Consider the following 57,671-nt stretch of genomic DNA (forward strand, 5'->3'; position numbering starts at 1 on the left):
ATCTAACAAAGCGCGTTTATTTTTTACATGCCAATACAATGTGGGTTGCTCAACACCTATTTTTTGCGCCAATTTACGCGTTGTTAACCCTTCAATACCAACCTCATTAAGTAAAATTAGCGCATTATCAATAACTTGTTCTTTATCTAGTTTTGCCATTACCTACCTCAGAATAAAATAGTCTTGACAATCTATCACTGATAGAGATATTTTACGCCCACTCTATCACTGATAGATTTTTAGGATCTCAATGAATAAATCAATTATTATTATACTGCTGATCTCCGTATTAGATGCCATTGGCATCGGGCTTATCATGCCAGTACTCCCTACGCTATTAAATGAATTTATCAGTGAAAATTCACTAGCAACCCATTACGGTGTGCTATTGGCGCTCTATGCTACCATGCAGGTTATTTTTGCTCCTATTCTAGGACGACTGTCTGATAAATACGGCAGAAAACCCATCTTGCTGTTTTCCCTTTTAGGCGCGGCACTCGACTATCTTTTAATGGCATTCTCAACCACACTTTGGATGCTCTATATTGGGCGCATCATTGCGGGGATCACAGGCGCAACAGGTGCCGTATGTGCATCAGCGATGAGTGATGTGACTCCCGCTAAAAATCGAACTCGCTATTTTGGTTTCTTAGGTGGTGCTTTTGGTGTTGGCCTTATTATCGGCCCAATGCTAGGGGGATTATTAGGTGATATCAGTGCTCATATGCCATTTATTTTTGCCGCTATTTCACACTCGATATTATTAATACTCTCTTTGCTCTTTTTCCGAGAAACACAAAAAAGAGAAGCGCTTGTTGCCAATAGGACACCTGAAAACCAAACTGCCTCAAATACAGTCACTGTTTTTTTTAAGAAAAGCCTCTACTTTTGGTTAGCAACCTATTTTATTATCCAGCTTATCGGGCAAATTCCTGCCACCATCTGGGTGCTGTTTACACAATATCGTTTTGATTGGAACACAACTTCTATCGGTATGTCTTTGGCGGTTCTGGGTGTATTACATATTTTCTTTCAGGCGATTGTCGCTGGGAAATTGGCACAAAAATGGGGCGAAAAAACCACCATTATGATCAGTATGTCTATTGATATGATGGGCTGTTTATTATTAGCGTGGATAGGCCACGTTTGGGTCATCTTGCCAGCATTAATTTGCTTAGCGGCAGGAGGTATGGGGCAACCCGCATTACAAGGTTATTTATCAAAATCTGTCGATGATAATGCGCAAGGGAAATTACAAGGTACTCTGGTGAGCCTAACCAATATTACCGGGATCATTGGTCCTCTTTTATTTGCCTTTATTTATAGTTATAGCGTCACTTATTGGGATGGTCTGTTATGGCTGATGGGGGCAATACTTTATGCTATGTTGCTTATTACCGCTTATTTTCACCAAAGAAAAACCACACCTAAAGCTGTTATTTCAACCCCTTAATACTAGAAATTATAAAGATCATAAAAGTCCTGTCCGCTCTTAATAACGTTGATAGGACTTTATTTTTATCGCAATTAATAAGCCTCTTTTACCCAAGGCTTACTGGCTGCAATCATAAACATCGGCGTTGAACGATAAAGCAGGTAAGGGAGTCGTTTAGTTACATAGTTATTTTATGATAGTTATTTTCAATCATATTCACCCTGAGTAAAAAACAAATATTTCATTATTAATTTACTTTTTATTTACATTGTAAAATTATTATCCAACTAAAAATAAAAATAGAATTTCTATTAGTTTTAGCTCTATTTAATTAAGAATTATTTGTAGTAATAGCCATATATTAATTTAGATCAATACTCACTAATCATTTTTAGATACTCCCAATAATAAAGTTTATCTGTTAATTCTAAATCCATCACAAAACAAATAAAACACCAAGGTAAGTCCAAAAAAGACCAAGTTATTGAACTTATATTTCTAAAAATTACCTTACAAAATAAAAAAAACAAAAAGAGAGTAAATAAAAATTTTTATATAGTGATAACTAATCACAAATACTTAAGTTATCTTTATTTAATAACGATAAAAACTCGATTTACGCGTATGAAAATCAATACAAAGTTTAAAAACACTAATATTTTTACTTTCCAGCATAAAATCCTATGGGATTAATCCTATCCACATAAAAAATTTAAATTGTAGAATTGACCTCATGACAAATTAGTAAATAAAACCAATAATCCAAAAAAGAATAAATGCACTTATTTTAGCTTTATTACTTTTTTTGCGCATTTGAATATATTGATTTAAATCATAAAGAGAATCGACACTCACAAATTCAAAAAATCAGTTTTCTATTTCAAAAATATATTTTATTTAAAATGAATCTATTTAAAAGTTCATTTTAAATAAGTATTTTTACTAAAACCTAAATAACTGAATAACTGAATAACTGAATAACTGAATAACTGATTATTTTTAAATAATATCTGTTATTTAAAAACATTATGTAATAAGAATTAATCTACGAAGGATATTTTATGAAAAAGCTGACATTAGCCGTTCTTGCAGTTGCTATTATGGGTACAACAACTCTTGCTCAAGCTGATACTCGTACAGCAAGTGCTGTTGCTTCATGGGATGCGAAAGCATACAAAGATACTAAAAGTATGTTAGTTGTTACACCATTAAAATCTTTAACTTTCAATTATGCGGAAGGTATTAAAGCATTTAATTCTCAAGATGGTGCGTTCGATATCACTATCCAAGGTCAAGAAAAAGCGACTGATTTTAAACTGACTTCAAAAATCATCACCGATAAATTAGTACGTGCTTCTGATAACAGTGAATTAACTGTTGGTGTTAAATGGAATGGTACTGACTTAACTAGCTCAACAGAAACTACCATGGTTGACGTTGCTGCAGGTACAACGGCTGGTCTTGATTTCTTAGCTCAAGACGGTGCTTACAACGGTAAAGAGCGTGTAAGCGGTCAAAGCCAATTCACGTTCAATATTGCTTCCGCAAAAATCGCTGGTACTGATACTCAATTCTCTGATTTAGCTGATGGTTACTGGGATGGTGACGTTAAAGTTCAGTTTACTGCAACTTGGGAAGGCGACTTCACTAAAACACCATAAGTTACAAAGTAAGTATTTTAATAAATACGGGATGAGCGAATTTTCGCTCACCCTCAAGGATCCACGATGAAAAAAATAATATTAGCGTGTTTGAGTCCTTTGGTTTTTTATAGCCAATTTGCAGCAGCCATCCATGTCGGCGCCATTACTGAAACAATGCAGTCTGACCAAACTATTCTTGCTAAAGAAATTGAAAATAACGTCGAGCAAGCACGGTTAGTTGGATTGTCTATTGAACGTATTTCATCGCCTTTAGAAGATGGAAAAGTGATCCCTTTAGTTAATAATGAGATTTTGATCTCACCAGCAAACTTAATTTTACCCGGAAAAACCAAAGAAAATTTCAAGATTTTCTATAAAGGTCCTAGTGATAATCAAGAACGCTATTATCGCTTAGTTTGGCGTGATGATCCCGTGACTGAAACCGGATCAACACAGAGCTCAAAAGCAGCAACTGCGACCACATCAGCAATGATAAGTACCATTTTAGTCGTCGCTCCACGTCAAGAAAACTTCAGTTACCGTTTCGATAAAAGCACTCGTATTGTTTACAACACGGGGAATAGCTCATTCCGTACTGTCGCCACAGGCGATTGTATGCCTGATGCCGTGACAAAAAATGAAAATAATCGTTGTAGTGAACGTTATTATGTCATGCCAGGCCTTGGTGTTAAGTTAAAACAAGTCGATGTTCAAAGCAAAAGAGCAACTGTCGGTATTTGGCATAACGATGATTTTATTATTATAAATTAATTTAATAAGGATTCATTGTGCGTAAATCAGGGATAGCTCTAGGTATCGCTTTGTGCCTTTTATCTGGAAGTGCATTTAGCCAATCGTCTAGTTTAAAGATGGGTAATTACATCATTCCTAGTGTCTTCGCAACTGCGTTAGAAGAAGGCATGACGATCCCTGTTTATCTGCGTTATAACCTCTCTAATCAGTCTGTATTAGAAGAACAAAGTCGTAATAAAATTGCCGATGCACTAGTGGTACTTAAAGACAATAAAATCACCATTAACTCAGTGACTCCAACACTAGATGAAGGTGACGCACAAGTTGCCTCTATCAATAAACAACTCCTCCAATCATTAAACGAACTTAAAGATAAGCCCTTTGATCAAAATAATAAGATAGTGCTTTCCTCAGATGCTACGCTTAATTTTGATTTAAGTACCTTTATTATGTCGTTAGATGTTAATGAAGCAGGCCTTGCCACTCAAATCAAAGCACGTTCGGAAATGTTAGGAAAATCAACCGTTGATAATATTTCCTCCGTTACCACCTATGATTTAGGTGTCTATAACAATCAAATGAAACAGCAAAAAGATAATACTAATAGTTATTTTTCAATCGACAGTATTTGGAGTTTTGCTGAAAACCATTTGAATTTGAGCGCCACAGCGTATGGTCTAGGTACTGCAGAGCAGTCTTTTGACTTTTATCGTGCCATGTTTGAACGTGACTTTAATGGTCGCCGTTTTGCTTTTGGTCTATTAAATACGTGGAACTTACAATCTATTGCTTCGATGTCAGCACTTAACAGCAGTAAAGTTTATGGTGTTACTTACGGTAATAATTCATCGTCTAAAGTAAGCCATTCTCAACTTTCTCTAACCCCCATTACAGTCTTTTTGCCGAGTGCCGGTGAAGTCCGCCTTTATCGTGATGGCAAATTATTAAGTATTCAAAATTTCCCAATGGGGAGTTTTGAAGTGGATACCGCACCCCTCCCTTTCGGTATTTATGAAGTCGATATCGAAGTAGTGATTGATGGGAAAGTCCGTTCTCAACAGCGTCAAACCGTCAATAAATCTTACAATATGAAAGGCGCCACTTTAAACCAATTCCGTTGGGAATTATATTCAGGATATGTAGATTACAAAAAACGTATTAAAAATAATAATAACGAATATCGTACAACCAGTGGCGATAATACGGTCTTAGTCGGTGGCGCTGGTGCGATTACATTAGGTGTATTTTCAGGCTTGAACTTACAGGGTTCTGCTTATGCCTTTGATAATCTTGTCGTATTAGAAACCAATAGTAATTTACAATTAACGGATACACTCTCAACCAGTTGGCAAGCACTAATTGCTAAAGATGGTAGTAACCGTAATATTTTTACTGCTAATTACTCCTTGCCTAAAGGAATTGGCGCATTATGGGTCAATCGAGAAAAAGGAAATATCAAAGATGATTTTCCGATGTATGACTCTGATAGCTACTCTTTTGGTACTACCCTGAATTTCTCTCAATTTTGGGAATATGCAGGCTCATTTACTTATTCTCACACTAAAGATTTAAGAGACAAAAATAAGTCTAACAGTTTTGAATATGCAACTACGCTTTATACAGGTCGTTACGGCAGTATGAGTTTGCGTACTGGTGTTCAACGCTATCACTACGATAACCAAAACAGCACCAACGAAAAATACATTACCTTAGATTTCTCACTGCCATTAGCCACATGGCTCAGTGCGGGCGTTTCTTCCAGTAATGGAAATATGCGTGGTGAGTTATCTGCATCAAAAAGCTTTGAAGATTCTGCTATTCGTAACGCAGGCTTATCCGTATCCACCTTATTACATGATAAAGACGGTACTGACAGTGATTTCTCTGTCAGTGGTTACGGCTCATTCGATACCAAATACAGCACTGGTACGTTAACCATGAGTCGCCCTAATAATGACCGTTTAAATACCACCTTAACAGCACGAGGTTCATTGGCTTATAGTGATATGAATTTCTCTGCCAGTGGTAAACAAGAAACATCAGGGGTAATTGTCAAAACTGGGATTGATGGTGAAGGCCAAATTGCCGCCAACGTCAATGGTCAACGTTTTGTGTTATCGGGTGGGAATAACTTTATTCCACTTTCCCCTTATGCCGAATATAAAGTCGAATTACTGAATGATAAAAACAGTGAAGATAGCTTTGATATTGCCTCAGGTCGTGTGAAAAACGTGGTGCTTTATCCGGGTAACGTTGCGGTGCATCAGCCTGAGTTAAAACAGATGGTTACCGTGTTTGGTCGAATGAAATCGCCTGATGGCACACTGTTAGCCAGTGCACAAGTACGTAACCATATCGGGCGCACTCAAACCGACCATCAAGGTCAGTTTGCTATGGATGTTGATAAACGTTATCCAGTGATTTCATTACAACAAGATGATAAACAAATTTGTGAAGCTGAATTAGACCTTTCATCTGCACGCGGTGTGTTATGGGTAGGTGATGTGATTTGTGATCCGCAAACTACATTGGTAAACCGGAATTAAAGGAAAGCATATAATGTTTAAACATTATTTATTATTAATACTTACCCTTTTTGCTACATTTACTGCCAGTGCAGCAACCTACACCAATGATATTGTTTTTATTGAGAACAATATTGATAACGAATATTTTATTACACCTCAAAAAACGGACCCCCGTTTTAGTGGTGCTAACGTTTTTACTAAATACAGTGATAATCAACTTAGTTTAGGTTACATGGGATATACGGGTGTAGTACCTATCAATAATTACTTTGATATTTGGTTAGAAAACTCTCCAATTAAAATGCCATTTATTGGTAACCGTTGCTGGCGAACATATAGAGATTGCCCATCTGATGGAATACAAAGACCTGAGCAAGTCTTAAGTGATGGAATGTATCGTGCTTACATGAATACTCATGGCGGTGAAGCGGGTATTCCTAGGGCGATATTCTCTGATTCTTTTTATCAATATATGCAAAACTTGCCTATTGGCAGTACTGAGAATTTTAGTTATTTTTTCTGCTATACCAAAAATGATTACAACCCTGCATTGGGTCAAACGTGTCGTTCTGTAAATGGTAAAGTAAATGAGCAAAGTTTTGCGATCACCAAAAATGGGCATATAAAGCTAAAATCAACCAATGCATTACAAGAGATTTTTGTCGATAGCGAAGGTAATGCTGTTTTAGGCTTAGGATCTAAGTTTTGCGAAATTGTAGGCGATAATGTTGTCTGTAAGATGGTCGATTATGAACTAAAAGGCGAAAACTTAAATGTTATGAGACTAGCGATGAAAGTCGATACAACGACATTATCATTTACACCAACAGCGAGTGATATACTTCTTTCAGCAACACCTACATCAAGAACCTATTATTATTCATCACCAACCATTGCTTCTTATTTAATCACTCCTGGTAATGGTGGCGTTTATGTTCATTTTACAAAAAATTTCTTTAAAAAATTAATTAAAAACAACGTGGATCTTTCTAAAAGCCAAGATTTATTTACCTTTAGTTTTACCAATGTTGCAGTACCTCAATCAGGATTTTATGAATTTACGCCATCAAATACGATTATTATCAAGCCTCGCGATTATGGCATTAGTATTGTTTCTAAAGAATTAGTCAACAATCCTTATAGAGAAGGAAAAGTGGGTGATAAAGAGCCACCATTAACGTTTGATTATATTGTTACCACCAGTGCATTTCGCCAAGCCAATAAAATTACAGCCGCCGTTGAAGGGCCTAAAACAACAATCCGAGGCCAGTCTTACTGCTTATTTAGCTCTAAAGATAAAAAAATCAATGTGCCTTTTTCAGCCTATTTAACGTATACCGATGAAGGTGGCTCAAAAGTAAAAAATCGTACTGCTTGCGATAATGTGCCTATTTCCATAAAAGAAGCGTTATGGACAAAAACCACATGGCCTTACCCTTATCAGTTAGAAGGCAATTTCTATCGTACCGATTTACAATTAACCTTTCCTATGAATGAAAGTGCTTCTCTTTTCTCAATGGAAGGTGAAGACTGGATTGGTGTAGTAGAGGCTCGCGGTTATGTTAATGTCTTTGCAGAATGGTCAGGAACTGACATCCACTAAGTAAAATAAGCGTCTCCGCTTTTATATTAGAGATAATTTTCCTCTAATACATAAACAAAAAGTTGAAGATCAAGACAAGCATCCATGTTTGCTTGATCTTCGATTTGCGTTATTAACATCCGTTGTTCTAACGCTATATTGTCTCGATGCCATCCTTGAGCAATCCAACCCAAACTAAACGCCAGTAGTGCAATCCATGCAAATAACGCTTGAGTGTTGAACATGACGTAACTCCTTAGTCATTCGAGACAAAACTGACTTTATCGACTTTTATTATGATAAAAACGTGTTGCACTTTTTACTTGGTATCATCTTTTTCTTTCCCTGAAAAAAATTGATTACCTCGTTTACGTAACCAGATTTCGACTAACTGATAACCCACAATACCGAGCGCTGAGCCAATTCCCATTACTGCGACAGAATCAATTCCAGGCCATAAAATAAGCAGTGCGCCAGCAACAACAGAAACCGCAGAGCCTAAAATAATTTTGCCGATAAACAATCTTAATGTAATGGTTTCATTCGCAACAAGCATCTTCCCTAATGCAATAAAAGCGCCCACTATGACTAACGATATCAATGTGCTGTCATATTCATCCATGAATACACCTCATCTCTGATTACACTTTTTTTAACCGTAAAAAGAACCCTCACCTCCCAACATTCATCAGATAATCTGTAAAGAATTAGCAGTAAGCCACGACCCTGTGTAACTGAATAAATTCCCGATTGAGATAACGTAAGTTCCTTTTATTTCAACTACGCGCAACATCCATTTGCGATAAACAACAGGCGATTCAGTTATATTACTGCTAACTTCCTTGTTAACTTGTAATAGACATCCTTATCTATTGATTTTTACTTGCACTGAAAATCAACAAAAAATAATAAATAATAAATTCAATATGTTGCTTATCTCCGTATCATTTAACGTGAAGCTATTATCTACAAAGTTTGTATTTCAGGCTAGTAAGTTTGTTCGGTTAACGTCGGTTATCAATGCTTATCCGACAATAACCGAACTATTCACATAAAACAAAACAAATAAACTTGTTTAAAGCCTCTTTAAATAACCTTAAAACAAAGATTTATATAAAAAACAATAAATAGGCTGGTTATAATACAAATTTCAGCTAATATAGAAGCTATCTGATAGCCCATAGAAAAGAGAAAAATGCTATGCGTGTCTTAACTATTTTTTGTCCTGAATGCGGTGAAAAAGCGCTTATAAAAAAAAGTAATCGTAAACACAAAGAGTTATCCGATCTCTATTGTGCTTGTCGTGATCCTGAATGCGGGCATACCTTTGTTTTAAACCTTACGTTTAGTCACACCCTTATGCCAAGTGCAAAAAACAAAGATACGTTGTTATTAAATGTGATTAAAAACCTTTCTCCAGAACAAAGAGAGAAAGCACTCACTCTTTTGCAAGGTATGTAACCATCACTAACAGACACTCTTTTTTCATTTATTTTTATGATCTTGCTCCCATTCTGACAGGTTATTTGACTAACCTATTCTTATAGAAAGATAAATGATGTAGATTCATTTTTAAGCTAAATAAAAATAATTCTTATGTTTAAATAAAATAGACACCGCCCATTTATGCCGTGTTTGCCAATCCTTCAATAAAGAATTTGTCAGCCACCCAAACCAGAAACCCTATTTCTGGTTTGAAGACTAAACACAAATTTCAAACGGAGCATTTAAGATGAAAAAGCTTATTAATCGAGTTGATGATGTGTTATCTGAACAACTACAAGGCTTTGCAAAAGCCCATCCTGAAATCAAACTTCATCCCTCCTCTTTTTATGTCACGCGAAAAGATGCTCCAGTAAAAGGTAAAGTTGCTCTATTGTCCGGCGGTGGCAGCGGACATGAACCGATGCATGCGGGTTTTGTGGGTAAAGGAATGCTTGATGGCGCATGCCCGGGTGAAATATTTACGTCACCAACACCGGACAAAATGTATGACTGTGCCAAAGAGATCGATAGCGGTGAAGGTGTTTTAATGATCGTAAAAAACTACACCGGTGATGTGCTGAATTTTGAAACAGCAACAGAACTGCTTCATGACGATGGTGTAAAAATTGCCACAATATTAGTCGATGATGATGTGGCAGTGAAAGATAGCTTATATACCGCAGGACGTCGTGGTGTTGCCAATACCGTATTAATTGAAAAACTACTGGGTGCAGCAGCTGAAAGAGGAGACTCTCTTGATGAACTAGTTAAATTAGGTCATCACATTAATAACAATGGTTTTTCTATCGGCATTGCCTTGGAAGCTTGTACAGTTCCAGCAGCAGGAAAACCCTCTTTTACTTTACCTGAAAATGAAATGGAATTTGGTGTCGGTATTCACGGTGAACCAGGTATTGATCGTCGTAAATTTACTTCCCTAAATGATACCGTCGATGCCATGTTTAATACCTTAATTGAAAATGGTCACTATCAACGAGTGATCCGCAATTGGGATCGTGAAAGCGGTACTTGGATCGATGAAAATCAGGAAAAACAACCCCTAAAATCTGGCGATCGCGTCATTGTTTTAGTTAATAACTTAGGTGCCACACCACAATCCGAGCTTTATGGGGTTTATAACCGTTTAACTCAATGCTGTGAAAAATTTGGCTTAACCATCGAACGTTCTTTAATTGGTTCTTATTGTACTTCACTCGATATGTCAGGGATCTCCATTACATTATTAAAAGTGGATAATGAATTACTTACCTTATGGGATGCCCCAGTAAATACACCTGCGATGGTGAAATAAGTCTTTCATAACAAGAAAAAGGAGCAAAAAATGGCTTTAACTCACGCTCAAATTATTCTTTGATTACAACAATGCGCACTGTTGTTTGAACAAAATAGTGATTATTTAACAGATTTAGATCGTGAAATTGGCGATGCTGACCACGGTTTAAATATGAACCGTGGCTTTAGAAAAGTGCAGGAAAAGTTACCTGAATTTGAAGGGCAAGATATTGGCACTACCCTCAAGACCACAGGCATGACATTGCTCTCAAATATTGGCGGAGCAAGTGGCCCTCTATTTGGCACCTTCTTTATTCGTGCTGCCAAACCCACGGCTTCATTGCAAAACCTAGAACTTAATCAACTCGTTGAAATGGTAACAGAAGGTGTGGAAGGCATTGTAAGCCGAGGAAAAGCAGAGGCAAATGACAAAACAATGTGTGATGTTTGGTGGCCAGTAGTTGAGTCATTAAAACAATCTAATGAACAAAATCTTTCTATTAAAGAAGCCCTCAATCAAGCGCAAATTGTCGCTGAAAAAGCCGCTGAAAATACTATCCCGATGCAAGCTCGAAAAGGACGAGCAAGCTACTTAGGTGAACGCAGTATCGGGCATAAAGATCCCGGCAGTGTTTCTGTGGTACTGATGATACAAGCCCTTGCAAATAGTATTAATGCATAACTGACCAAACAACCAACACAAGCAACCAATAAAGGTCTACCATGATAAATATTGTTATTGTTTCTCATAGTAAACATCTCGCTGATGGTGTGGCAGAGCTTGCCAGTCAGATGCTTAACCCGGCTTATTGCCAACTTGCTGTTGCCGCGGGTATCAACGATGAAGAAAATGCGATTGGTACCGATGCCGTTAAAATTATGACGGCGATAGAATCACTTTCTCAAGCACAATCTATTGTTGTGATGATGGATTTAGGCAGTGCAATATTAAGTGCAGAAACTGCGATTGAATTACTTGATCCTGATCTCGCTGAAAAAGTTACTCTCTGCTCTGCCCCCTTAGTTGAAGGTACACTTGCTGCGGTTGTAGCCGCATCTTCAGGAGCGTCATTAGAGAAAGTGATTGAAGAAGCTTCAAATTCTTTATATCCAAAGAAAATCCAATTGGGTGAAAATTTCGTTCAGCCTAAAAATGATATTAATGCCCCTGTCAAAATTCACGGCAAAGAGGCAAGTTGGGTTGTTCGCAATCCTCATGGATTACATGTAAGACCGGCTGCAGCTTTAGTTGAAGTACTTTCTGCTTTTCAGGCAGATTACCAACTAGTTAAAGGGGATAGACGTATTAATCCTCTCAGCTTAAATCAGCTTTCATTAATACAAATTCGCCAAGGTGATGAGATAACGCTAATTGCCTCAGGTGAGCAAGAAGATGAGGCGATTGCCGCTTTTCTTGAACTTGCCAAAAATGGCTTTGGTGAAGAGCTACCTTCTGATTCTAATACCATAACATTAAAAGGTATTTTAACCCCGGTGTCTCAAATTAAAGCCCCTGCTTTTATTTGGCATGAAATAGAACTATCACCGATAGAAAACTTATCTGAACCGATTGATATCCATGCCCAAATTGGAAAACTTAATTTCGCAATAAAAGAGACGCTAAAAGTACTAAAACAGACTGCCAATAAAGCGAGCCAGACATTAGGTGAGCATATTGGTGCTATTTTTAACGGCCATATCATGATGTTAGATGATGATGAATTAATTACGAGTGTGATTGATCGCATTAAAGAAGAGAAGATCAGCGCCCAACAAAGTTGGTCGGATGAAATGCAAGAAAGAACACAACTGTATTGCGCCCTCTCCGATCCTTATTTACGCGCGCGTGAACTCGATCTTCGTGATCTGCGTAATCAGGTACTTTATCATTTACAAGATAAAACACGCCCAAGTTTCACCCCTTCACAACCTGCTATTTTGGTCGCAAAAGAGCTTTTCCCTTCGACATTAATTCAATTAGTTGATAGCCAATTAGTCGGTATTGCTTTAGCAAAAGGAGATAGCCGCTCTCACAGTGCCATTATCGCGGCGGAAATGCGCTTACCGATGTTAGTCAATTTAGGACCTACGTTATTAAAAGTTTCTGAATCTCAAAAGCTAAAATTAGATACAAATAAGGGTGAATTAGTTATTGAACCTATAACGCTATAAACCTTTTTTCACATTAAGCACATAAAAAAAACCCGCACAATTATGTGCGGGTAAGTCAACGAAAAACGCTATCAATCTAGGTCATTATTGACTCTTCTAATTTTGTTAAGGTATTGATAATACCAATGTCGTAGTACCACTAAAGTTACCTAATGAAGGCGTTCCGTAGGTTTGAAGCTTTGACATCACTCTCACATAAGTATATTCATTCTTTATTGTGTTAACCTGTGTTCCAATCGATGCAGGTGAACCATTTAAGGTTAAAAAAGAACGAATGCTACCATCTGGTTTTAAGTTTAAAAAATGATCTTCCATTGAGCTGGTAATTTTTACAGGCATAGTTTCATTACAAGTAAGTGCAAATTGCTCTTCGGCTTCATTACCATTAACTTGTGTCACATCAAGTACGCCATGTGAAATATTTAAATTGCTAGAAATAAATGCACATTTACCTTCAGGCGGTGGGGCAATACCACATACACCACCAGGCACCATTCTTCCACTTCCTCCCGTTGGACTACTCGTCATAAAAAAAGCAATACATTCATCAACCTTAGGTTTACCAAGGTGATCACTAAAACCAACAAAAGGAAGTGATAAACCACATTGATTCATTGCGACATCACGTATCTCGGACATACTAGCCAATTTTTGTAAATCAACATTACAACGCCATGGAACTCGACGTTCTGTTCCCGTTCCCCCTTTATTAGGTAGGCTGTGGAAGTGATTTATTTGAATAAAACATCGCCCACTAAAACCTAAACTTTTACAAGGGTTTGGCGTAAATCCCATCTCTGTCCAATATTCCATGACAAAGTTATAACGTATATCACTCTCCTTCTCAGGTGAAACGCCTGATTTAGTAATATAAGTAAAATAACCTGCTTGTACGCTAAATAGTGAAAAACTGCATAGTACAATTAATAACTTTAAAATTTGCTGTATTTTTTTCATTATCTTTTACTCATATTTCAAAGAAAACACGGCAGTAGCAGAAAAATGCCCCGGTTTAATTGATTTATTTGCAATGGCAGCCGCTGTTGCTTGCAGATAAGCTATAAAATTAAGCTCAAAAATGCCATTATTAGGAATATTATATAAACTGGTGTAATCCCCTAATATTACGGGTACACCTTCTTTAGTGGTAATTTTTATTCCTAAATCAGGGTTATTTGCACTGTCGTCTAATGCCAATAATCCGAAAAGTTCATTATGCGTTGCTCCTTCAAACTTAATTTTCACTTGCTTGGCAATAGAGATATCGCACTCTGATAAAGTAATTTTGAAATCCTTTTTCTCAAATTCAAAATAACTTTTATAAATATCATCCAAGCGAATTTCATCAAATGTCACATCAACCTGAGAGTGTTCAGGCAAGACTTTGCAAGGTGCGATAATTAATGAACCAAAAATATTAAGATTTTCAGCTGCAAAAACAGAAGAGGAAAATAATAAACAACTACCAATAATAGAGCGAAACACACTTAATCTATTCATTATTGGTACTCCACAAATAAAGTGCCACCTGAGGTAAAATTACCGGGAGTCAGTTCACTATTTTCTTTTTTAACCAAGACAGCCCAAATCTTTTCAGGGTTATTTAAATTAACTGAATACTTTTTATTTAAATCAATAATAGAATTACCCATCATAAATTTTACGGCTAATTCATTAATATTGGTTCTCAATCCATTGGGATCGAAACTGCTTTTTTTCCCATCTATCGATAAATACATATTCCAGTTATTTAAATTTTCTTCACAAGTAATTTGGTAATTAATCTCGCGTTTTTGGTCATAGCCTTTAATCGTTTTTATTGCCACGGGGCCAAAATTCACCTCAATCATATTACCATCATTCACTTTACAAGGAGGTGGAGTTAATAAGTTACCTTTAATCAGTATCTGTGTTTCATTATCTTTTGCCAAACTGGGTAAAGAAGATGCAGAAAATAAAAATAACATAATGAGGAATGGATAATAATGCATATTGTTTATTCCTCCGTTAGTTGTAATAAACCTGCATAGTTGCAGTTGCAGTAAAAGCGCCCGTTGGTAATGTGGCACCACTTTTTTTCACAAGTACAGCATAAAGCTCAGGTCTCGTTTTATAGCTAAACTTAAACGGTGTTGTCATATAAATATTGGTATCAGCGGTTTTAAATAACACCCCTAAATCTGTCACACTTGTTTTTAAATAACGTGTATCAAACCCTGCACCATCACCAGTAAATTTCAGGGACATACTCGGATCACCTGTTGTTTTACAATCCAAGGTGTAATCCATTTTTTGTTTATAATTTTCGTTTTCTATTCTTGTGGTCATCACATCATTAAAATTCACTTCGATAGGTTTACCATCGTTAATTTTGCAAGGACGCGATTCCACACTCCCGCTCACTGTGACTCTTAAAAAGCCAGAAGCAGCCCATACAGAAGGAGTGAGAAAACTCATACAAAGAAAAAGTATTACACCTCGGAATATAAGCATAATATTACGCCTTCTTATCTTTGATATTTGCTGAACAAATATCTCCACGACACTGGAATGTTAATTCAACTAATCCACCGAAATCATTAAGATATTCAATGGCTGGCGTTACACCTAAATCAACCACTTTTGCCCCTAATGAACGTTGGCCAAAAGGCTCAATCATCACCGCTTCAAAGTCTTTTACTTCGACATTGTTCTTTCTGACTTTGGTAATAGTTAAATAATAAGGTGAAGGGTTTTTTACATTGTAATTAGCACCTTGTTTTTCAATCAAAATGTCTTTTTCCATTGGATTAGCTTCTAAGCGGCTAGGTGCCACAATGCTTTTTGGTCGATAAAACACTTTAATTTTTGTCTGTAATGCAATTTGCAAAACATTGGGAGAATCACTACGAGGAGGAATTTCACGAACATTAAGGTAATAAATACTTTCTCTGTCTGTGGGTAACATATTAGTTGCAGGTAATGCCTGTATTTTAATTTGGCTCTTGTTACCAGCTTCAATACGTTGAACTGGAGGTGTTACCACAAAAGGAGAATTAATTTTTTCATCTTTACTATTCTCAAGCCAAGACTGTGCTAAATAAGGTTTAGATTCATTTTCATTTTCTAAAACCATACTGACTGAGCGCTCACCTTCATTATATAAAACGCGTGTTCTATCTAATGCGATAGCGGAATAAGCGGATTGAGAAAAGAGGCAAAGTGTAACGATAGCGCCTAATGTTTGTGTGTTGATATATTTCATTTCATTCACCGTTGACTTAAATTTAATTACTTACAAGGAAGCAACAACATGTTGCTTAAATTATTTTCTAGTACTTGAGGCAATTGGAATTGGCAAGTTTCACCACTCCAAGCAAGATCTAAAGTTTCACCTGCTTTTACACCTGATAAATAAACAAAGCCTTCGTCTGAAATAATGCCGACTTCTAATTTATCTTTGTTATAAACACTAGCTCCAAAAGGAGGATATTTCTTATCAGCCATGGTGATCACGGCTAAGACTTTCTCACCTTCAATCACATTAAATTTACGATAACCAATCGCCCCTTCGGTTAAGGTGGCATATTGTGACGATTGAACGGCATCGGCTTTTTCAGGAAGGTTATTAATATCGATGGTGATATTGCTACGAGAGTAGTTTTGCACACCCATTAAAACCGCTTTACCATGTCGGTTAGTTTCAATTGGCGTTAAACCTGTTTTAATCGGAATATCTTGAACATTATTGGTATCAACCAATATACGTGAATTTCCTATTGAAGTGACTCGGTGGAATGCTCCCCCTTCTGGAGTGACGGTTATTCCACCCATTAATTGCATTGATAATGCGCTTTGATTATTTTGGGTATAAGTACCACTTGCAGTCAGTTTTGCTAAATTACCGTCATAATTATAGAAACCTGAAAGATTAACTTTATCGCTATCCCACGTTCCTGCCGATAAATTATACGTGCTACGATCATTAAGTCGTTCATAATAGCTAACACTGTTACTGGTATTATGGCGATTAAACGATCCAGAATAACTAATATTAGCGTCATTACGCTCAAGTGGTACACCTAATGACACATAAACTCCTTCGTCATTATTATGGCTCGATTCCACTTTATAAGCGGATAAATTAACAGATAAATTTTTAAAGTTAGCCCAATCAAAATAACTAGAAACCGTAAAGCTATAATTATCCGTTGAAGGTCGATTCCAATATGTTTGGCGAGAATAGTTTAAGTAAGTATTGATATTATATTCAGGAAAAGCCGTACCAAATATTGCGGTATAAAGCTCTTTACCACTGTCAATATGAAGTCCACGATAACGACCATCTAAAAACTGGGTCATACTTAAATAGTCACGTTGAGAGAAGCGATAACCCGCGAACGTAATCTGACTATTTATTTCATCAAATTGTTTTGAATAAGTAACGTTATAAGAAGTTCCTGATAGGGTTTTATCATCAAAGTTACTTCCCATCTCAGCCCGTGAAGCTGAAATATTAAAGGAGAGAACCCCGAATGGCGCTAAATCTTGCCCTAAACCTAAAGCAATATTTTGATATTCAGTTGAAGCTAATAACCCACCATAAATTGTGGTGTTATTCGCAGCCCCCCACGAGAAAGATCCTAAGGAAAATGCCGGGCCTTCAGTATCGTGTTCATTTTTAGTGGGTTTACCCATTACCAACTTATATAAAAACTGTCCCGGTCTTGTTAGTGTGCCTAAACGCGATGTTTCCACTTTAAATGTTTGAACAGAACCATCTTGTTCTTCAATAGAAACATCTAAGGTACCACCACCGAATGTATTGACGTCTTGAATTCTAAATGGCCCTGGACTTACTTCATTTTGATAAATAATACGACCATCTTGACGCACAATAACTGTGGCGTTAGTTCTTGCAACCCCGGCAATTTCAGGCGCATAACCTTGTAAGCGAGGTGGGAACATCGCATTATCGCTCTCTAATGAAGCCCCTAAATAACGGAAGCTATCAAAAAGCTCTGACGAGAGATATTGCTCACCTAAAGTTAATTTAGCCCCCAAAGAACGAATAGCACGGAAGATATAAAGCTGATTCCAACGCCATGATTTATCGTTATTATTTAAATTACCGCCAGAAGCTTGCCAATCGGAGCGAAAACGCCAAGCACCCATATTAATGCCCATCACACCACTAATATTGGTACCCGTTTCAGTGCCTTTTCCATTATTTTCATATCGAATAAGGCGATTACTCATATTGTAATCAAGAAAGAACCCTGCAATACCATCATCCCAACGTGAAGGTGGATCCCAACTAGGATCTTGATATTCCATAAAGGCTTGAGGAATACTGATATTTAAAATACTGGTATAGAGATCACCCACTGCATTCATATTAGGAACAGAACGAAAATCAAGGCACTGGATATTATTAGTGGTTAGCCAAGTGACTTTTTTTTTCCATTCAGACTTTAAACCTAAAATGGGATAAACCTCTGGAGTGATACAAGGAATGGATAATTCTGCGTTGTAATCTGGGGCAAAAAATAAAGTAGGCTCTTCGTTTCTTACTCTTTGTTTATTAACGTCGGTCGCCAGTAAATGAGTACCCGGCTGAATATAGTTTGCGTAAGAAAATTTGGTAAAATCGGTATTTTCAATACCTTTATCTGTTAAAAAGTCGGTATTAAAATCGACTGCTTCTTCTGCAAAAATAGGCAACGAAAAAGGAACAAAGAATAAAAGCATTACTTTTGTGATCTTATTTATTTTCATGCTTTTCATTTTGCTATGCCATCCTCAGCATTATTAACAGAAGACAATATTGATGAGATGCATGGCGCTTAAGCGCCACACATCCTATTAAAAAAACAACAATTATTCGTAGATAACCTTGAAGTTAGCTACTGTGTCAAAAGAACCTGTTGTTGCTTTCTTATCGTCTGCTTCGTTACCTTTCACGTAAGCCGAGAATTGCAATGTCGTGGTAGAGCCGTCGCCATTATTTAAAGCGTGGCCTGCTACTGGAAAGCCTTGACCAAAAGTAATTGGGTTATTACCGCGGTCAGTGATAACGATACCTGCGTTTTGTACTTTGCCACCTAAGCCCAGTAATTCGCCGGTATAACCATCAAAACCACTTACAGTTGCACCAGTAAATGATACTTTTGCAGTTTTGTAAGTTTCAGTTGAGCAATTTTTCAGGATAATATCGAAGTTTTCACTATCTGAACGGAATTTATTGCTGGTCAGTTCATGCAATGCGATTTCACCAAACTTAACAGTTTGATCTAAACTTTTATCATCGATTGAACATGGAACATCATTGATAAAGCCAGTAAAACGCACTTTACCTTCACGGCTTTCCGCTGGATCTGCAGCTAAAGTAGGAGCAGCAACAACTAAAGACAACGCAACACCTAAAGCTAATTTAGTAAATTTCATAAAATTTCCTTTATACAAAATAAAGATATTGATATTTCTTGGCTTCGAACGAAACAAGCGATAGGTAATAAAACCTCACCGCTTTTCTATAATTTAAATTTTACAGCTCCATTGATATCTATTTATAAAACCAAGATAGGGGATATCCTACAAATGCATCCTTTGTGCATTCATATTCAAATTAATTTATGGAATAAATTAATCGTATTCACTTTTTAAACGTCAGTTTTAAATATTTTATAAATTAAATTCCTTAATTAATAAAAACATCTTAATTAGACATATAAATAAGTAATAAACTTTAATAAGAAAGTAAGAGTAAAAATTTAAAGCAAAAAAACAAATTTAAATTATGTTCTTTTACTTATTTTGCAATTAAATACTCGCAAAAGGCGTAAATTAAGTCAAAAGTCGAAAAATGATAATGTTAGTAAAATACAAAGATAGTTATCAAATGAAACAAATCTTTAAAAGATCAAGTTAAGTATTTAAATCTAAAATTTAATATTAATTAGATATTATTACCTAGCAAAGAAGGTGATCACTATAATTAACACTATTAATGAGTAAATCAAACATAAAAACCATATAATACACATTAATTGGTTTTTTATAATAAATTTTTAGTTATATATGGATTATTATACATTGCTGAAACGATAAACCCAATATATACACAAAAACACCTAGGATTCATCTCAATTGAGGAGTTATATTATATTCTCTAATTTATTTAAAAATTAGACAATCCAATTTTGACAGTATATTTAAATATCGATAATTTATTCTTAATAAGAACTAAAAATAAATTATAAATAAAGATAAAATATGAGACTCTTTAAATGAGCACTCTTTATAATATAATCAATTATGGAATAAAATGACTTTTATCATAAATAAAAAAACAAACTCATAACAACCGAGATATTTCGCCAAGCCAATAAAATTACTGCTGCGGTTGAAGGATCTCAAATTACATTAAGAGGTCAGCCTTACTGTTTATTGAGTTCTAGAGATAAAAAAATTAATGTGCCCTTTTCAACCTATTTAACTTATACCAACGAAAGTAGCTCAAAAGTAAAAACCCGTACTGCTTGCGATAATGTGCCTATTTCCATTAAAAGAAGCCTTATGGATGCAAACCACATGGCCTTACCCTTATCAATTAGAGGGTTACTTCTATCGTACCTATTTACAACTCACATTCCCAATGAATGAAGGCACTTCCCTTTTCTCGATGGAAGGTGAAGACTGGATTGGTGTCGTTGAAGCCAGCGGTTATGTCAATGTATTTGCTGAATGGTCTGGAACAGATGTTCACTAAAAATAGGACGAAGTAAGCAACGGATATAATTTGAGTGTTTATACCCGTTTTATTATTCATAACACATGATGCTTTTTATATTGATGATATTATAGACTTCATTATTATCATTTATTAAAACAAGCTAATTAAAGAGATATAATGAAAAGAATATTAAAATTCATCAGTACATTAGCACTTTCAACACTGACATTTTCAGCTCATGCTCTTTATGTCGGTTCTGAAGTTTTTACCCTTGAATCTGATAAAACCTTTTTCTCTCGCACTTATCTTAATAATACAGACAGAACCAATCTTTATAAAATTCATGTCTATAAAATCGAAAAACCGGGAGGAAAAGAAAAAGATGAAAAACAGCTTCCCATAGATGACGGCGAAATACTTTATACGCCTTTGCAAAAAGTGTTATTACCAAATGAGCATGAGTTTTTTAAATTATTTTATAAAGGTGCTAAAGACGATAAAGAGCGCTATTACCGTATTATTATTGAAGAAACTCCAGTTAACTTAGTACCTTATCAGGAGGACAGCAAACAACCTTTGGTTGTTCCTACCGTTGGATTAAATACTGTCATGGTGATCCGCCCTCGCGAAATGAAATTCACTTATGATCACAATAATATTGCAGGCACCATCAAAAACACTGGCAATACCTACTTCCGATTACTGTTAAATGATCAGTGCGATTCTGACGAAGAAAATGCCAAAATATTACAACTCTTACCCGGTGAAAGTTATCAACATCCTTGGCTAAAGAAAGAGCATAAACAATTTATTATTGCTTTTGACCGTTATATTGGATTAGAGAATAACTGCGCGAAAAAGTAATCTAAATACTAATTAAAAATAAAAAGGTAGCCTAATCAGCTACCTTTTTATTACAAAATAAGTAATTCCACTTAATTTATAACCTTTCCTGTTATTTCCTCTCATTTGAAAGAAAATGTAACTTAGTTAAATATATAATTTTTATAAATACATAATTAATTAAATTAATTTATATTCTGTCATATTTATCATTTTAAATTTTTGAATATTAATCATAAAAAGATATCAATACACACATAATAAACTGATAATAAATGATTTTACATTTTTAACGATAAAACTATTTTTATTACATTTTATTCCTATTTTTTTTCGATGTTTTAAATAAAATATTTTTTCAACTTATTCTATAATTTATCTAATGAGTGGTCGTTTTTAGATGGTCGAAATTTTACTTATAGACTCATGAAAAAGACTTTCTAGCCGATATTACTCTTAACATCGATTGACCCTATAGGAATACATAATGAAAAAATATCACGTCTTACTTAGCTTATTAATGACAGCTTTTACAGCAACAGCAGCCTTTGCTAATACCTCATCAATACAAACAGTCGCAAGTTGGCAAGCAACCGCAGTAAAAAAACCACAAAGTGAATTAGGTGTAACCCCTTTAAATGCCCTACATTTTGAAGTAACAGAAAATAACCGTTTTAATGATCAAAACGGTACATTCGATATCACTGTTAAAGATATTGAAGGCGCGACAGACTTTAAATTAACGTCAAAAGTAATCAGTAATGAGCTTAGAAATTCTGCTGATAATTCAGTGTTAACGGTCAAAACAGACTGGAACGGTAAAACACTATCAAACCATCAAGAAACCGTTATTCTTGATAATCAAAAAGGAATAAACAAAGGGCTGGTGGTTGAAAATAAAGCAGCAGAAAAAAGTGAGCTAAAAAGCCTTCAAAGCGCATTTCTCTTTAATGTGATAAATGGCACACAACCAACAACATCCTTACCTGAAGGTTTATGGGAAGGTGTATTACGTATTGAATTTACCAGTAAATGGTCAGGTGACTTTGTGACTTTAGCAGCAAGATAGTTCAAATGCTATGACTTAAAAAAAACCGTGAAAGAGCGCCAGTATGGCGCTTCTTTGTTATTTAATAGCGTGTAAATCAAACCTTCGGTTTATAGCTATCTTTATCGAGATCATGTTTTTTCATTCGTAAATACAGCTTCTTACGTGGAATACCTAAGTAATCCGCCACATCACTCACCCGGCCTGCAAATAAATATAATGCGTCTTCAATTAACCGACGTTCATATTCATCAACTAAATTATCTAAAGGGCCTTCTGGTGGAATAATGGCTCGATGTTGTTCACTATCCACCATTTTCACAATGCCTACCGCATATAATTCAGCGACATTTCGTAGCTCACGAATATTACCCGGCCAATCGTAACGCTTTAAAATATCAAGATAATTACGATCAATTTTTGGTACTGCAATGCCAAGTCGCTGTGCGCTTTGCCGTAAAAAAGCTCTAAATAACGGAATAATATCAGGGCGTCTTGCACTTAATGGAGGCAATGAAAAAGTGATTTGTGAAAAATAGTAATAGAATTCAGGAATTAATCGCCCTTCTGTTACCAATTGCTGTGTATTATTTTCTAAAATTGCAATTGTTCTAAAATGGCGCTTTCCTTGGCGCTCCATATCTAACAGATAAGAACTTAACCAGCGTTGTGCTTCTGAAGATAAATCATAAGGAGAACGCAAAATCAGCGTTCCTATTTCATCAGCTTCAATTTGAGCAATAACCTGTTTGATATCAGATAAATTCTGGCAATCCACAGTTTGAATCGCTTTATCGCTATGCGGACTTAATTCATGCAATAGTTGAGCGAGAAGATGACGCCCTGTTCCCATCTCACCTTCTATCATTAAGTCTTTATCGATATCGGCAATTTGTTGCACTTGCTCTCTGATCGCGGTGATTTGTGCACTATCTCCGACTAGTCGCTCTTGTGTGGTACTTATTACGGCATTTCTAAGAGAAAGTATAGATTGACGCTCTTTATGCGCTTTTGCCACTAGCTCTAAGAAAACAGGTGGATTAATCGGTTTTTCAATAAAATCATAAGCACCTTTTTTTACCGCTTCTACTGCTAACGGTATATCGCCATGTCCTGTGATCATGATAACTGGAATGCGAGCGTCAATTTGTTTAATGCGCTCTAAAACTTCCATACCATTCATTGCTGGCATATAGATATCAAGAACAACGGCCCCCTGCCAAGCTGGGGTTAAAAGGCTTAATGCTTTTTCTGGCGAGTCAGTTACTCGGGCAACCATTCCCGCAAGATTGAGTAAATGACGATAAGATTCAAGAATATCTTCATCGTCATCAATTAATAAAACGTCGATATCAGGCATGTGTGATTGTGTCATCTGTAAACTCCAAAACAACCATGGCGCCACCATTTAATGTAGAGGCCAAGTAAATTTCATAACCAAACCGTTGCATAATTGAACGGCAAATGGATAACCCTAACCCAAGCCCCACATCTTTTGTGGTTGTAAATGGGGTAAATAGTTTTGGTAAAACGGCTGAATTAAACCCTTTTCCATTGTCGGCGATCCCCACTAATTTTCGTTTAGAATCAACAGATAAAAGATCAATCGTGATCTGACTTTCACCAACACCTGCAATGGCATCCATCGCATTAACAAACAAATTAACCAAGACTTGCTCAATTTGTGTCGGGTCTGCACAAATGGTGAATTCATCAGGAATATTATTCGTAATGATGCATTGCTCTCGTTTAGAACGAGACTCCACCAGCACCATCGCACTATCTACCAACTCTTTTAATGGCGCCGAAACAAAGCTAATTTCAGACGAAGATTTACGTGAGAAATTACGTAATGCCGTAATAATTCGATTCATTCGTGCGCACAGCTTTTCAATACGTTCGATAGAATCAGGTAATTGATCGTATTTTCCCATCTGTATAGTCAGTTTTGCACTGTACAGATAAGTGTTAATTGCAGAAAGTGGCTGATTAAGTTCATGCGCAAGACTGGTCATCGCCTGCCCTACGACTGCCATTTTAGCCGCTTGAACTAGCTCTTCTTGTGTCTGAATTAAGTGTTTTTGTGCCTGTTCACGGCGCAACATCTCTTCATTTAATTGCTGATTTTTGTCCTGCAAATCTTGTGTTTTTAATGCCACCAACCGTTGAAGCTCTAATCGACTTAACTCTTGGCGCGTAATATCTGTGATAGTTACAATATATTTATGCTCATCTTTATGCGGATATTCACGAATATTAAATTGTAAGAAATGAGGCTCACCTGCTTTTACCATGCGAATAGTGCATTCGCTTTGCCCTAAGCGATAAAGCTGGCTGCTTGAGCTAAATTGCGCTTTAAGCATTGTGCTCGCCTCACCACTAAACAGTAACCAAAGTGGTTTATTACTTTGCTCTTTTCCTGTTCCTAATAACGTTGCAGCACTTGGATTAACAGTTTCCATTCTGCCATCGTGGTGACAGGTAATTAAACTCGCATCAGTATTATTGATAAGATTTAACGCATTACTGGTTTCAACTTCTTTCATTTGACGCCAAAATCGGCGAAGCCGCCGACTCAACAAACCAATTTCATCTTGCCCTTCAATCAGTACAGGCTCCGTTAAATTACCTTTGGCAACATGCGCTAAGTCATCACTGAGTTTATTCAATCTTGCGATAAGTCTTCTATCAATCAAAATTTTCATCACAATAATACTCAGCAATAGTGATGCAATAATAATCACAACAATAACGATTTTTCCTGTTGCCATTAGCTTGCGAGTATTATCATTAAGCTTGTTTAGCGCTTCACTGGTGGCCAAAACATTGCCTCTTACCGCATTATCAAATTGTGATAATTTTTCATTTAATTCAGGGGTTAATGCTTTGAGCTTTTTCTCGTTTTCTACATCATCAATCAGTGTCTGATAAATATCACCGTCATAGCGAGTAATGGCAATAATTTCTTGTAATACCTGACGATGAGCAATAGTTGACGGGTAGCTTTTTAGCTTCTGATTTAAAGCGATAATTTCATCAATTTTAACGCTAATATAGTGGAAAGCGACATCAATATCACGGCTATAACGTTGATGCGCAATTTCCTCAACTAAACTGATTAACTCATTTTCTGTGGTAAATAATTCTTGTAACAGTGTCGATTCTAATAACAACTGTAAGCTATTTTCCTGTACATTTTTCTCATTAATCATTTGGCTGACATGCCACTCAATTTCATTAAGTAGTGGTTTAATATCTTCGCCAACGGCGTCATGCATCCACGCTAATTGCCCTAATAATTGAGCAAGGCGATTCTCTAATTCACGCCGCTTATCCAGTAACACATCTTGTTTATTAATAAGTTCTGAAAGCTCATCGACAAGCTGAGTATAAAAATCACGTTGTGGTTTTTGCTCTATAGGAAACTCTCGCAAATTATCTAATAACTGATGAATTTCCTGTTGTTGTTGCTCTGAAACTGATTTTCTCTGTGTCTGCTCTCGCTCTTTTAATAGCATTTGTAAATTGGTGCTATAACGCTCCATGTTGTAGCTGGTGGTTAACATCGGTAGAGATTCGCCCACAGACGCATTAATTTGTGTCGCCAGTTTTCCCCACATAAAAAAGATAACCACACCAATCAATAAGGTGAGTAAAGAACTAAAGATAAACGCCATATACAGGCGTCTACCTAGTTTGCCAAATTGTTTAGGCACTAATAATTTCATCCGTAATACCTTTCATAAAAACAGCGCTTCCTGCTGTATATTTGAACCACAAGGCGGTTAGGGTGATTTTGTCTCTTTCAATAAAACCAATGCTTGTTCAAGCTTTTCAGCTTCTAATGTACGCCATTGATACAACACAGCTAACGCTTGATCAGAGTACTCTCGCTGATCGGCTTCTTTCATAAATAATGCTTGTAATGTTGGTGAATTAGCCTCTTTTTCGCTAATAAGTACCGAACTTGCTATTTTTCGAGCTTTACTAATCGCAGAAATGCGTTCTGGGGTTTTATTTTCTTGTTTTTCTGCTTCATGGATATCATTCCAAACTTGGCGCATTAATGGGAAGTTATGGGTGATCATTTGATCAAATAACGCATTAACGACTTCACTACGACGATAAGCTTCATTGCTGTTTAAAATAAATTCCGTGTTATTAGCAAGTTCATCGTTATTACGTAAGATCTCTTTACTTAATGGGATCTTTGCCATATCACTTTTATAAATGATCTCTTGTCCTTCATCCGATAAAAGAAAGGCGATAAATTTGGCGGCTGTGTCTCTTTTACTGCTTTCTGCCACAATCGCGACATAAGCCGGTAAAATAATCGACTTATCAAAATAGCTAAACTCGACAAAATCAAAACGTTTTTGATGGTTAAAAGCGTAGTTATCAATAATTGGCCCAGCACCGACAATGCCTCTGGCAATAGCATCACTAACACGTGAACTACGTGCCGAAATGGAAGAAAGATTGCCACTGGTTTCAAGTAAGATCTGCCATCCACGCTCCCAGCCATACTCTTGTAGCACATTTTCCACCATCAATTGCATCGTGCCGGAGTTTGCCGGCGTCGTCATGGTTAAATGTCCTTGATAAATAGGATCACTTAAATCAACCCAACTTTTAGGTGCCGGAATACCGAGTTTTTGTAGATATTGCGTATTACTCATAATGCCAATACCGGAATAGCCAACCGTGGTTATCTTATCGTTTAAGATATCACTATGGCGCATTAACCATTTTGGCGTTTCATACTTGACAGGTAATCGTGTTAGTAGCCCTTCTCTATCTAGATGATGGAAAAAATTAGCCGATGACGACATCACAATATCAACAGGCTGTGTGGGATATTGTTTCATCATCCGTGTCGCAATCGCGACACGGCGATAAACCACTTGCACCTTAGTATCTGGATAACGCGCACTAAAGGCCTCAGTGAGTGGTCGCATTGGTGTATCTGAAAGTGTCGTCAGTATAACAAGTGGCTGCTCATCACTACGTACTGGTGTGATAAACAGCCAACTAAACAATAAACAGACGAGGCTTAGTGTTATTTTTATTCTCATGACATACCCCTGATTTTGTTTTGAATAAACATAAAAATGTGTCGAACTTCAAACTTCTGATATTTAGCAATATTTATTATTTTGAGCTAATGAGTCCTTAATGACCCATTTACAATAATGATACGACGATATCTTCACTCATTTTCAAACCAACACCTAATAGCGATGTTACAAATTTGACTCACCGATTCAGCAGAATGTGTCATCGATGACTCAAATTCCTTCTTTTGCACCAAGATGACCCAAATGAATAGCATCAGCTCTGAAAACCAAAATCAGCTTCAGACATGAATAATATTCGGAGTCATCTCTATGCTAAGTTTCTTTAAAACCAGAAAGGATCTGCCGCTAATAGAAGCGTCAAGTGAAAAGATCCGCGCAATATATAAAAAGCACCAATGGCAGGTCTTCTTTGGTCTTGTTCTTGGTTATGCCATGTTCTATGTGGTTCGTATGGCACTCGGTGTGGTGAAAAAACCTATGCTGGATGCAGGTATCGTAACCACCGCTGAACTTGGTTTAATGGGTTCTGCGTTCTTCTTTACCTATGCATTTGGTAAGTTCTCTAACGGCTTCTTGTCAGATTATGCCAATATTGGACGCTTTATGTCCATCTCGTTAATTGCCTCATCCTTTGTTTGTATCTTCATGGGAATGTCAACGGCGAGCCTATTCTTTATCCTGTTATGGGGTATTAACGGTTGGTTCCAATCTGTTGGTTCAGCACCTTCTTGTGTCTCTATCTTCCAGTGGTTCTCACCAAAACAGCGCGGTACGGTTTATTCCATCTGGGGTGGCTCGCGTAATATTGGTGAAGCAATTACATGGGTCTTGACTGCAACCATAGTGAGCTTCTTCGGCTGGCGTGCAGGTTTTATCGGTGCAGGTATCGCAGGTATTGCTGCGGGTATCATCTTACTGATGATCTTAAAAGACCGTCCTCGTACTTATGGCTTGCCTGATCCAGCAACTGCGTATGGCGAAGAGTCAGAAGCGGTTAAATCAAGTGATCCTAAAGAAACTCGTCGCGCTCAGTTATTCGTATTAAAACAACCAACAGTGTGGATCATCGCAGCAGCATGTGCGGCTATGTATATCTCTCGCTACGCAATCAGTTCATGGGCCGTTCTTTACCTACAAGGTTCAAAAGGTTACTCACTGATTGATGCGGGTTTCGCAATGTCAACTTATCCAATCGCGGGTTTCTTCGGTGCAATCTTAGCGGGTATGGCTTCTGACAAACTGTTCAACGCTAACCGTCATATTCCAACACTGATTTACGGTATCGCCAACATCGCTGGTTTTGCACTGATGTTCTGGGGCCCACAAAGCCGTGTTATGGATGCTGTTGCATTAAGTATGGTTGGTTTTGCAATGGGTGGTCTGGTTGTGTTCTTAGCAGGCTTAACCGCTTGTGACCTGATGCCGAAAAACGCAGTAGGTGCAGTAAAAGGCTTTATCGGACTGTTCGCTTACATTGCAGCATCCGCTCAAGAACTGATTTCAGCATCATTGATTAAAGTAACTCAAGTGGGTGATATCACTAATTACGACTTCACCACAGTACAGTATTTCTGGATAGGTTCTGCCATCGTTTCCATGATTTTAGCGACGCTAGTCTGGAATGCGAAAAAAGTTACCATGGATTAATGAATTAATTAAGTTGTCATCAAGGGATACCGTTGGGTATCCCTCTTTAAAAAGAGAATGTCATTATGCGTAAGACAAAAATTGTTGCGACTCTTGGCCCAGCTAGCTGTTCAGAACAGATGATTGAAAAGCTGATTATGGCAGGTGCTAACGTATTTCGTTTAAACTTTTCACATGGCACTCGCGAACAGCATCAGGCCACTGCCGCAACTATCCGTCAGGTCGCAGAAAAACATCGTGTATTTATCGGGATCTTAGCAGACCTGCAAGGCCCAAAAATTCGTATCGCTAACTTTAAAAATGATTCAATTCAATTAAAACAAGGCGATAGCTTTATTCTAAATGCAGATTTAGACAGCACATTAGGCGACGAGCAACAAGTTGGTTTGGACTACCCACAACTTGTTCAAGAAGTCACACCAGGGAATATTCTGTTACTTGATGATGGCAATATTCAATTACAAGTCAGCGCCGTCAATAATAATAAAATAGAGACTGTCGTTACTGTTGGTGGAAAATTATCTAACCGTAAAGGTATTAACTTACTCGGTGGTGGTTTATCTGCACCTGCATTAACAGACAAAGATAAGCAAGACATACACACAGCAGCCGCTATTCAAGCAGACTATATCGCTGTTTCATTCCCGCGTAATGGTGCAGATATTGAATATGCCCGTGGTTTAGTGATTGCAGCAGGAAGTCACGCCAAAATCGTTGCTAAAGTTGAACGTGCAGAAGTGGTTTCTTGTGAAGAAAACATGGATGACATCATTAAAGCATCTGACGTCATTATGGTGGCACGAGGCGATTTAGCTGTAGAAATTGGTGATGCCAGCTTACCGGGTGCACAAAAACAATTGATTGCACGCTGTCGCGCATTAGGCTGCCCTGTGATCACGGCAACCCAAATGATGGAATCAATGATTGAAAGCCCAATGCCAACTCGTGCAGAAGTTATGGATATTGCGAATGCGGTTGGTGATGGAACAGATGCCGTCATGTTGTCAGCTGAAACGGCGGCAGGGAAATATCCAGTGGAAGCTGTTAGTGCAATGGCACGCGTAGCTGAAGGCGCAGAGCGCTCTTTTGCGGCTAATGCTGAAAATCCTTGGCAATCACCGTCTTACTATTCACAAACTGGTCGTTGGATTGCGCTAGCTGCTGTCACAACAGCTTTTCATGACGACAAGCATTTAAGCGTTGCGGCATTAACAGAAAACGGCAAATCAGTGACCTTATTGTCACGCTTTATGCCAAACAACAACGTATACGCATTAACAGATAATCCTGCACTTGCTGGCCAACTGACTGTCTTGCGTGGTGTAACACCTGTGGCTTATCAACGTCAAAACAACAATGACTGTGATGAAAGTATCATGCAAAAACTGCATGCAGAGGGATTATTGACAGACATGAATTCACTCTTAATCACCCGTTTATCAACCTTTGAAAAAACCGGTGAAAGCGATTGTTGCCATCTTGTTCCTGTAAAACAAGTTGAAGTAGCAACGGCTTGAGTGTCTTCCATCAAGGGGCTTATGAGAGAGGCAACCTGAAGTAAATAACAAGAAAAAGAGCACACCAAAATCATTTTAGCCACAGGGACTGTGGCTATTTTTCGTTTAGAGACTTCCATCAGCATGGCAAGGATAGGCATCTTGTAATGCCAATATATAAATTAACTCCAACGGCGTTTCTTTTTGTTTTTTCTTCACTTCAGGATTTTTATCTAAATAAGCATCGATGTGCTTAACCATAAAATCGCCATTTTGTTCTACTTTCGGAGGCGGACAATAAAGAGGTCGAAAATCATCGTTATTTTGATTCTCAATTTTTACGGCAACAGCATAAAAATTAAATCCATTCGCAATACCGTTTAAATACGCTTGTGTCACTGATTCTAGTTGTTTATTAGAAGGATGATCTAAAGCTAATAATCGTTTTACCTCAAGATAACCGCTTAATGTTACTGCCTGTGAATACAGTGGGAATAGCAATAACATTCCTATTAACCCTTTTAATAACATTCCTTTTTTCATGCTAATTTTCTCTTTAGTTCAATAGATATTGATTTCATTCTAGTCGTTTTATTGCCCTAAGAATATGTGCAACAAATATATACATTGAAGATCTTTTGGACGATCTCATTGTGCAAATCAGGCTCATCAAATTGTGATCACAAACGCATTTGGGATGGTTTCTAAACTAATTAGTCGCTTTATACTTTACAAAGTAAATAAAACGGTGCATAACTATCAAGCACAGACGATTTTATATAAAAAAAACATCTTTTAGTTTTGTTTCTAAACAAATGGAGTAGTAACGTGACACCGAACGTACCCAATACATTACGGCAAATGAATGCCTCGCTTGTATTAAATGTCATTCGTCATCAAGGTCCTTTGTCACGGGCTCAGATAGCCAAAATTAGCGGAATTACAAAAGCGACGGTGTCTGAAATTATTAACGATCTCCTTGAAGAAAAAATCGTTTATGAGAGCGGTGTCAGTTCACCAGCAGGACAAGGCAGAAAAGGTATTTTAGTTAACTTCGATCCTCAACACAGTTTAGGTGTCAGTATTGACTTAGGTGGAACCAAAATCGCTTATGCGGTTTTTAACTTAGATGCTGAATTGTTGTATGAATATCAAGAGCCTACCTTTGACACTGTCGATCGTGATTACTTTATTACGCAATTTGCACAAAGTATTGAAAATGTGATCGAGAAAAGCGGTGTAGACCGTCAGAAGATCAATGTTATCGGTGTCGCCACACCAGGGATCATCGATATCAAAAATGGTGTTGTCCTAGAAGGCTCCCCTAACTTACCTCAGTGGGATAATTTACCTCTAGCACAACAGCTTACAGAAAAACTCAATGTACCCGTTGTACTCGAAAATGATATTCGTGCAGCACTTGTCGGTGAAATGTGGAAAGGCCGTTGCCGTCATACACACAGTTGTGCGCTGATTGGGATCGGCACAGGGTTAGGCTCCGCTTTGCTAATGGATGGAAAAGTTATCCGTGGCGCAAACAATGCAGCTGGTGAAATCGGCTATATGATGTTTGCTCGTGACCATCTCTTTCGCAATTGGCGTAATAAAGGATGCTTTGAGAGTTTCTGCTCTGGCTCAGGTTTAAGTGAGCGAGTGGCAAACTTACGAGGGGAAAATCTTAGTGCAATTGAGATTATTCAAGCCTCACAACAAGGTGATCCGCTTGCTCAATCCTTAGTTGAAGAAATGGCTGATTATCTTGCTATCGGCATTATGAATTTAGTCGCCATTGCAAATTTGGAAAAAGTGGTATTAACAGGCGGGATCACCCGCTCTGCTGACACCTTTTTACCGCGTGTTCAGGCAAATCTAGATAGACATTTATTTGCTAACACCAAAGTGAATATCGAGCTTTCTGAATTATGGGAAAAAGGCCCGCTTTATGGCATTGCTATTCTCGCCTTAGCCACGGTTTATCCATCAATTCAATTTATGCCCGAGATCCAATTGAGATAACCCTAATAAAAAAGTCTTTAAACGAGATGGGAGCAACTCATGGCAGGAATACATCTTCACCCACATGATATTTTAGATGAAGGCATGCCCGCTATTCTTCAACGCCTTGACGGTATGAAGCATGTTGAGCATTTATTTGTCGAAATTAATACGATTTTTGAACGTAACCCTTACCCTGTTGGCGATCTACCTCATAACCCTATTCATAGTGTAGTTATGGGAACAGGTACACTACATATCAATACTCATACTGATTTTCCTCGTCTGAGCCAACGGGTCGATCCCACTATTTTAGCGGGTGCAGATCCACTAATGACGATAAAAAAAGCCACCGATGGTGGAAAATATAAAGTCATTCCATGGGCAAATATTCTGAATGGCGATTTTATTGGTAATGTAGAAAACAATCAGGTTGTCGATTTTAAAGGCCGTCCACAAGAACATTGGCTCTGCCCTAATGCTCCTGATGTTGCTCAATTATGGCAAAAGACATTCACAGCATTAAAACAAAACTACGGTTATGACACCTTTTTAATTGACCGCATTCGTTTCCCTGATTGGGCAGGTAAAGAAGTCAATCCAGCGGGATTATTTACCTGTTTTTGCCCTCACTGTGAAAAGAAAATGGCGCAACAAGGCTTACCCGTTAATGAAATCAAGCATCGCCTTGCGGCTTTAGCGGATTCATTAAAACAAGGGGATTTTGAAGCACCTGCTACCGCATTAAAAGAAGAGCCTCTGTTAAAAGCATGGCAGCTATTTCGCCAACAAAGTGTGACTCAGTTGGTTGAGAAATTACTGTCTGATGCCAAACAAACGGCAGGTGGAATTACGCTATGGCTCGATTTGTGGCCACCTACTTACAGTTGGATCTTAGGTCAGAACTATCATGAATTAACGCGTTATTCATCAACACTTAAACATTTCCCTTATCACAAATTAGGGGGTGGTGCGGATGTTCAAGGATTAATTAATCATTTTGCTCATGATAGTGAAAGCCAAGAGCGCGCATTTACTGCGTTTAAACGCTTATTTGAATTACCTTATGATATTTCATATGAAACCTTTAAACAGCAAGGTTTCCCTATTCACTTTGTTGCAGAACAAAATAATAAAGTTCGCCAACTTTCACAGCCAAATACCTTTATTTATAGCGGTATTCAAATGTGGAATTTACCTGCCTCTCAATTAATTGAAGCCGTTATTGCCGCAGAAGAGAGTGCTTGTGATGACTTACTTTATTATTGCTATGGATGGGCGACTCAAGAATTATTTGATGCGATTGGTGAACACAATACACCTAATAATAACACTTATAACAACAACACAATTAAAGAATAATACACCGCGGAAAATCAGGATCAAATTATGGCTAAACAACAAAAATGGAAAGTCTTTTTCCTTCTGTTTGTCACGATGTTTTTACTCGGTGGCATTCAAAATACAAAAGGGCTGATCCTAGAACAAGTTCAACATGATATTTCATTAAATATGAGCCAAGTAGGTTCATTAATTACCTTTTTCCAAATCGGCTTTTTAGTCGCCAGTTTATTAACGGGCTATTTTACCGATAAAAAAGGGTTAAAAGTCATGATGTTTATTGGCTCATTAATGATGGCTGTTGGTTTAACAGGAACCAGCCTTGCTTTCAATGTGATGCTATTTTTTGGCTTTTATCTGGTCATTGGTTTAGGGATTGGCTCAATGCTTGTCTCTATCGTTACTGTTATTCCAACTTTCTATAAAGAGAAAGCAGGAATGATGTTTAACGTCTCTAACGCCATGTTTGGTGTGGGGATGATTGTTACACCTCTTATTTTACAATATTTATTCTCACACTCTATTTCATGGCGTACCTTTTATGTTGGTGTTGCCGTTATTGTTGCTGTAATTATTTTAGTATTAAGTACGTTAAAAATAGAAAGTAGCGCACAAGTCGATATGAAATTCAGTGACTTTTTAGAGTTGCTGACACAAAAATCACTGTTGCTGGTTATTTTATTTATCACTTTATATGTGGCAGCCGAAGCCGCGTTCTTAAACTTCTTCCCTATTTTCTATACCTCTATGGATATTGGGAATATGAGTAATGCACAAAAAGCAGAAACCGCCGCTTATGTTATTTCTAGTTTTGCATTCTTATTTACTATCGGTCGTTTTATTGGTGGCTTTATTAACCTTGCACTGGGTGATCGTAAAACATTGATTTTATTCTCACTGTTCTCGCTTATTGCCATTATTGTTAGCCGTATCTTTGTGCAAGATGTTGTTTATCTATTTATGGTATTTGGTTTTGCATTATCTGTGCTATTTCCAACAGCCGCAGCGGTTGCCACAAAATTAACTAGCAAAAGTGGCTCGGTGATGGGACTTATTTATGTAGCTTCAGGATTGGGCGGTGCGTTAGCAGGTTCATTAATCGGTCAGGTTTCAGAAAGCTATAATGTTTCTGTTGGCTTTAACCTAATTATCATATTCGTCGCCCTCTTCTTTATCATTTCTCTGTTTATTAGAGAACAAAAACAATAACAACGACGTATTATGCCTCTGAAATTCCCCCCTCTTTATGAGGGGGTTTTTATTTCTATTCCCCTATCTTCGTAATCTATTTTCTCTTTTATTCTGTTGATTTTTTCACCATTGCCCTAATAATAGTATTTATATTCACTGTTAAAATAGGAGAATATAATGGCAAGTGGATGGGCTAATGATAGTGCAGTTCAAGAGCAAATAGATGCCACCATTGATGATGCAATTGCAAGAGCTCGCAATCAAATGGCACAAGGTAAAAGTGCAGAGTTTTGTGATGAATGTGGTAAGCCAATCTCTCCAGCTCGGCAAAAAGCCGTTCCTGGTGTACGTTATTGTTTAAATTGCCAAGAAGCGTTCGATAAAAAGAATAATGCGTTTAGTGGGTATAATCGTCGTGGTAGTAAAGATAGCCAACTCAGATAATCTGCAACTATTATCCTGTAAAACAAAAACTGTACCTTAATATGAGTTTTCTCTATTAAAGTACAGTTTGTTTTATTTAATCAGACAATAATTTGATTAAATTTTTGCCACTTTCTTCGAACTCAGATCTTGACTCATCTCAGTTAAAATCTTCATAAAATTATCAATATGCGTACGTTCAGTATTTGGGTTCATAAATACTGCTTTTTCACCCGGAAGATAAACATAACGGTTATTTTTCGCATATTTAGAGCAGGCAATAGAATCCACCCAGTTAGTAAACAACCCTTCTCTACCACGCTGTAAGAAAAGTTTTCTATGCCACTGTGTGTTATGAACCATAAAGTCATACGCTTCTTTATCAGTAGAACATGTCAGTTCTAAATCAAAAGCAACGTTAGGATCTTTTACTAAATTAGGATCATACAGTTTAAAACCAACACTTGGCCCTTGGTTTTGAGGAACGATAACTTTTGCGTTACCCATCTCTAATAGTTGGTGGCGCATGTAGTTCGCGTTTTGTAGGCAGTGAGCAATAATGGTTTGATACCCCTCAATTCCCATATAATGCATTGCAGAATAAGCGCCAAAAATACCCACACCACTACGTGTACATTCAATAGTAGATTGTAAGTGAGTCTGCCCTTCTAACTCATGCTCAAAATAGGTGAAGTTTTCAGGATCGTTTTCCAGTGCCACGAAGTCGTTACCGTTTTTCACCAGCACTAAACTTGAGGTGTAAGGAACATAGCCCCATTTATGGAAGTCGATAGTGATAGAGTCGGCATATTTCAGATGTTTAAATTTCTCAACATTTTGGCGTAAACCTTCTAAAGTGACATCGTTAATTGCCAGTGGATTACTGCTGAAGTCATATTCTAAGAAGAAGATAATCGGCCAACCCACTGCGGCATCTACGTGTACATGTGGCTTAACAGGGATCTCGAATTCTTCACATAAACGGTCACGTAACTCACAAACACCTTTCACATCATCGACACCAAAGGTATCTGTTGTTCCGGTAGTTAACATGATCGTTGGCACTTTGCACTTAACAGTAAAGCACGCTCTTAGTTCACGTTCTAAGTGTTCTAAATTAATGGTGTTATCTTCAGAGACTTTAATGCGGATGGTTTTGTTATCAACATCAACACCTAACAGAGCAAGGTTAGTCATATTTGAGTAGTGACCACCTTGAGAGTTAATGATGCGATAATCTTGATCTGCTGCCATACCTAAATGTTTAGAATTAGGCATAGATTTGCGTAAACCAAATAGATAACCATATAAGTTACACATAGTGCCACCTTGAGTGAACACACCAGATGCAACTTCAGGATCGTAACCAACCAATTTAGCGACTTTTTTGATTGTCACTTTTTCTAACGCATCAGCGACACCTGAATATTCACAATACACCATGTTAGGGTTGCCCATTAACCCTAACATTGAACCATAAACACCGGGATCACTTGGCATTGCAATAACGTTTTCAACCGCTAATGGGTTTTCCCAGTTTTTACACAGTGTTGAAACTAACATAAGTAGCTCATTAGGATCATTTTCTGGGTAATTAATGTTTTGCTGGATTTGTGTATCCGCCATTAAACGATCGAATAGCTGTTGCCCATTTGAGTAACGCCGTAATTGGTCATTATCATTAGTTGTTGTTTTTCTAAACTGTGTAATCGATTGGATTGTTTTATCCTGAAATATCGGCCAATACTTCGGATCTCGGCTGAAAAAGTGAGCAATAACGTCGTGGTATTTCTTCTCAAATTCCGCATTCAGAATGTTAGCAGAAGATAGACCTAATAAATCTTGATTTTTCACTATATTCTCCAAATAGAAACCGACAAAAATTTAAATTGATTGCATAGCAATACTATACATTTTCTAATTAAATTAGTTAGTGCTTCATGCGATCACATAAGTTCTGTTGGCAACCACATAAAACAAAATATATTATTTAATATCAATACAATAGAAATCTTCGGAAAGTTAAATTTACAGATGTTATTATTTCATTTATATGCTTATGTGACTGACATCACAGTGAAAATAATGCCATAAACAAAAATAATCACCTGCAATACTATTAACTATTTGAAATATAATCAAAATATAATAATAACATGCTAACCAACTGATATTACTTAATTCTTAATTTAATTAATTGAATTAATCTGTTATTTCCACAATTGGTACAGCAAAAATTACATTTAATTTAATTACAACGAATAAAATCGAACGAAAACACTACTATATTTTTCATAATCAGCAAATTAATTCTAATTTTAACCATAATTAGGTACAAAATATGGGTTAAGACTAAGTTCATAGATAGCGCTCAGTAAAAATATAAACAAAGAAATTATCACAGTTGATTATTCTAGTAATAATGTAAATATTGGTTAAAATGAAAATTAGTAACCTAACTAAATAATCAGAATATTTACTCTACATATTTTGTGTTCTTTGCCGATACTTAAGGTAATAGAGTAGGTAATTAAAGGAGAATACAATATGAAAACGCATATCACTATTGCTGCTGTATTCGTATTATTATCCGCAAATATCCATGCTGAAGAATTTACCTGCCAACTTGAAAATGGTAAGTATGTCAGCGTGTTCGTTGAACATGGAAAGCCACCTGTTTATCGTTATGGCACACTTGCTAAAACAGAGATAACACTACCAGTGCCTCAACAGCCCAATAATAATGTCTTTTATGGGCATCAGATGTTTGTTGCAGGGGCATCGACCTATGTTCGTTTTAAGAATGGAAACTATAGCTACGTCGTTTATGACGGCGAAGGGAGAGGTTGGAATTTTAACGGCATTATTGTTTATAAAGACAATAACATTATCAGTAAGAAAGAGTGTAAAGAGCCATTATCACCAAGTTTGGATAATATCAAAAATTATGCCATCAAAATGGATCCTTACTTAGAAACGTATATTTATGCTCCCTAGTTTCTAGCTTTATTAATTAGACATAAAAAACCCAATTTAAAAATTGGGTTTTTTATTATTTTTAAGCAACGAAATGTATTGATTAGTCTTCTAGTAACAGAACAGATTCTAATGCAATTTCAATCATTTCATTAAAGGTAGTTTGACGCTCTTCTGCTGTGGTCTGTGTACCTTTTTTGATGTGGTCAGATACAGTACAGATAGTCAGTGCTTTTGCGCCGTATTCAGCTGCAACACCGTAGATACCTGCTGCTTCCATTTCAACACCTAGGATGCCGTATTTTTCCATTACATCAAACATTTCTGGATCTGGAGAGTAGAACAGATCAGCAGAGAAGATATTACCAACGCGAACTTTAATATCTTTCGCTTTTGCTGCATCAACAGCATTTTGAACTAATTGGTAATCCGCGATAGCAGCGAAGTCTTGGTCTTTGAAACGCAGACGGTTAACTTTAGAGTCAGTACATGCGCCCATACCGATAACAACATCACGCAGTTCAACATCAGGTAATACTGCACCACATGAACCAACACGGATGATAACTTTCACGCCGAAATCTGTAATTAATTCTTTTGCGTAAATTGAGCAGGAAGGAATACCCATGCCGTGGCCCATTACAGAAACTTTACGGCCTTTATACGTACCTGTAAAACCTAACATACCACGAACATTATTTACCTGACGCACGTCTTGTAAAAAAGTTTCAGCGATGTATTTAGCACGAAGCGGGTCGCCCGGCATTAAAACGACATCAGCAAAATCGCCCATTTCTGCGTTAATATGAGGGGTAGCCATAATTCTTCCTTTTAATTTATCTTTTTACTATTTAAATATAATTCGGTAGGCATATTGCTATACCTACCGAAGTAAAATTAAAACATTGCCTTACCATAATCGACTGGAGATAAACCGAAGTATTTAACAACAGTTTGGCCGATATCAGCGAAGGTTTCACGATGACCTAATGAACCTGGTTTAACTTTTGGACCATAAACAAGAACTGGGATGTGCTCACGAGTATGATCAGAACCTGGCCAAGTTGGGTCACAACCGTGGTCTGCTGTTAAGATAAGAATGTCATCTTCTTTTACCAGTTCCATTAATTCTGGTAAACGACGGTCGAATAACTCAAGTGCTTCACCGTAACCTACAGCATCACGACGGTGGCCGTAAGAGGAGTCAAAGTCAACAAAGTTGGTGAATACAATTGTGTTGTCGCCCGCGAGTTTCATTTCTTCAAGTGTCGCATCAAACAGAGCATTAATACCCGTCGCTTTCACTTTTTTCGTGATACCTACGTTTGCATAGATGTCAGCAATTTTACCGATAGAAACAACGTGGCCTTGTTTTTCATCAACCAGTTTTTTCAACATAGTTGGTGCAGGTGGCTCAACCGCTAGATCATGACGGTTACCTGTACGAGCGAAGTTACCCGGTTTATCGCCGATAAATGGACGCGCAATAACACGACCAATGTTGTAATCGCCTTTGTTTAGTTCATCACGAGCAATTTCACACAGCTCATATAATTCATCTAAACCGTAAGTTTCTTCATGACATGCAATTTGGAATACAGAGTCAGCAGAGGTATAGAAAATCGGCTTACCGGTTTTCATATGCTCTTCACCCAGTTCATCCAAAATGACTGTACCAGATGCGTGGCAGTTACCTAAATAACCTGGTAATTTTGCACGTTTAACGATGTTTTCTAACAGTTCTTGTGGGAATGAATTTTTCAGTTCTTTGAAGTATCCCCAATCAAACAGAACAGGAACACCTGCGATTTCCCAGTGGCCTGACGGAGTATCTTTACCAGAAGAGATTTCACTCGCGTAGCCATAAGCTCCGATAATATCTGCGTCTTTATCTAAACCAATAGGGAATTTACCTGTTGATTCTTCCGCAGCTTTACCTAAACCTAAACGGCAAAGATTAGGTAAATGAAGAGGACCTTTACGACCTTCTCTATCTGCTTTACCGTCAGCAAACGCTTGTGCGATGTGCCCTAAAGTGTCTGAACCTTGGTCACCGAATTTCTCCGCATCACCGGCAGCACCGATACCGAAGGAATCTAATACCATGATATGTACACGTTTCATAATTCTCTCTCCTGTGTCATTCTCCGTAGACCACGGATATGTCACTTATAAATCGTAATTGAGTTCTTATTCGCTGATTTGGCGGTACACCATTGGTGAAGCTTCGCGTTTGCTGTCACCAATTACCATCGCGTTACGGACTTCAGCCGCAGCTTCTTGCCATGATTTTTCACTGTTAGCATGGATCATCGCTAAAGGTGTATCTGTATTGATTTCAGCACCAAGCGCTACGATGTCGCTTAAGCCAACACTATAATCAATAGCATCAGTTGCTTTACGACGACCACCACCTAATGTCACAACTGACATACCTAATGCACGCGTATCCATTTCAGTGATAAATCCTGCTTTCTCAGCGAATACAGGTTTACTTAATACCGCAGTTGGCAGGTATTTATTGTAGTTTTCAACAAAATCAGATGGGCCTTTCTGTGCTGCAACCATACGACCAAAGACTTCTGCCGCTTTACCGTTATCCAACACATCTTGTAGTTTTTGACGAGCTTGTTGACGATCATCCGCTAAACGGCCTGATACTAACATTTCAACACACAGCGCCATAGTGACTTCAAATAGACGTGGATTACGATATTCGCCTGTTAAGAATTGAACTGCTTCACGAACTTCAACCGCATTACCTGCACTAGAAGCTAATACTTCATTCATATCAGTTAACAGTGCCGTAGTTTGACAGCCTGCGCCATTTGCTACTTGAACAATTGACTCAGCCAGCTCTTCAGATTTCTGATAAGTCGGCATAAAGGCACCTGAGCCCACTTTAACGTCCATCACTAATGCATCTAAGCCTTCAGCTAATTTTTTACCTAAAATAGATGCAGTGATAAGCGGGATTGAATCAACTGTAGCAGTAATATCACGGGTAGCATAAAAGCGTTTGTCAGCAGGTGCTAATGAATTAGTCTGTCCGATAATGGCAACACCGACATTGCGAATAATGTCGCGGAATTTCTCATCATCAGGGAAAATATCAAAGCCGGGAATTGCTTCAAGCTTATCTAATGTTCCACCTGTGTGGCCTAATCCACGACCAGAGATCATAGGAACATAACCACCACAAGCCGCAACCATTGGCCCTAACATCAGTGAAGTTACATCGCCCACACCACCAGTTGAGTGTTTATCAACGATTGGGCCGTTTAAATTTAGGCTTTTCCAGTTCAGTACTGTACCGGAATCACGCATAGCTAATGTCAAAGCAACACGCTCTGGCATTGTCATATCGTGGAAATAAATAGTCATTGCTAATGCAGCAATTTGACCTTCAGAAACAGTATTATCTCTGACGCCATTAATGAAAAAACGAATTTCTTCCTCAGTTAAAGGATGACCATCACGCTTTTTACGAATAATCTCTTGGGCAAGAAACACTGCAACCTCCTGGTTTTATAGCATTGGTAACGCCCACAATAATGAAGAGTGGGCGTATTTCACGAATGGATTAGTAACCACTAGACGATTTTTGTTCGCCATGACCTAAAGTGGCTAATAAATTACCTAACAGGCTTGACGCGCCAAAACGGAAGTGACGGGCATCAACCCAGTTGTCACCCATAATGCGGTTAGCTAATGCAAGGTATTGAGCAGCTTCTTCAGCGGTACGTACACCACCCGCAGGTTTGAAACCAACTTCTTTGCCAACACCCATATCGTGGATCACTTGGATCATTAACTCAGCGCTTTCCAGTGTTGCATTTACAGGTACTTTACCTGTGGAAGTTTTAATAAAGTCAGCACCTGCTTTGATTGAAATTTCAGATGCTTTACGGATAAGTGCAGGATCTTTCAGCTCACCCGTTTCAATAATGACTTTCAGTAAAGAACCTGCTTCTGCACAAGCTTCTTTACATGCTTTAACGATATCAAAACCGATTTGCTCGTTACCTGCCATAAATGCACGGTAAGGGAAAACTACATCAACCTCATCTGCGCCATAAGCTAATGCCGCGTTGGTTTCTGCTAATGCGATATCTAAATCATCATTACCATGAGGGAAGTTAGTTACGGTTGCGATACGGACGTCTGGAGTACCCTGTTCACGTAACACTTTACGTGCTAACGGAATAAAACGTGGGTAGATACAAATAGCGGCTGTATTGCCTTCTGGGCTTTTAGCCTGATGACATAATGCAGTCACTTTTGCATCAGTGTCGTCATCATTTAATGTAGTTAAATCCATCAAAGACAGCGCAAGGCGCGCTGCAGCGGTTAAATCTGTCATAAAACTCTCCAACGATGTTTCTCAAGCCCTTTTGGGCGTACGCTTAAGGTTAGCGATTAAATTTGTTGGCGAGCGGACTTGGTTCCTTGAAGATGTTGTTGTAACTTGCGCTACAACGACAGCTGAGCTCCCTCTCACCGCGCTATGCTCACTTCGGCGACCCGTCATTGAGCCTTCGCCATTCCATGAAGTTTCAGCACATCTTATTTGAACACGCTAAGGAACAATTAGATGTGCTTTACGTCACACTAATTAAATGCAACTTGCAAACAATGACATAAAATTGTGACAAATATCACAATTAGGTCATTTTCTGGTTTAATGTTACTCGAATAGCGCTTTTAAGTCGTCTTTATAACGCAAAAAAAGCGTGATCAATATGAAATGATATTGATATTGACCCTACTCAATACAAATTGCGAAATATCTCACACAATAAAAGTAGTTAACATTACAACAGAAAACAAACATAAAAGAGCAGATAGGCAAAACCCATCTGCTCTTCACAATAAAAATCAATTAAGCAGCAACAACAGCCATTGCCGTTAACGCAAAGAAGAATCCTGCAATCGTTGCACTCATTAAGTTAGAAAGTGTACCAGCTAGCACAGCTTTCATTCCTAAACGAGCCACATCTTTACGACGGTTTGGCGCCATTCCACCTAAACCACCCAGCAGTACAGCAACAGAAGAGAGGTTAGCAAAACCACATAATGCAAAGGAGATGATTATCTTCGTTTGCTCTGATAGCACCATAAGTCCAGAACCTGCAACTAATGCATCTTCTTGTAGATATTTACTAAACTCAGAGTAAGCATAGAACTCATTAATAACAATTTTTTGTCCAATAAATGAGCCTGCAATAGTTGCTTCACTCCAAGGTACCCCGATAAGGAAAGCAATTGGTGCGAAGATCCAACCTAACACTAATTCTAATGAGAAATTCTCATAACCAAACCAGCCACCAATACCGCCAAGAATACCATTAACTAATGCAATCAATGCAACGAAAGCAAGTAACATGGCACCGACGTTCAGAGCAAGCTGTAAGCCTGAAGAGGCACCCGCAGCGGCAGCATCAATAATATTGGCAGGTTTCTCATCATCTGCCATTTTATCAAGTGCATCTTTTTGATTATCAGGTGTTTCTGTTTCAGGGATCAATAATTTAGCAAAGAGTAAACCACCAGGAGCGGCCATAAAGGATGCCGTGATCAAATACTCTAACGGTACGCCCATGCTGGCGTATCCAGCAAGCACAGAACCTGCAACAGAGGCTAAACCACCACACATAACAGCAAAGAGCTCTGAGGTTGTCATTCTTGCAATATAAGGGCGAACAACCAGCGGGGCTTCTGTTTGCCCAACAAAGATATTAGCTGTTGCAGACATCGATTCTGTTCGTGATGTGCCTAATACTTTCTGTAAGCCACCACCAAGAATTTTAATCACAATTTGCATGATACCGAGGTAATACAGCACAGCAATTAGTGAAGAGAAGAATACGATAACAGGCAGCACGCGTAGGGCAAAAACGAAACCACCACCACCAAACAACTCAAACATTTTGTCTGATACTAGGCCGGCAAACAGAAAACTCATTCCATTTTCACCGTAATCAATGACATTTTTAACACCATCAGAAATAGCCATTAATACTTTACGACCACCATCTGAATAAAGTACAAATGCGCCTAAGCCAATCTGAATAAGGAATGCGCCACCAACTGTACGTAATCTAATTGCACGTCGATTGCTGGAAAACAGAATGGCTATCAATATTAATGTTGCCATTCCGACCAAGCTCATAATGAGTTGCATTGAAGGATCCCTGTTCACATAAAAATTTAATGGATTATCAATAACGCTCTAACCAGAGCTTATTGACTCTTTTTGCCGGATAATTATACCTAGTCTAAGAAAAGAACCCTCAATACCCATCACAAATAGAGTCTGAAAAAAGTAACACAAAAGTCATAAATGAGAAGTAGATCACACAAAAAAGAAAATGCATTTGTTGAACAGGCTAGGGAGTTTTTAACCTTTAGATAAACCGCATTTTCATTCAAGCGCTAGGTAATATTGTTGAGCCCAAATAATTGTAGGCTATTGAGATAGAGTTGCTCTGCGATCGCCTCTGGTGATCCTTGACGCAGCTCACAGAGTTGGGAAAAAACGTTCTGAATACGTTCTGGGCGATTAGGTTTACCTTGAAAACCACTTACAGGCATATCAGGAGCATCTGTTTCTAATAACAGATATTCTAGTGGTAACGAGGCAATTGCACGGCGAGTTTTTTGTGCTCGCTCATAAGTAATGGTTCCACCAACACCAATAAAATAGCCTTGCTGAATAAACTTTTCTGCCTGTTGCAGACTTCCTGCAAAACCATGAATAACCCCTTTGCGAGGCACATCATAACGGCGTAAAAGTGCACTTAGCTTATCGTGGGTTTTACGTGAATGTAGGATCACAGGCAAATCAAATTTAATCGCTAATTTAAGCTGTGCAATTAAAAATGCCTCTTGCTTCTCTGACTGGGGATTTTCCATATAATCATCAAGCCCAATTTCGCCGATAGCAACACAACGAGAAGCCGTTTTTAATTTTTGTTCCAATTCCAAAAGATGCTGTTCAGTATGCTCATTGATATATAAAGGGTGTAATCCCAATGCACAATATAATTGATGGTGATGGTTAGCGAGCTCTGCAACAACATCTAAATTCCAACGTGCAACGGCGGGAATAATGATTTTTTCAACATGAGCCTGACGCGCTAGTGACAAACTGTTAGCAATATCATCATAAAAAACCGGAAAATCAAAATGGCAGTGTGTATCAATAAATTTATTCATTCTGAATCTGCCTCACATCAGGGTGTACGCTGCGAGTTCCTTGTTGAATTATAGAGGCATTCTCTGCTTTATCAGCCTTCGCTTCTTGTTCAAACAAACTAAAGACTTTTTTATCGTGTTGTTTGAATTTTTTCTTAGAAAAGTGCTGACCAATTGTTGCCAGAAAATAGCGCCCACAACGTCTGCCCACATGATAATCATGATTTAGTGCACTTAAACGACTTCCTAACGCGCTAGATTGCAATGTCGTTGGTGGATATATTTCAATAACCACAACATCTTCTGGGGGAGATTGGATAAATTTAATTGTCTCGGTATAGGTTTCGATATGCACTTGAGCCATCTCCATAAAGCGCTGTAAACGGCTATTTTCAAACCATTTTCCCATACGCTCAACCCATTCTGTTGTGTATTGATATTCAGAAGGAACAGTACGAACAACGACGATAGTACGGCAGCCACGTCGATAAGCTTCTCTCACAGGAATAGCATCACTAATGCCACCATCATGATAAACAACATCATGAAATAAGACACCATTACGATAAAAAGCAGGAATAGCACTGGATGCTTTGATTATCTCAAGCCAAGTCGGTTCATCGGGTTGAAAATAATTTGCCTGAAAATTATCGGAACGACTTGCCACCATATAAAATTCGCGCCCCGTATCAAAACGACGTAGCGCTGTTGGCATGTCAAGAGGCATTTCTTTGGCTGTTGTGTCTATATACCAATCAAGATCCAGTAAATTACCGCCTCGGACAAAGCGAAGAGGATTAAAAAATTGATTATTAGTTGTATAGCGATTAATAATTTTACGTGCATATCCACGCTGACCACAGGCAAAAGCAGATAAATTTTGCGCCCCTGCAGACACCCCAAGTAAAATATCAAAGGGATCAAATTGTGATCGCATAAATTCATCAAGGACACCCGCAGTAAAGATCCCGCGTTGACCTCCGCCTTCACAAACTAAAGCGACTTTGCCTTGTGGTAATGAGGATTGAAATTCGAGTGCCGTAATATTATTTAATGTGACAGGTATATACTTCCCCATAATGTCTCCTTTATACAACTTATCAAAGGATACCCGCACATTTTTTTGACGTCACTATTTTTACGTATTCGTACAAATAAATTAGACAATATCTTACGATACAAAAGAAAATCATCTTTATGATTTGATATTTACATCTGAGTCTACGCTTTTAACACCTTCAATTTTTTCAATAATTTGTAAGATTTTTTCTTCTTGCGCTTTACTATCAACAAAACCTGAAAGAAAAACATGTCCAAACTCAGTACGAATAGAAATATTTTCACTATCAATATCTTGCATTGGTAATAACGTATCTTTAATTTTATTCGAGATAGAAGTATCACTTAAATAATACCCCGTGTTATTCCCACTGTTATTGATTTCGCTATACCACGATGTTTCAGCTGATGCACCCATACTGACAAAAGCCAAGCCCATTGACATTACTAACGCTAGTTTCAGCGTTTTATATTGTTTCATTGCTCTCCCCCTAATCACAATAACGGCGATAGGAAATATGTGTATTTTAATATCTGTATTTTTATGAAGTACTACAAAATTTTAACAATCCAAGCTATTACACTAATAAGCTATTTGAGTTAAATAAAGTAAAAAATAACAAACAAAGACTAATCCTAATAATTTTATTCTAATAATAACAAATAAAACTATAATAAATTTTACATATATTTATAAATAAGTATAAAAACGAGCATAATATTAACAGAAAAAAAAGAGAGTAATTCCAAATGAAGAAGGGCTTTTTGGCAGGGTATTAGTGATATACAAAGTAAATTTAACAAAGAAAAACGAAGAAACAAAAAAGGCTATATTAAAAATATATAGCCTTTTCATTAAGTTAAATACTCTAAGTAATTCAAGCTACAACTGTAAGTATGCCAACACTCTTACTCTAAAAGCTACACCTTGAAGCAGAAGAGTAGATACTCTAAATAATTCAAGATGTAGCTAGGCGACAAGCAAATGAGTCGCTAGGAGCATACATAAGTATGTGACTAGTGCGAATGAACGCCGTCAACAACGCTACACCTTGAAGCAGAAGAGTAGATACTCTAAATAATTCAAGATGTAGCTAGGCGACAAGTGAATAAGTCGCTAGGAGCATACATAAGTATGTGACTAGTGCGAATGAACGCCGTCAACAACGCTACACCTTGAAGTATGACGAGTATCAGTGTTCACGCGTCTGATGAAACTCAACATCAGGATAACGCTCACGCGTTAAATTCAAGTTGACCATTGTTGGTGCGATATAAGTTAAGTTATCGCCGCCATCAAGTGCCAAGTTTTGTTCATTTTTACGTTTAAACTCTTCGAGTTTTTTCTCGTTATTACACTCAACCCAGCGAGCTGTTGAAACGTTAACGGATTCATAAATCGCTTCAACGTTATATTCACTCTTAAGTCTTGCAACAACCACATCAAACTGAAGTACACCCACTGCCCCTACGATTAAATCGTTATTTGCCAGTGGTCTAAAGACCTGTACAGCACCTTCTTCTGATAACTGTACTAATCCTTTAAGTAACTGTTTCTGTTTCAACGGATCACGTAAACGAATACGACGGAATAGCTCAGGCGCAAAGTTTGGAATACCAGTAAATTTCAGAATTTCACCTTGAGTAAAGGTATCACCAATTTGGATTGTTCCGTGATTATGAAGACCGATAATATCCCCTGGATAAGCATGTTCAACGTGAGAACGGTCGCCAGCCATAAAGGTTAATGCATCAGAAATTACCACATCTTTTTTGATTCGAACTTGGTGTAACTTCATGCCTTTATCATACATACCAGATACAACACGTAAGAATGCAACACGGTCGCGGTGTTTAGGATCCATATTGGCTTGGATCTTAAAGACGAAACCTGTGAACGTTTCTTCAGAAGCGGTAACTTCACGCATATCTGTTTGACGAGGCATTGGTGCAGGTGCCCATTTTACAAGGCCATCAAGCATATGGTTAACACCAAAGTTACCTAATGCCGTACCAAAGAACACTGGAGTTAATTCGCCAGATAAGAATGCTTCATGATCAAATTCATGAGATGCACCTAATACTAACTCTAATTCATCACGTAATTGGCTTGCTAAATCATCACCAATCGCTTCATCAAGCTCTGGGTTATCTAACCCTTTAATGACGCGAGAATCCTGAATAGTATGACCTTGGCCTGTTTGATAAAGATAAGTTTCATCTTTAAGAATGTGATAAACCCCTTTAAAGAGTTTTCCGCAACCAATAGGCCAAGTCACAGGGCTACACGCAATTTTTAATTCTGTTTCAACTTCGTCCATGAGTTCCATTGGATCACGAATATCACGGTCGAGTTTATTCATAAAAGTCAGAATTGGTGTATCACGTAGACGCGTTACTTCCATTAACTTACGAGTACGATCTTCAACCCCTTTAGAGGAGTCAATTACCATTAAACAGCAGTCAACTGCGGTTAAAGTACGATAAGTATCTTCAGAGAAGTCTTCATGCCCTGGGGTATCTAATAAGTTAACTAAGCAATCTGCATAAGGGAACTGCATGACTGAGGTTGTAATAGAAATACCACGTTGTTTTTCCATTTCCATCCAGTCAGATTTTGCATGCTGATTTGAACCACGGCCTTTTACGGTTCCTGCACGTTGAATTGCTTGTCCGAATAACAACACTTTTTCAGTGATGGTTGTTTTACCCGCATCGGGGTGGGAAATAATGGCAAAAGTTCTACGACGAGCAACTTCTTGCTGAAAAATAGGATTAGACATCAATGGTGATCTTCTGGTTGATAGACGAGAGAATGTAAGGCACTGATATATTGCTATAAGTAATAATTAAAGTGACTATAAAGACATTCAACCCGTAAGTTAATCTTAATTGGCGCTTATTTTCGCCTATCTTGTCTGTATAAACAATCAATGGTTACTATTTTATCTGCTTGAGGGAGTGATGCCTAGTGTTTGAAAAAATTAATCGTGCCCATTGCTTTATAAAAGTAATAAGAGTAACGCTGTTTTCATTGATACTCTCAAAATACTCATTTTACTAAAAATTTTACAAACTGACTTTATGAGTTACTAATAAAGCCCCGAATTAGCCTATTTATTTTCGGTTAAATTCGGGATTGAATATAAGTTCCTAAATAAACACACCGTCATTTAGATTTAATTTTGTCTATATTTAGAGACTAATCACTTTATTTAAAACAAAAATAAATACTCAATTTACTTATTTTAAATAACATTCACCTTTTTAACACTGTTATAATCACCTAACGTTTTAAAATTAAACAATGACAAAAGTGAAATTAACTTGATAAATTTACATTAAGTACAAATAAAGATAAATTTTAAATACAATTAATAAAAAATAAAATCTTCATACTTCAAATAAAATAAAAAAAACGCCTAATAGAAGGCGTTTTAAATTTAACTTAAATAAAGATTTAATTAGAAAGAAATAGGATAAGCCATGATAATCGCATCTTCATTCCCTGTCTTTGTTGGGTAATAGTTTTTGCGTTTTGAAACGAAATTAAATCCTATAGATTCATAGAGATTGAACGCTTTTTCATTAGATTCCCTCACCTCTAACCACAGGGTGGTGATATTTTTTTTCTCAAGCGTTTCAATCAGTTCTAATAAAAGTGCTTTACCGTAACCTTTCCCCTGATAATCAGGATGGATTGCAATATTAAAAAGTGTTGCCTCATCTAATATTAATTGCGTAATTGCAAAACCTACAATAATATTATCAATGCAAATTTTCAGATTAAAATAATGACTTCCTTGGTTACTATAAAATGTTTCTTCACTCCAAGGGAATGAATGACTTAATTTTTCAATTTTCCATGCTAAAGGTAAATCAGCAGGGTTTAAGAGTGAAATGGTCTTCATATTGATAGATTTGTTTCCAAAGATCGCGTTTTGCATCAGCATCAAAATATAACTGATGTAATGAAGGGCTTCTCAGAGAAGTATATTCAGAGGGAAGTATGAGATCAGTGCCTAATAACCAGCAGGGAAGATCAAATGATTCTGTGAGCATGCTCACATCATCTGTTGTAATACAATAGATTTCGTCTTTGTCTATCCCCATGGCGCTAAAAATATCAGAGAAAAGCCCGTTATTTAGATCAACGGTATCATCAGTAATGATAAGTAAACGTGTTGTATCCGGAAATTGAACAGAATGCTCGCCTTTTAACACAGCAGGCTTATGAAGTACCCACTGACGAATTCCAAGTTGGGATAACATTCTGTCTTTACGGCTCATTATGCTTACCTATCAAGTGTAGAACAACGGTACATAGTATCAGAGGGCATAAACTACGCCAATAAATAGCGTCGGTTTCTTTATATCTGATATCATGCGTCTCAAGTTTTTTAAGGAGTAATAATCATAATGTCCTCACTGTCCCCTGCTAGCGAAGTTATTCTTCGTCACCTAGATCATTTCGCAGACAGGCATGTACTTATTGCAGGTGATCTTCAAGATACTTTCGCAGCACAGATTCAGGCGAAAAGTGTCAGAGCATATACCAACCAATATCACCAGTGGCTACCATTACTAAAATCAATGGGTGATAACGCACTCTTTGGTTTAGTTGCAGATCAGTCCTTTGTGAAATATTGCAATACCTTGATCTACTTTTGGCCTAAAAATAAAAACGAAGCCACTTTCCAACTGCGTAGCCTTTGCTCTAACTTACAAGTGGGTACTGAAATCTTTATCGTCGGTGAGAACCGTAGCGGTGTTAAAAGTGCCACTGAATTAATGAACGGTATCGCTAAACTTAAAAAAATAGATTCAGCACGCCGTTGTAGCTTATTTTTTGGTACTCAAACATATCAAACACTGTTTGACCGTAATAACTGGTGGCAAACTTATCGCCATGATGATCTTACTGTAATGGCATTACCGGGTGTCTTTAGCCAAAACGCATTAGATGAAGGTAGTCGTTTATTACTTTCAACTTTTGATGATGCAATGGTTGGCGATTTACTGGATATGGCATGTGGTTGTGGTGTACTTGCCACTGTACTCGGTAAGAAAAACCCAATGTTGAAACTGACACTGTGTGATGTGAATGCTGCGGCAATTTCTTCTAGTATCGCCACCTTAAACGTGAATGAATTAGAAGGTCGAGTGATTGCAAGTAATGTCTATTCAGCGGTTGAAGAAACTTATGATTGGATAATCTCAAACCCGCCTTTCCATGATGGTTTAGGCACAAGCTATACCGCAGCTGAAGATATTATTCGTCTTGCTCCAAATTATCTGAAAAGAGGCGGTAAATTACGTATTGTGGCGAATTCGTTTATCCCTTATCCAGATATTTTGGATCATGTATTTGGCTCTCACGAAGTACTTGCATCAACAGGTAAATTCAAAGTTTACCAAGCAACCAAGAAAGACTAATAACAAGCCCTGTTATCTAAAACAGGGCTTTATTTTTGGGGCTAATTTTAAGTGATAATTCAAGGTATTTTATTTTCATCACAAAGATAATTTATTGATAAAAAATAATTGACGCCAAAAATAAAAGGCATAAAATTCGCTTCCGGTCTGAATGCGAGGATGGCGGAATTGGTAGACGCGCTAGCTTCAGGTGTTAGTGTTCTTACGGACGTGGGGGTTCAAGTCCCCCTCTTCGCACCACTCAATAACCCTTTTTTCTCCTTGTGATCCCCCCCTCCAATCACACACCGAATATTCTCTATCCATAATATGCGACTAAAAGTGTCATCAAACTGTAGGTTAATACAACACCTGCGGGGATCATCACCCACATCTGTAATTTTTTATGGAACAGCATCAAGGTGGATAACAGCATTGAAACCACTAAAATCAGCGTAAAGGCAGATGTTCCTGCAATAGAATGTGTGACCACTGTTAGCAAGGAAGAAACAGCCAACATTTCCCATAAACTAATGCGAGATGTCCAAGATGTCACTGGAGATATACGTGTTGGTTTAGCCATAATAACCCACCATTAATGATAATGATTTTCATTATTATATATAACACTTATACTAAATCAACTTATATAAAGAAAAAAACTTATTTTATATCCTTATTTTTTAAAGGGTTATGTGTATTTTTAGTATAATAAATAAAAAACGCCTTACCATTTTCACGATAAGACGTTCAATTTTATTATGTTGTAGTGGTCAATAAACGAAACTAAGCGTTATTTAGATTGATAAAATGAAAGACTAAATGAATATCTTCAGGCTCTCTTTCATAAAGTTCAGGATCAGGAGTATCGACTAATCGACATCCTAAATGCTGATAAAAATTCACACTATTTTCAGAAGGTGTTGATGAGATATATAATCCACCAGCCCCTCTTTTCTTCGCATATTCCACACAATAATCAAATAATATTCGAGCTAAACCTTGCCCACGTAGCTGGTGGCTAACATGTAAAAAAGAGAGTTGAAGTAAAGTACCATTTTGACCACGTTTTTGCGGATCAACACTCGCAGCTGCAACCAATTGACCTCGTTTAAAAACGCCCCAGAAAGGCGCTCCTCGGTCAAAACTTTCGAGTAAAACAGGGGTGTAATGCTCTGCCTCACCTTCTGGCCAACCTTTCATATCAAAGCGTTGTTCTGATAAATGCAACGTTCCTTCTTTTAATACATATAGCTTTTCAATAAGCTCAGTTCTATCAATTTCCCACACTTGTGGAATTTCATTTCTAGTTAATTGACGAATATTGTTTTTCATTATAAAAGATTAACCTGTTCTGATGATGATTCACTTCGTTCTAATGCGTGGTAAGCCACTGCACAGAATAAGGAATTCAACCGTTTCATATCACCGAGCAAACTGGTATGCAGAGAACTGGTTTCAATACTTTGCATATTATGCAAATGAAGACGTTCTACATGAGCAAACGAGTAGCGCTGGTTGAGTAAACGGAAACGATGTTTTGCTCGACGTAATTTACGAGCATGTTCCATGTTGCCGGAAACAAATACCGACATCGCCAGATTCAGATTACTTTGCAGACGCTCAAGGAGTGTCTGTAATTCACGACGTCCTTCCTCCGATAAAAATAAGTGATGATTTAAACCTTTACTCACCACTTCAGCCGACATACGCGCAATGATAGCGGATGATTGTTGTAAATTCATCGCTGTATCAATAATTTCAGCCCAACGTCGAGAATCTTCAGTTCCTAGATCATGCTGTTGAATTTGTGCCATATACAATTTAATGCTGCTGTGGAGTAATTCAACCTCTTCCTCTAACTGGATAATTTCCCTTTTCTGCTGACGATCACCTTCCATTAATGCAGTAAAACGTTGCAACATTTGTTCGACAACATCACCTAATCGTAGTGATTCTCTAACCGCATTGGCAATTGCCAACGAAGGTGTATCAATAGCAGATTGATCTAAATATCGCGGTGCCATTTCAGATTCAGTGGCCGGTAATTCAGGAATAAGTCTCTGACATAATTTTGCCATTATGCCGACAAAAGGGATCATCAAAATACAGCGAACAAGATTATAAATAACATGAAAATAGATAACGACTTCAGCCGGTGAAAATCCATATTGCTGAATTTTATTTGCAATGATGGTTATCCAAGGTAAAACTAATAGCGCACCAATCAATTTAAAAAATAGACTTCCTAGTACTACTTGGCGTGAAACAACACTTTGCCCTCGACTACTCATTAACGCCAAAAAACCACTACCAATATTAGAACCAATAACAATGCATAAACTGATGTATAAAGGCATTAGCCCAGTTGCACTCAGTGTCGCTGTTAATAACACTGCGGCAAGGCTTGAGTAACTTACCATCGCAAATAAAGCACCCACAAGAAGTGCTAACACGGTATCTCCACTTAATGAAGTAAAGATAGCTTGTATCGCGCTAGCATGGGTAATTGGCTCTGCAGAAGTGACTATCAGTTGTAAGGCTAAAATAATTAAACCAAGGCCAATTCCTACACGCCCTAATTGTCCGACACGCTCTTTTTTACGGCTTAGGAAAGTGATCACCCCGACAAGAATAAGTAGTGGAGATAACCAAGCGAGATCAAAGGTTAGCACTCGCGCCATAAGTGCAGTACCCACATCTGCACCTAACATAATAACCAGTGCCGGTGTAATCGAAATCAGCCCTTGCGTCACAAAAGAGATAACCAAAAGTGCCGTCGCATTGCTGCTTTGGACTAATGCCGTTACCCCCACACCCGCAAGGAAGGCGTTGGATTTTTTATTAATACTTTTACCTAAAACTCGGCGTAAATCAGAACCAAAGACACGCATAATGCCTGTACGAACAATATGTGTTCCCCAGACAAGAAGCGCGACTGATGAGAGTAAATGAAGCAGTGTCAGCATAGAAAGAATAACCTTATTTTTATCGTTGTTTGTTTGACTCTGTTCTCCTTCAATCTCATAAAAAAGAGAAAGACCACGAGCAGATAATCTATCTGAGAAAAGATTTTTACGGGTAATGCCTTAATAACGTGAAGCGTTATTAGACAAAAAGATATTGCAACTTAAGTACAATAATCAATGGAGAAGTTGAGAATATTACATAGATTAATTTGTAAATTCTGTTAATTATAGCAGAGAATGTGTAACTTTCAAAATCAGACTGTAAATAACCTATTGATTTATTATCATTTTATTTTAAATGGACTAAATTATTAATAAAAAAACGCGACCAGAGGGTATCTCTCTAAGTCGCGCGAAAATACAACAATTTAGTAAGGCAATTCGACTACAAGTTCAGACAGACTATAAATTCAGCTTAAATTTATTTCAGACCCATTGCATCACGCATCGTGAAGAACAAGTCTGTTTGGTCAGTTAACCCAACCACATTGGCAGCGTGTGGACCATAAGCAGCAACACGTAACTGAGCTCCAGTATGTTCTTGGGATCCTTCTTCTGAGTTACCGTAATTCACCACCATTACAGCACCATCTTTAGTGATAAGCGCTTGTGTTAATCCACTTGATTTCACATCCGCTTCAATAATTTGGCTTGAATGGGCATGGTCAGCAGTCACGATAATCAGAGTATCACCATTTTGCTTAGCGAAATCTAAGCCAATTTGTACTGCTTCATCTAATGCAACCGTTTCACCGATTTGTCCGCAAGGATTAGCATTATGATCTTGCTTATCAATAGAGGCACTTTCGACTTGTAAGAAGAAACCTTTTTCATTGGTCTTCAGTAGGTCAATCGCTTTTTTGGTCATTTGTGCCAGTGTTGGCGCATTTGGATCAAGTTTAGAGTTAGGTTTGCACTCTAATGGTGGATTGTTCAAATTACCATGATATGTCGCTTTAGGACCTTCCCACGCAACAGCCATATTGCCCTCGTGGAACAAACCTAATACAGGTTTATCTTGGTTTGCCAGCGTAATCGCATCCAGTGATTTTGCATCCTTCACGATTTGATAACCACGCTCAATAGCTTGTTGCTCTAACGTTTTACCTTTGTATTCTCCCGCAGCCGCAGTTTGAGCAAAACTTTTCGCTCCGCCCCCTAATGTAACGTCTGCACGAGTCACTAATAATTGCTCAGAGATAGAACCTTTACCGCCATTTTCTAATGCATTAGTTGAGCACTTTTCTAAGGTTTCAACTGGACCATAGCATTTACGTCCAGTGACATGAGAAAATAGTGCGGCAGGTGTCGCATCTTGAATTTCAGATGTAGTCACGTTCCCCGTTGCCTTTCCGTTGGCTTTTGCTAATTCCAAAATGGTTTGGTGATCCTTACCAAATACATCAATCCCTAATGCACCATTATAGGTTTTCACACCAGAAGCCCATGCCGTTGCTGAGGCTGCCGAATCGGTTACATAGTTAGGTTTTTGTGTTTTTCTATCTAATGAATAGTGTGTGTATTGACCCGTTATCGGTAACGCATCAATACCTTTAAAAAAGCCACCCGCACCTTCAGCGTAGTTACGTGCAACAGTGATTTCAGAATCCCCCATACCATCACCAATAAAGAGGATCACATTTTTTGCTTGGTTATTATTTAAAGCTGCTTTTAATGCTTCAGTTTGATCTTGAGTCATACGGCGAGCGCCGCCAAATTCCGTGATATTACCTTTTGCTGCGCGATCTTGTGCCAAAATTGCATCAGCAGCAATGGGAGCAGCAAAAGAAGAGAAACTCGCACCAGCTAATAGCGTTGTTACAATAACGGATAAAATAGAACGTTGGTAACGATGAGACATAGCTTTTTCCTTGCACTCTAAAATAAAAAAAACAGGATTAATGTTTTAAGTCAGGAAAAGCTTACGGCAGTTAAATGACAGAGAAATGAAGAGTAAAAGCGATTTCGATGACAGCTTTATGACAAGTTGATGACAAACAAAAAGCTTATACCGCGAATGCGTATATAAGCTTCTGTTGTATTAAAGCATATTGTTAAGGCGAGATCTTAAACTAGTCATTCTCTTGGGTTAATGCTTTTGCGCCCAAATACAGGGTTTCACACCAAGAAATATAATCATGCCCACTGGCCATTTCGAGTGATTTAACAGGATAGCCTTTTTGCTCTAAAACCTGCTTAAGATGGCGATTATTATTTAAAATCCCCCCTTTATCACCACGACTTTCAAATAGCCCTGCTTCTAAGAAAAACTGCAATGGCTTTTTATCTGCTTGCTCAAATTGTCTAATAAGCCATTCAGGCTCTTCATTTTCAGGTGCCCACCAATAAGAACCGGACATACTCAGCACTTTACCAAAACGATTAGGG

At 37.7% G+C, this 57,671-nt stretch carries 50 protein-coding genes, 1 tRNA gene and 1 pseudogene (2 of these 52 running past the window's edge); 21 read left to right on the forward strand and 31 right to left on the reverse strand.

Going from position 1 to position 57,671, the window contains the following annotated elements:
* Nucleotides 1-159 carry the start of a tetracycline resistance transcriptional repressor TetR(H) gene (gene tetR(H), locus DK857_RS09735; protein ID WP_109402065.1) on the reverse strand. It extends 465 nt beyond the left edge of the window, so only the first 159 of its 624 coding nucleotides appear in the window; it begins with the start codon at nt 157-159; its stop codon lies beyond the left edge, outside the window.
* A 91-nt stretch (nt 160-250) separates the two neighbouring features.
* Here tetR(H) and tet(H) point away from each other — a divergent pair, with 91 nt between their 5' ends.
* The 5 genes from tet(H) (at nt 251) to DK857_RS09760 (ending at nt 7,962) form a co-directional block, all read left to right on the forward strand.
* Nucleotides 251-1,453, forward strand: coding sequence for a tetracycline efflux MFS transporter Tet(H) (tet(H), locus tag DK857_RS09740; protein WP_109402066.1), 1,203 nt, complete (start codon nt 251-253; stop codon nt 1,451-1,453).
* 1,043 nt (nt 1,454-2,496) lie between these two features.
* Nucleotides 2,497-3,096, forward strand: coding sequence for a common pilus major fimbrillin subunit EcpA (gene ecpA / locus DK857_RS09745; RefSeq protein WP_109394146.1), 600 nt, complete (start codon nt 2,497-2,499; stop codon nt 3,094-3,096).
* A 66-nt stretch (nt 3,097-3,162) separates the two neighbouring features.
* Complete coding sequence (locus DK857_RS09750; protein WP_109394147.1) at nt 3,163-3,849, forward strand: EcpB family pilus assembly chaperone; 687 nt, start codon at nt 3,163-3,165, stop codon at nt 3,847-3,849.
* A gap of 17 nt (nt 3,850-3,866) precedes the next feature.
* Nucleotides 3,867-6,377, forward strand: coding sequence for a CS1-pili formation C-terminal domain-containing protein (locus DK857_RS09755; protein ID WP_109394148.1), 2,511 nt, complete (start codon nt 3,867-3,869; stop codon nt 6,375-6,377).
* Between the two features lie 13 nt (nt 6,378-6,390).
* Nucleotides 6,391-7,962: a fimbrial protein gene (locus DK857_RS09760; RefSeq protein ID WP_109402067.1), complete on the forward strand. Its 1,572-nt coding sequence runs from the start codon at nt 6,391-6,393 to the stop codon at nt 7,960-7,962.
* A gap of 26 nt (nt 7,963-7,988) precedes the next feature.
* On the opposite strand, the gene DK857_RS09765 is transcribed toward DK857_RS09760, so the two are convergent.
* Nucleotides 7,989-8,186 carry a hypothetical protein gene (locus tag DK857_RS09765; RefSeq protein ID WP_109402068.1) on the reverse strand — a complete coding sequence of 66 codons (198 nt, stop codon included), beginning with the start codon at nt 8,184-8,186 and terminating at the stop codon, nt 7,989-7,991.
* Nucleotides 8,187-8,260: 74 nt separating this feature from the next.
* Nucleotides 8,261-8,563, reverse strand: a complete 303-nt coding sequence (locus DK857_RS09770) for a phage holin family protein (RefSeq protein WP_109394151.1) — start codon at nt 8,561-8,563, stop codon at nt 8,261-8,263.
* 578 nt (nt 8,564-9,141) lie between these two features.
* On the opposite strand from DK857_RS09770, the gene DK857_RS09775 reads away from it, so the two are divergent.
* From DK857_RS09775 to dhaM, 4 genes and pseudogenes are all read left to right on the forward strand, one after another.
* Nucleotides 9,142-9,402 (forward strand): ogr/Delta-like zinc finger family protein, encoded by a 261-nt coding sequence (locus DK857_RS09775; RefSeq protein ID WP_109394152.1) that lies wholly within the window; start codon nt 9,142-9,144, stop codon nt 9,400-9,402.
* Between the two features lie 271 nt (nt 9,403-9,673).
* On the forward strand, nt 9,674-10,738 hold the full coding sequence (dhaK, locus tag DK857_RS09780) for a dihydroxyacetone kinase subunit DhaK (RefSeq protein ID WP_109402069.1): 1,065 nt from the start codon (nt 9,674-9,676) through the stop codon (nt 10,736-10,738).
* Nucleotides 10,739-10,768: 30 nt separating this feature from the next.
* Nucleotides 10,769-11,401, forward strand: a pseudogene (dhaL, locus tag DK857_RS09785) (dihydroxyacetone kinase subunit DhaL).
* Between the two features lie 41 nt (nt 11,402-11,442).
* Nucleotides 11,443-12,891, forward strand: a complete 1,449-nt coding sequence (dhaM, locus tag DK857_RS09790) for a dihydroxyacetone kinase phosphoryl donor subunit DhaM (RefSeq protein ID WP_109402070.1) — start codon at nt 11,443-11,445, stop codon at nt 12,889-12,891.
* Between the two features lie 105 nt (nt 12,892-12,996).
* Here dhaM and DK857_RS09795 read toward each other — a convergent pair whose 3' ends face one another.
* The 7 genes from DK857_RS09795 to DK857_RS09825 form a co-directional block, all read right to left on the reverse strand.
* The gene (locus DK857_RS09795) at nt 12,997-13,848 is read right to left on the reverse strand and encodes an MrpH family fimbial adhesin (protein ID WP_109394156.1); all 852 of its coding nucleotides are present in this window, start codon (nt 13,846-13,848) and stop codon (nt 12,997-12,999) included.
* Between the two features lie 6 nt (nt 13,849-13,854).
* Nucleotides 13,855-14,391 (reverse strand): fimbrial protein, encoded by a 537-nt coding sequence (locus DK857_RS09800; protein ID WP_109394157.1) that lies wholly within the window; start codon nt 14,389-14,391, stop codon nt 13,855-13,857.
* Nucleotides 14,391-14,882 carry a fimbrial protein gene (locus tag DK857_RS09805; RefSeq protein WP_109402071.1) on the reverse strand — a complete coding sequence of 164 codons (492 nt, stop codon included), beginning with the start codon at nt 14,880-14,882 and terminating at the stop codon, nt 14,391-14,393. Before DK857_RS09805 ends, DK857_RS09800 begins: the two co-directional genes overlap by 1 nt.
* A 16-nt stretch (nt 14,883-14,898) precedes the next feature.
* Nucleotides 14,899-15,384: a fimbrial protein gene (locus tag DK857_RS09810; protein WP_109394159.1), complete on the reverse strand. Its 486-nt coding sequence runs from the start codon at nt 15,382-15,384 to the stop codon at nt 14,899-14,901.
* A 4-nt stretch (nt 15,385-15,388) separates the two neighbouring features.
* Nucleotides 15,389-16,135 carry a fimbrial biogenesis chaperone gene (locus tag DK857_RS09815; RefSeq protein WP_109394160.1) on the reverse strand — a complete coding sequence of 249 codons (747 nt, stop codon included), beginning with the start codon at nt 16,133-16,135 and terminating at the stop codon, nt 15,389-15,391.
* A 26-nt stretch (nt 16,136-16,161) separates the two neighbouring features.
* Complete coding sequence (locus DK857_RS09820) at nt 16,162-18,657, reverse strand: fimbria/pilus outer membrane usher protein (protein ID WP_109402072.1); 2,496 nt, start codon at nt 18,655-18,657, stop codon at nt 16,162-16,164.
* Nucleotides 18,658-18,750: 93 nt separating this feature from the next.
* Nucleotides 18,751-19,317, reverse strand: coding sequence for a fimbrial protein (locus DK857_RS09825; protein ID WP_075672684.1), 567 nt, complete (start codon nt 19,315-19,317; stop codon nt 18,751-18,753).
* A 1,135-nt stretch (nt 19,318-20,452) separates the two neighbouring features.
* Here DK857_RS09825 and DK857_RS09830 point away from each other — a divergent pair.
* The 3 genes from DK857_RS09830 (at nt 20,453) to DK857_RS09840 (ending at nt 22,517) form a co-directional block, all read left to right on the forward strand.
* Nucleotides 20,453-20,641: a hypothetical protein gene (locus DK857_RS09830; RefSeq protein WP_109402073.1), complete on the forward strand. Its 189-nt coding sequence runs from the start codon at nt 20,453-20,455 to the stop codon at nt 20,639-20,641.
* A gap of 141 nt (nt 20,642-20,782) precedes the next feature.
* Nucleotides 20,783-21,469: a fimbrial biogenesis chaperone gene (locus tag DK857_RS09835; protein WP_193528595.1), complete on the forward strand. Its 687-nt coding sequence runs from the start codon at nt 20,783-20,785 to the stop codon at nt 21,467-21,469.
* Between the two features lie 466 nt (nt 21,470-21,935).
* Nucleotides 21,936-22,517, forward strand: coding sequence for a common pilus major fimbrillin subunit EcpA (locus DK857_RS09840; protein ID WP_109402074.1), 582 nt, complete (start codon nt 21,936-21,938; stop codon nt 22,515-22,517).
* Between the two features lie 76 nt (nt 22,518-22,593).
* Here the strand turns inward: DK857_RS09840 and DK857_RS09845 are convergent, their stop codons facing one another.
* The 3 genes from DK857_RS09845 to DK857_RS09855 are packed head-to-tail and all read right to left on the reverse strand — an operon-like array spanning nt 22,594 to nt 27,571.
* The gene (locus DK857_RS09845) at nt 22,594-23,871 is read right to left on the reverse strand and encodes a sigma-54-dependent transcriptional regulator (RefSeq protein ID WP_109394165.1); all 1,278 of its coding nucleotides are present in this window, start codon (nt 23,869-23,871) and stop codon (nt 22,594-22,596) included.
* Complete coding sequence (locus DK857_RS09850; protein ID WP_109402075.1) at nt 23,849-26,224, reverse strand: ATP-binding protein; 2,376 nt, start codon at nt 26,222-26,224, stop codon at nt 23,849-23,851. Before DK857_RS09850 ends, DK857_RS09845 begins: the two co-directional genes overlap by 23 nt.
* A gap of 57 nt (nt 26,225-26,281) precedes the next feature.
* A complete protein-coding gene (locus DK857_RS09855) occupies nt 26,282-27,571 on the reverse strand; it encodes an ABC transporter substrate-binding protein (protein WP_109402076.1) in 1,290 nt (429 codons plus the stop codon).
* A 312-nt stretch (nt 27,572-27,883) separates the two neighbouring features.
* On the opposite strand from DK857_RS09855, the gene DK857_RS09860 reads away from it, so the two are divergent.
* On the forward strand, nt 27,884-29,221 hold the full coding sequence (locus DK857_RS09860) for an MFS transporter (RefSeq protein WP_075672688.1): 1,338 nt from the start codon (nt 27,884-27,886) through the stop codon (nt 29,219-29,221).
* A 65-nt stretch (nt 29,222-29,286) separates the two neighbouring features.
* On the forward strand, nt 29,287-30,738 hold the full coding sequence (gene pyk, locus DK857_RS09865; protein WP_109402077.1) for a pyruvate kinase: 1,452 nt from the start codon (nt 29,287-29,289) through the stop codon (nt 30,736-30,738).
* A gap of 105 nt (nt 30,739-30,843) precedes the next feature.
* On the opposite strand, the gene DK857_RS09870 is transcribed toward pyk, so the two are convergent.
* The gene (locus DK857_RS09870) at nt 30,844-31,260 is read right to left on the reverse strand and encodes a Rap1a/Tai family immunity protein (protein ID WP_098941900.1); all 417 of its coding nucleotides are present in this window, start codon (nt 31,258-31,260) and stop codon (nt 30,844-30,846) included.
* 285 nt (nt 31,261-31,545) lie between these two features.
* Here DK857_RS09870 and DK857_RS09875 point away from each other — a divergent pair, with 285 nt between their 5' ends.
* The 4 genes from DK857_RS09875 to DK857_RS09890 all read left to right on the forward strand — a co-directional run bounded on the left by DK857_RS09875 (nt 31,546) and on the right by DK857_RS09890 (nt 35,688).
* Entirely contained in the window at nt 31,546-32,733 is a 1,188-nt protein-coding gene (locus DK857_RS09875) for an ROK family transcriptional regulator (RefSeq protein ID WP_227003149.1), read from the forward strand.
* Between the two features lie 39 nt (nt 32,734-32,772).
* Nucleotides 32,773-34,074: a hypothetical protein gene (locus tag DK857_RS09880; RefSeq protein WP_109402078.1), complete on the forward strand. Its 1,302-nt coding sequence runs from the start codon at nt 32,773-32,775 to the stop codon at nt 34,072-34,074.
* 27 nt (nt 34,075-34,101) lie between these two features.
* Nucleotides 34,102-35,262 carry an MFS transporter gene (locus tag DK857_RS09885; protein ID WP_109394170.1) on the forward strand — a complete coding sequence of 387 codons (1,161 nt, stop codon included), beginning with the start codon at nt 34,102-34,104 and terminating at the stop codon, nt 35,260-35,262.
* A gap of 159 nt (nt 35,263-35,421) precedes the next feature.
* Nucleotides 35,422-35,688: a DksA/TraR family C4-type zinc finger protein gene (locus DK857_RS09890; RefSeq protein ID WP_109402079.1), complete on the forward strand. Its 267-nt coding sequence runs from the start codon at nt 35,422-35,424 to the stop codon at nt 35,686-35,688.
* Between the two features lie 96 nt (nt 35,689-35,784).
* Here DK857_RS09890 and DK857_RS09895 read toward each other — a convergent pair whose 3' ends face one another.
* Nucleotides 35,785-37,521, reverse strand: coding sequence for a pyridoxal phosphate-dependent decarboxylase family protein (locus tag DK857_RS09895; protein ID WP_109394172.1), 1,737 nt, complete (start codon nt 37,519-37,521; stop codon nt 35,785-35,787).
* A gap of 693 nt (nt 37,522-38,214) precedes the next feature.
* On the opposite strand from DK857_RS09895, the gene DK857_RS09900 reads away from it, so the two are divergent.
* Nucleotides 38,215-38,664: a hypothetical protein gene (locus tag DK857_RS09900; protein ID WP_109402080.1), complete on the forward strand. Its 450-nt coding sequence runs from the start codon at nt 38,215-38,217 to the stop codon at nt 38,662-38,664.
* A gap of 82 nt (nt 38,665-38,746) precedes the next feature.
* On the opposite strand, the gene deoD is transcribed toward DK857_RS09900, so the two are convergent.
* From deoD to DK857_RS09955, 11 genes are all read right to left on the reverse strand, one after another.
* Nucleotides 38,747-39,463, reverse strand: a complete 717-nt coding sequence (gene deoD, locus DK857_RS09905; protein WP_036934279.1) for a purine-nucleoside phosphorylase — start codon at nt 39,461-39,463, stop codon at nt 38,747-38,749.
* A gap of 77 nt (nt 39,464-39,540) precedes the next feature.
* On the reverse strand, nt 39,541-40,767 hold the full coding sequence (deoB, locus tag DK857_RS09910) for a phosphopentomutase (protein WP_098941894.1): 1,227 nt from the start codon (nt 40,765-40,767) through the stop codon (nt 39,541-39,543).
* A 66-nt stretch (nt 40,768-40,833) separates the two neighbouring features.
* Nucleotides 40,834-42,156, reverse strand: coding sequence for a thymidine phosphorylase (gene deoA, locus DK857_RS09915; RefSeq protein WP_109394174.1), 1,323 nt, complete (start codon nt 42,154-42,156; stop codon nt 40,834-40,836).
* Between the two features lie 70 nt (nt 42,157-42,226).
* Nucleotides 42,227-43,006 (reverse strand): deoxyribose-phosphate aldolase, encoded by a 780-nt coding sequence (gene deoC / locus DK857_RS09920; RefSeq protein ID WP_064721106.1) that lies wholly within the window; start codon nt 43,004-43,006, stop codon nt 42,227-42,229.
* Between the two features lie 519 nt (nt 43,007-43,525).
* Nucleotides 43,526-44,827, reverse strand: coding sequence for a NupC/NupG family nucleoside CNT transporter (locus DK857_RS09925; RefSeq protein WP_109402081.1), 1,302 nt, complete (start codon nt 44,825-44,827; stop codon nt 43,526-43,528).
* 251 nt (nt 44,828-45,078) lie between these two features.
* Nucleotides 45,079-45,861, reverse strand: coding sequence for a TatD family hydrolase (locus DK857_RS09930; RefSeq protein ID WP_109402082.1), 783 nt, complete (start codon nt 45,859-45,861; stop codon nt 45,079-45,081).
* Nucleotides 45,854-46,918 (reverse strand): patatin-like phospholipase family protein, encoded by a 1,065-nt coding sequence (locus DK857_RS09935; RefSeq protein WP_109402083.1) that lies wholly within the window; start codon nt 46,916-46,918, stop codon nt 45,854-45,856. The genes DK857_RS09930 and DK857_RS09935 overlap by 8 nt, the downstream gene beginning before the upstream one ends.
* A gap of 117 nt (nt 46,919-47,035) precedes the next feature.
* Nucleotides 47,036-47,380, reverse strand: a complete 345-nt coding sequence (locus DK857_RS09940; RefSeq protein ID WP_109394178.1) for a BON domain-containing protein — start codon at nt 47,378-47,380, stop codon at nt 47,036-47,038.
* Nucleotides 47,381-48,092: 712 nt separating this feature from the next.
* Nucleotides 48,093-49,682: a peptide chain release factor 3 gene (gene prfC, locus DK857_RS09945; protein WP_109402084.1), complete on the reverse strand. Its 1,590-nt coding sequence runs from the start codon at nt 49,680-49,682 to the stop codon at nt 48,093-48,095.
* A 681-nt stretch (nt 49,683-50,363) separates the two neighbouring features.
* Nucleotides 50,364-50,810 carry a ribosomal protein S18-alanine N-acetyltransferase gene (gene rimI, locus DK857_RS09950; RefSeq protein WP_109402085.1) on the reverse strand — a complete coding sequence of 149 codons (447 nt, stop codon included), beginning with the start codon at nt 50,808-50,810 and terminating at the stop codon, nt 50,364-50,366.
* A complete protein-coding gene (locus tag DK857_RS09955; protein ID WP_109394180.1) occupies nt 50,779-51,189 on the reverse strand; it encodes a DNA polymerase III subunit psi in 411 nt (136 codons plus the stop codon). The genes rimI and DK857_RS09955 overlap by 32 nt, the downstream gene beginning before the upstream one ends.
* 129 nt (nt 51,190-51,318) lie before the next feature.
* Here DK857_RS09955 and rsmC point away from each other — a divergent pair, with 129 nt between their 5' ends.
* Nucleotides 51,319-52,335 carry a 16S rRNA (guanine(1207)-N(2))-methyltransferase RsmC gene (gene rsmC / locus DK857_RS09960; protein WP_075672705.1) on the forward strand — a complete coding sequence of 339 codons (1,017 nt, stop codon included), beginning with the start codon at nt 51,319-51,321 and terminating at the stop codon, nt 52,333-52,335.
* A gap of 153 nt (nt 52,336-52,488) precedes the next feature.
* Nucleotides 52,489-52,575: transfer RNA gene (locus tag DK857_RS09965), tRNA-Leu, on the forward strand.
* Nucleotides 52,576-52,633: 58 nt separating this feature from the next.
* Here DK857_RS09965 and DK857_RS09970 read toward each other — a convergent pair.
* From DK857_RS09970 to DK857_RS09990, 5 genes are all read right to left on the reverse strand, one after another.
* The gene (locus tag DK857_RS09970) at nt 52,634-52,897 is read right to left on the reverse strand and encodes a DUF1435 family protein (RefSeq protein WP_109394181.1); all 264 of its coding nucleotides are present in this window, start codon (nt 52,895-52,897) and stop codon (nt 52,634-52,636) included.
* Between the two features lie 203 nt (nt 52,898-53,100).
* The gene (locus tag DK857_RS09975; RefSeq protein WP_109394182.1) at nt 53,101-53,649 is read right to left on the reverse strand and encodes a GNAT family N-acetyltransferase; all 549 of its coding nucleotides are present in this window, start codon (nt 53,647-53,649) and stop codon (nt 53,101-53,103) included.
* Nucleotides 53,649-55,283: a Na/Pi cotransporter family protein gene (locus DK857_RS09980; RefSeq protein WP_109402086.1), complete on the reverse strand. Its 1,635-nt coding sequence runs from the start codon at nt 55,281-55,283 to the stop codon at nt 53,649-53,651. Before DK857_RS09980 ends, DK857_RS09975 begins: the two co-directional genes overlap by 1 nt.
* A gap of 421 nt (nt 55,284-55,704) precedes the next feature.
* The gene (gene phoA, locus DK857_RS09985) at nt 55,705-57,144 is read right to left on the reverse strand and encodes an alkaline phosphatase (protein WP_109394184.1); all 1,440 of its coding nucleotides are present in this window, start codon (nt 57,142-57,144) and stop codon (nt 55,705-55,707) included.
* Between the two features lie 211 nt (nt 57,145-57,355).
* A protein-coding gene (locus tag DK857_RS09990) for an alpha/beta hydrolase-fold protein (RefSeq protein WP_227003150.1) crosses the window boundary here: on the reverse strand, nt 57,356-57,671 show its 3' portion. 1,217 nt of this gene lie beyond the right edge of the window; 316 of the gene's 1,533 nt are visible here — the last part of the coding sequence; its start codon lies off the right edge, out of view — the gene reads right to left on this strand; it ends in the stop codon at nt 57,356-57,358.

Source organism: Proteus terrae, from assembly GCF_003144325.1.
GTDB classification, from domain to species: Bacteria; Pseudomonadota; Gammaproteobacteria; order Enterobacterales; family Enterobacteriaceae; genus Proteus; species Proteus terrae.

Excerpts from the sequence above, each read along its gene's own strand:
- ecpA (WP_109394146.1), top strand. The coding sequence starts at position 2,497 with ATGAAAAAGCTGACATTAGCCGTTCTTGCAGTTGCTATTATGGGTACA.
- DK857_RS09750 (WP_109394147.1), top strand. The coding sequence starts at position 3,163 with ATGAAAAAAATAATATTAGCGTGTTTGAGTCCTTTGGTTTTTTATAGC.
- DK857_RS09760 (WP_109402067.1), top strand. The coding sequence starts at position 6,391 with ATGTTTAAACATTATTTATTATTAATACTTACCCTTTTTGCTACATTT.
- DK857_RS09765 (WP_109402068.1), bottom strand. The coding sequence starts at position 8,186 with ATGTTCAACACTCAAGCGTTATTTGCATGGATTGCACTACTGGCGTTT.
- DK857_RS09770 (WP_109394151.1), bottom strand. The coding sequence starts at position 8,563 with ATGGATGAATATGACAGCACATTGATATCGTTAGTCATAGTGGGCGCT.
- DK857_RS09775 (WP_109394152.1), top strand. The coding sequence starts at position 9,142 with ATGCGTGTCTTAACTATTTTTTGTCCTGAATGCGGTGAAAAAGCGCTT.
- dhaK (WP_109402069.1), top strand. The coding sequence starts at position 9,674 with ATGAAAAAGCTTATTAATCGAGTTGATGATGTGTTATCTGAACAACTA.
- dhaM (WP_109402070.1), top strand. The coding sequence starts at position 11,443 with ATGATAAATATTGTTATTGTTTCTCATAGTAAACATCTCGCTGATGGT.
- DK857_RS09795 (WP_109394156.1), bottom strand. The coding sequence starts at position 13,848 with ATGAAAAAAATACAGCAAATTTTAAAGTTATTAATTGTACTATGCAGT.
- DK857_RS09800 (WP_109394157.1), bottom strand. The coding sequence starts at position 14,391 with ATGAATAGATTAAGTGTGTTTCGCTCTATTATTGGTAGTTGTTTATTA.
- DK857_RS09805 (WP_109402071.1), bottom strand. The coding sequence starts at position 14,882 with ATGCATTATTATCCATTCCTCATTATGTTATTTTTATTTTCTGCATCT.
- DK857_RS09810 (WP_109394159.1), bottom strand. The coding sequence starts at position 15,384 with ATGCTTATATTCCGAGGTGTAATACTTTTTCTTTGTATGAGTTTTCTC.
- DK857_RS09815 (WP_109394160.1), bottom strand. The coding sequence starts at position 16,135 with ATGAAATATATCAACACACAAACATTAGGCGCTATCGTTACACTTTGC.
- DK857_RS09820 (WP_109402072.1), bottom strand. The coding sequence starts at position 18,657 with ATGAAAAGCATGAAAATAAATAAGATCACAAAAGTAATGCTTTTATTC.
- DK857_RS09825 (WP_075672684.1), bottom strand. The coding sequence starts at position 19,317 with ATGAAATTTACTAAATTAGCTTTAGGTGTTGCGTTGTCTTTAGTTGTT.
- DK857_RS09830 (WP_109402073.1), top strand. The coding sequence starts at position 20,453 with ATGCAAACCACATGGCCTTACCCTTATCAATTAGAGGGTTACTTCTAT.
- DK857_RS09835 (WP_193528595.1), top strand. The coding sequence starts at position 20,783 with ATGAAAAGAATATTAAAATTCATCAGTACATTAGCACTTTCAACACTG.
- DK857_RS09840 (WP_109402074.1), top strand. The coding sequence starts at position 21,936 with ATGAAAAAATATCACGTCTTACTTAGCTTATTAATGACAGCTTTTACA.
- DK857_RS09845 (WP_109394165.1), bottom strand. The coding sequence starts at position 23,871 with ATGACACAATCACACATGCCTGATATCGACGTTTTATTAATTGATGAC.
- DK857_RS09850 (WP_109402075.1), bottom strand. The coding sequence starts at position 26,224 with ATGAAATTATTAGTGCCTAAACAATTTGGCAAACTAGGTAGACGCCTG.
- DK857_RS09855 (WP_109402076.1), bottom strand. The coding sequence starts at position 27,571 with ATGAGAATAAAAATAACACTAAGCCTCGTCTGTTTATTGTTTAGTTGG.
- DK857_RS09860 (WP_075672688.1), top strand. The coding sequence starts at position 27,884 with ATGCTAAGTTTCTTTAAAACCAGAAAGGATCTGCCGCTAATAGAAGCG.
- pyk (WP_109402077.1), top strand. The coding sequence starts at position 29,287 with ATGCGTAAGACAAAAATTGTTGCGACTCTTGGCCCAGCTAGCTGTTCA.
- DK857_RS09870 (WP_098941900.1), bottom strand. The coding sequence starts at position 31,260 with ATGAAAAAAGGAATGTTATTAAAAGGGTTAATAGGAATGTTATTGCTA.
- DK857_RS09880 (WP_109402078.1), top strand. The coding sequence starts at position 32,773 with ATGGCAGGAATACATCTTCACCCACATGATATTTTAGATGAAGGCATG.
- DK857_RS09885 (WP_109394170.1), top strand. The coding sequence starts at position 34,102 with ATGGCTAAACAACAAAAATGGAAAGTCTTTTTCCTTCTGTTTGTCACG.
- DK857_RS09890 (WP_109402079.1), top strand. The coding sequence starts at position 35,422 with ATGGCAAGTGGATGGGCTAATGATAGTGCAGTTCAAGAGCAAATAGAT.
- DK857_RS09900 (WP_109402080.1), top strand. The coding sequence starts at position 38,215 with ATGAAAACGCATATCACTATTGCTGCTGTATTCGTATTATTATCCGCA.
- deoD (WP_036934279.1), bottom strand. The coding sequence starts at position 39,463 with ATGGCTACCCCTCATATTAACGCAGAAATGGGCGATTTTGCTGATGTC.
- deoB (WP_098941894.1), bottom strand. The coding sequence starts at position 40,767 with ATGAAACGTGTACATATCATGGTATTAGATTCCTTCGGTATCGGTGCT.
- deoC (WP_064721106.1), bottom strand. The coding sequence starts at position 43,006 with ATGACAGATTTAACCGCTGCAGCGCGCCTTGCGCTGTCTTTGATGGAT.
- DK857_RS09925 (WP_109402081.1), bottom strand. The coding sequence starts at position 44,827 with ATGCAACTCATTATGAGCTTGGTCGGAATGGCAACATTAATATTGATA.
- DK857_RS09930 (WP_109402082.1), bottom strand. The coding sequence starts at position 45,861 with ATGAATAAATTTATTGATACACACTGCCATTTTGATTTTCCGGTTTTT.
- DK857_RS09935 (WP_109402083.1), bottom strand. The coding sequence starts at position 46,918 with ATGGGGAAGTATATACCTGTCACATTAAATAATATTACGGCACTCGAA.
- DK857_RS09940 (WP_109394178.1), bottom strand. The coding sequence starts at position 47,380 with ATGAAACAATATAAAACGCTGAAACTAGCGTTAGTAATGTCAATGGGC.
- prfC (WP_109402084.1), bottom strand. The coding sequence starts at position 49,682 with ATGTCTAATCCTATTTTTCAGCAAGAAGTTGCTCGTCGTAGAACTTTT.
- rimI (WP_109402085.1), bottom strand. The coding sequence starts at position 50,810 with ATGAAGACCATTTCACTCTTAAACCCTGCTGATTTACCTTTAGCATGG.
- DK857_RS09955 (WP_109394180.1), bottom strand. The coding sequence starts at position 51,189 with ATGAGCCGTAAAGACAGAATGTTATCCCAACTTGGAATTCGTCAGTGG.
- rsmC (WP_075672705.1), top strand. The coding sequence starts at position 51,319 with ATGTCCTCACTGTCCCCTGCTAGCGAAGTTATTCTTCGTCACCTAGAT.
- DK857_RS09970 (WP_109394181.1), bottom strand. The coding sequence starts at position 52,897 with ATGGCTAAACCAACACGTATATCTCCAGTGACATCTTGGACATCTCGC.
- DK857_RS09975 (WP_109394182.1), bottom strand. The coding sequence starts at position 53,649 with ATGAAAAACAATATTCGTCAATTAACTAGAAATGAAATTCCACAAGTG.
- DK857_RS09980 (WP_109402086.1), bottom strand. The coding sequence starts at position 55,283 with ATGCTGACACTGCTTCATTTACTCTCATCAGTCGCGCTTCTTGTCTGG.
- phoA (WP_109394184.1), bottom strand. The coding sequence starts at position 57,144 with ATGTCTCATCGTTACCAACGTTCTATTTTATCCGTTATTGTAACAACG.